Source organism: Streptomyces sp. NPDC107500, from assembly GCF_055582785.1.
Map to the genome: position 1 here is coordinate 57,672 of NZ_JBVJPF010000012.1, position 57,671 is coordinate 115,342.

37 protein-coding genes and 3 pseudogenes (2 of these 40 cut by a window edge) are annotated in these 57,671 nt (G+C 73.1%); 20 read left to right on the top strand and 20 right to left on the bottom strand.

Features of this window, described 5'->3' with window-relative positions; all coding sequences use genetic code 11:
* The 4 genes from ACZ67M_RS36915 to ACZ67M_RS36930 all read left to right on the top strand — a co-directional run.
* Positions 1–115 carry the 3' portion of an RNA polymerase sigma factor gene (locus ACZ67M_RS36915; RefSeq protein ID WP_469854239.1) on the top strand. It extends 449 nt beyond the left edge of the window, so the window shows 115 of its 564 coding nt (coding positions 450–564); the start codon falls outside the window, past its left edge; it ends in the stop codon at positions 113–115.
* Positions 112–1,326 (top strand): CU044_5270 family protein, encoded by a 1,215-nt coding sequence (locus ACZ67M_RS36920; RefSeq protein WP_469854240.1) that lies wholly within the window; start codon positions 112–114, stop codon positions 1,324–1,326. Before ACZ67M_RS36915 ends, ACZ67M_RS36920 begins: the two co-directional genes overlap by 4 nt.
* A gap of 134 nt (positions 1,327–1,460) precedes the next feature.
* Positions 1,461–4,850, top strand: coding sequence for a S8 family serine peptidase (locus ACZ67M_RS36925; RefSeq protein WP_469854241.1), 3,390 nt, complete (start codon positions 1,461–1,463; stop codon positions 4,848–4,850).
* A gap of 126 nt (positions 4,851–4,976) precedes the next feature.
* The gene (locus ACZ67M_RS36930; protein WP_469854242.1) at positions 4,977–5,870 is read left to right on the top strand and encodes a squalene/phytoene synthase family protein; all 894 of its coding nucleotides are present in this window, start codon (positions 4,977–4,979) and stop codon (positions 5,868–5,870) included.
* Between the two features lie 144 nt (positions 5,871–6,014).
* On the opposite strand, the gene ACZ67M_RS36935 is transcribed toward ACZ67M_RS36930, so the two are convergent.
* Positions 6,015–8,249 (bottom strand): helix-turn-helix domain-containing protein, encoded by a 2,235-nt coding sequence (locus tag ACZ67M_RS36935; RefSeq protein WP_469854243.1) that lies wholly within the window; start codon positions 8,247–8,249, stop codon positions 6,015–6,017.
* Between the two features lie 189 nt (positions 8,250–8,438).
* Between ACZ67M_RS36935 and ACZ67M_RS36940 the strand changes: the two genes are divergently transcribed.
* Positions 8,439–11,243: a LuxR C-terminal-related transcriptional regulator gene (locus ACZ67M_RS36940; RefSeq protein WP_469854244.1), complete on the top strand. Its 2,805-nt coding sequence runs from the start codon at positions 8,439–8,441 to the stop codon at positions 11,241–11,243.
* A 28-nt stretch (positions 11,244–11,271) separates the two neighbouring features.
* Here ACZ67M_RS36940 and ACZ67M_RS36945 read toward each other — a convergent pair whose 3' ends face one another.
* Positions 11,272–14,280 (bottom strand): helix-turn-helix transcriptional regulator, encoded by a 3,009-nt coding sequence (locus tag ACZ67M_RS36945; protein WP_469854245.1) that lies wholly within the window; start codon positions 14,278–14,280, stop codon positions 11,272–11,274.
* Between the two features lie 297 nt (positions 14,281–14,577).
* Between ACZ67M_RS36945 and ACZ67M_RS36950 the strand changes: the two genes are divergently transcribed.
* The 8 genes and pseudogenes from ACZ67M_RS36950 (at position 14,578) to ACZ67M_RS36985 (ending at position 22,451) form a co-directional block, all read left to right on the top strand.
* A complete protein-coding gene (locus ACZ67M_RS36950; RefSeq protein WP_469854246.1) occupies positions 14,578–15,039 on the top strand; it encodes a hypothetical protein in 462 nt (153 codons plus the stop codon).
* Positions 15,040–15,673: 634 nt separating this feature from the next.
* Positions 15,674–16,204, top strand: a complete 531-nt coding sequence (locus ACZ67M_RS36955; RefSeq protein WP_469854247.1) for a PGPGW domain-containing protein — start codon at positions 15,674–15,676, stop codon at positions 16,202–16,204.
* 106 nt (positions 16,205–16,310) lie between these two features.
* Entirely contained in the window at positions 16,311–17,402 is a 1,092-nt protein-coding gene (locus tag ACZ67M_RS36960) for a HAMP domain-containing protein (RefSeq protein ID WP_469854248.1), read from the top strand.
* Between the two features lie 39 nt (positions 17,403–17,441).
* Positions 17,442–17,993 carry a sensor histidine kinase gene (locus tag ACZ67M_RS36965; protein WP_469854249.1) on the top strand — a complete coding sequence of 184 codons (552 nt, stop codon included), beginning with the start codon at positions 17,442–17,444 and terminating at the stop codon, positions 17,991–17,993.
* Positions 17,994–18,077: 84 nt separating this feature from the next.
* Positions 18,078–21,029, top strand: coding sequence for a helix-turn-helix transcriptional regulator (locus ACZ67M_RS36970; protein ID WP_469854250.1), 2,952 nt, complete (start codon positions 18,078–18,080; stop codon positions 21,027–21,029).
* Positions 21,030–21,313: 284 nt separating this feature from the next.
* Positions 21,314–21,778: pseudogene (locus ACZ67M_RS36975) on the top strand (ABC transporter ATP-binding protein); the annotation flags it as partial.
* A 118-nt stretch (positions 21,779–21,896) separates the two neighbouring features.
* Positions 21,897–22,007, top strand: a pseudogene (gene ubiA / locus ACZ67M_RS36980) (4-hydroxybenzoate octaprenyltransferase); the annotation flags it as partial.
* A 96-nt stretch (positions 22,008–22,103) separates the two neighbouring features.
* Entirely contained in the window at positions 22,104–22,451 is a 348-nt protein-coding gene (locus ACZ67M_RS36985) for an SDR family NAD(P)-dependent oxidoreductase (protein WP_469854251.1), read from the top strand.
* A 56-nt stretch (positions 22,452–22,507) separates the two neighbouring features.
* On the opposite strand, the gene ACZ67M_RS36990 is transcribed toward ACZ67M_RS36985, so the two are convergent.
* Together ACZ67M_RS36990 and ACZ67M_RS36995 are read right to left on the bottom strand one after the other, a co-directional pair.
* The gene (locus ACZ67M_RS36990; RefSeq protein WP_469854252.1) at positions 22,508–23,173 is read right to left on the bottom strand and encodes an SDR family NAD(P)-dependent oxidoreductase; all 666 of its coding nucleotides are present in this window, start codon (positions 23,171–23,173) and stop codon (positions 22,508–22,510) included.
* A gap of 126 nt (positions 23,174–23,299) precedes the next feature.
* A complete protein-coding gene (locus ACZ67M_RS36995) occupies positions 23,300–23,566 on the bottom strand; it encodes a hypothetical protein (protein ID WP_469854253.1) in 267 nt (88 codons plus the stop codon).
* Positions 23,567–23,956: 390 nt separating this feature from the next.
* Between ACZ67M_RS36995 and ACZ67M_RS37000 the strand changes: the two genes are divergently transcribed.
* On the top strand, positions 23,957–25,312 hold the full coding sequence (locus ACZ67M_RS37000) for an FAD-binding protein (RefSeq protein WP_469854254.1): 1,356 nt from the start codon (positions 23,957–23,959) through the stop codon (positions 25,310–25,312).
* Between the two features lie 103 nt (positions 25,313–25,415).
* Here ACZ67M_RS37000 and ACZ67M_RS37005 read toward each other — a convergent pair whose 3' ends face one another.
* From ACZ67M_RS37005 to ACZ67M_RS37020, 4 genes and pseudogenes are all read right to left on the bottom strand, one after another.
* Positions 25,416–26,822 carry a DUF6461 domain-containing protein gene (locus ACZ67M_RS37005; protein ID WP_469854255.1) on the bottom strand — a complete coding sequence of 469 codons (1,407 nt, stop codon included), beginning with the start codon at positions 26,820–26,822 and terminating at the stop codon, positions 25,416–25,418.
* Between the two features lie 175 nt (positions 26,823–26,997).
* A pseudogene (locus ACZ67M_RS37010) lies at positions 26,998–27,099 on the bottom strand (carbohydrate ABC transporter permease); the annotation flags it as partial.
* A gap of 210 nt (positions 27,100–27,309) precedes the next feature.
* On the bottom strand, positions 27,310–37,035 hold the full coding sequence (locus ACZ67M_RS37015) for a hypothetical protein (protein WP_469854256.1): 9,726 nt from the start codon (positions 37,033–37,035) through the stop codon (positions 27,310–27,312).
* Between the two features lie 379 nt (positions 37,036–37,414).
* On the bottom strand, positions 37,415–38,389 hold the full coding sequence (locus ACZ67M_RS37020) for a PAS domain-containing protein (protein ID WP_469854257.1): 975 nt from the start codon (positions 38,387–38,389) through the stop codon (positions 37,415–37,417).
* Between the two features lie 432 nt (positions 38,390–38,821).
* Between ACZ67M_RS37020 and ACZ67M_RS37025 the strand changes: the two genes are divergently transcribed.
* Positions 38,822–39,748 carry a pyridoxamine 5'-phosphate oxidase family protein gene (locus ACZ67M_RS37025; RefSeq protein ID WP_469854258.1) on the top strand — a complete coding sequence of 309 codons (927 nt, stop codon included), beginning with the start codon at positions 38,822–38,824 and terminating at the stop codon, positions 39,746–39,748.
* A gap of 128 nt (positions 39,749–39,876) precedes the next feature.
* Complete coding sequence (locus ACZ67M_RS37030) at positions 39,877–40,386, top strand: DUF6069 family protein (protein ID WP_469854259.1); 510 nt, start codon at positions 39,877–39,879, stop codon at positions 40,384–40,386.
* Positions 40,387–40,419: 33 nt separating this feature from the next.
* Here ACZ67M_RS37030 and ACZ67M_RS37035 read toward each other — a convergent pair whose 3' ends face one another.
* The 8 genes from ACZ67M_RS37035 to ACZ67M_RS37070 form a co-directional block, all read right to left on the bottom strand.
* Positions 40,420–40,728, bottom strand: a complete 309-nt coding sequence (locus ACZ67M_RS37035; RefSeq protein WP_469854260.1) for a WhiB family transcriptional regulator — start codon at positions 40,726–40,728, stop codon at positions 40,420–40,422.
* Between the two features lie 183 nt (positions 40,729–40,911).
* Positions 40,912–41,226: a hypothetical protein gene (locus tag ACZ67M_RS37040; RefSeq protein WP_469854261.1), complete on the bottom strand. Its 315-nt coding sequence runs from the start codon at positions 41,224–41,226 to the stop codon at positions 40,912–40,914.
* A 105-nt stretch (positions 41,227–41,331) separates the two neighbouring features.
* On the bottom strand, positions 41,332–42,111 hold the full coding sequence (locus tag ACZ67M_RS37045) for an SDR family NAD(P)-dependent oxidoreductase (protein WP_469854262.1): 780 nt from the start codon (positions 42,109–42,111) through the stop codon (positions 41,332–41,334).
* A gap of 167 nt (positions 42,112–42,278) precedes the next feature.
* The gene (locus ACZ67M_RS37050; protein ID WP_469854263.1) at positions 42,279–43,301 is read right to left on the bottom strand and encodes an ABC transporter ATP-binding protein; all 1,023 of its coding nucleotides are present in this window, start codon (positions 43,299–43,301) and stop codon (positions 42,279–42,281) included.
* Complete coding sequence (locus tag ACZ67M_RS37055; RefSeq protein ID WP_469854264.1) at positions 43,294–44,268, bottom strand: ABC transporter ATP-binding protein; 975 nt, start codon at positions 44,266–44,268, stop codon at positions 43,294–43,296. The genes ACZ67M_RS37050 and ACZ67M_RS37055 overlap by 8 nt, the downstream gene beginning before the upstream one ends.
* A 9-nt stretch (positions 44,269–44,277) precedes the next feature.
* The gene (locus ACZ67M_RS37060; RefSeq protein WP_469854265.1) at positions 44,278–45,234 is read right to left on the bottom strand and encodes an ABC transporter permease; all 957 of its coding nucleotides are present in this window, start codon (positions 45,232–45,234) and stop codon (positions 44,278–44,280) included.
* Positions 45,227–46,150, bottom strand: coding sequence for an ABC transporter permease (locus ACZ67M_RS37065; protein WP_469854266.1), 924 nt, complete (start codon positions 46,148–46,150; stop codon positions 45,227–45,229). The genes ACZ67M_RS37060 and ACZ67M_RS37065 overlap by 8 nt, the downstream gene beginning before the upstream one ends.
* A gap of 6 nt (positions 46,151–46,156) precedes the next feature.
* The gene (locus tag ACZ67M_RS37070; RefSeq protein WP_469854267.1) at positions 46,157–47,788 is read right to left on the bottom strand and encodes a peptide ABC transporter substrate-binding protein; all 1,632 of its coding nucleotides are present in this window, start codon (positions 47,786–47,788) and stop codon (positions 46,157–46,159) included.
* 130 nt (positions 47,789–47,918) lie between these two features.
* On the opposite strand from ACZ67M_RS37070, the gene ACZ67M_RS37075 reads away from it, so the two are divergent.
* Both ACZ67M_RS37075 and ACZ67M_RS37080 read left to right on the top strand, forming a co-directional pair.
* Complete coding sequence (locus ACZ67M_RS37075) at positions 47,919–48,812, top strand: phosphatase PAP2 family protein (RefSeq protein ID WP_469854268.1); 894 nt, start codon at positions 47,919–47,921, stop codon at positions 48,810–48,812.
* 205 nt (positions 48,813–49,017) lie between these two features.
* Complete coding sequence (locus ACZ67M_RS37080) at positions 49,018–50,415, top strand: CHASE3 domain-containing protein (protein ID WP_469854269.1); 1,398 nt, start codon at positions 49,018–49,020, stop codon at positions 50,413–50,415.
* A gap of 100 nt (positions 50,416–50,515) precedes the next feature.
* Here ACZ67M_RS37080 and ftsH read toward each other — a convergent pair whose 3' ends face one another.
* A complete protein-coding gene (gene ftsH / locus ACZ67M_RS37085) occupies positions 50,516–52,453 on the bottom strand; it encodes an ATP-dependent zinc metalloprotease FtsH (protein ID WP_469854270.1) in 1,938 nt (645 codons plus the stop codon).
* Between the two features lie 74 nt (positions 52,454–52,527).
* Entirely contained in the window at positions 52,528–52,968 is a 441-nt protein-coding gene (locus tag ACZ67M_RS37090; protein ID WP_469854271.1) for an SPW repeat protein, read from the bottom strand.
* Positions 52,969–53,120: 152 nt separating this feature from the next.
* Here ACZ67M_RS37090 and ACZ67M_RS37095 point away from each other — a divergent pair, with 152 nt between their 5' ends.
* Positions 53,121–53,963, top strand: a complete 843-nt coding sequence (locus tag ACZ67M_RS37095; RefSeq protein ID WP_469854272.1) for a PrsW family intramembrane metalloprotease — start codon at positions 53,121–53,123, stop codon at positions 53,961–53,963.
* Positions 53,964–54,590: 627 nt separating this feature from the next.
* On the opposite strand, the gene ACZ67M_RS37100 is transcribed toward ACZ67M_RS37095, so the two are convergent.
* Positions 54,591–54,998, bottom strand: coding sequence for an SsgA family sporulation/cell division regulator (locus tag ACZ67M_RS37100; protein ID WP_469854273.1), 408 nt, complete (start codon positions 54,996–54,998; stop codon positions 54,591–54,593).
* 81 nt (positions 54,999–55,079) lie between these two features.
* On the bottom strand, positions 55,080–55,697 hold the full coding sequence (locus ACZ67M_RS37105; protein ID WP_469854274.1) for a DUF308 domain-containing protein: 618 nt from the start codon (positions 55,695–55,697) through the stop codon (positions 55,080–55,082).
* A 570-nt stretch (positions 55,698–56,267) separates the two neighbouring features.
* Between ACZ67M_RS37105 and ACZ67M_RS37110 the strand changes: the two genes are divergently transcribed.
* Positions 56,268–57,671: the 5' portion of a LuxR C-terminal-related transcriptional regulator gene (locus ACZ67M_RS37110; RefSeq protein ID WP_469854275.1), read on the top strand. 1,449 nt of this gene lie beyond the right edge of the window; 1,404 of the gene's 2,853 nt are visible here — the first part of the coding sequence; its start codon is at positions 56,268–56,270; its stop codon lies beyond the right edge, outside the window.

The window sequence follows — 57,671 nt, forward strand, 5'->3', positions numbered from 1 at the left end:
GTACCGGGCCCGGCGCCGTCTGGAGAAGGCGCTGGAGACGGCGCGGGCCGCGGAGGCGGCCCCCGTGGACGACGTACACACCACATATCCGCATGGCCAAGGAGCACCCGCATGAAGAACCCTGTCGAGCGATCCGGGCGGCACGACGTCATGGACGTGCTCGCGGACGCACGGCCCGACGCACTGGACCCCTCCCGGCTGACGGACCCGACGCGGCAGCGGCAGGACCTCGCGCGTATCGTCGCCGAACCCGCGGACAGCCGCTCGGCCCGCCGCGGCATCCGCCTGCGCCCGCTGGGAGCGGTGGCACTGACCGCGGTTGCGGCCTCGGTGGTGGTGGCCGTCGGCAGGACGGACGGGCAGGCACCGGCCGACCCCGCCGTGGCGCAGCCGCCGTCCCCGACGACGACGCGGACACCGGGGAACGGTGAGGACGTGCGCGTCGACGGTCACATCCAGCTGCTCAGCGCGGCCCGGAACGCGGAGGCGGCGCCCGCGAAGGGTACGTACTGGCAGACCACCACGCGGTCACGGTACGTGGAGCTGGCCGAGGCGAACGGGCAGTCCTTCGCCGTGAGCACCACGTCGGGCGAGCAGTGGTCGGTGGGCGTACGGCCCGGGACGCAGAGCCTGATGATCACGGGACTGGACGCGGTGGTCGAGCCCTGGTCCGCCGCGGACAAGGCACGCTGGAAGGCCGCGGGCTCCCCCGACACCGTCAGCATCGGCGCCGGATCGAAGGACGGGGTCCGCAGGCCCGTCGCCCTGGGCACCGACCGGCCGAGCGTCACGCACACGAACGTCGACGGCGACATCTACGCCGTCGGTCCGGACAACGTCTCCTACGAGGACCTCCGGGCGCTGCCCTCCACCAGCAAGGAACTGCGCCGCCATCTGGAGGGGCTGTACGGGCGGGAGAGCAGCGCCGACAGCGCCGGGGCGGGCCGCAGCGCCTTCGTGCTGCGCCAGGCGGCCAACCTCGTGACGATGCCCGTGAAGCCGGCCGTACGGGCGGCGGCGTACCGGGTGATGGCCGAGCTGCCCGGAGTCCGGGTGGTCGGACACGTCACCGATCCGCTGGGGCGTGCAGGTGTCGGCGTCGAGTTCCCGAAGACATACCGCACTCCGGCGGGCACCACGCGGCAGCGGCTGGTCATCGACCCGTCGACCGGCGCGCTGCTCTGCGACCAGGACCTGCTGGTCGAACGGTCAGCCGCTGCCGAGAAGGTGGGTCTGCGGGCGGGCGCCACGCTCAACTACCACGCGACCGTCCGGATGAGCTGGGCCGAGCGCCAGATCTCCGTGCCGGAGAACGCCGCCAGCTGAGCCGGGCAGCGAGGACGCGCGGCACGCGCCGAGCAGCGTGCCGCCGCTCCTCCCCCACCTGCCGGTTCCGCCTTCCCTTCCACTCGTTCCACACAGTCCGTATGCACAACGTCCTGGGACAGGAGCTCCTTTTCATGCGCAGACCCAGCGGGCACGTGACGGGGGCCGTCGCCCTCGCCGTGGCCCTCGCCTCAGGCCTGACCGGCCACGCCGCGGCGGCCCCGCCCGCCGGTTCCCCGGACGTGGGCGGTTCCGGTACGGCAAAGGTGCCGAACACGGTGACGCTGATCACCGGCGACCGGGTCACGACGAACGCAGCGGGCCGGGTCGTCCAGGTCGAGCGTGCCAAGGGCCGGGAGCGGGTGCCGATCTCGGTACGGAAAGTCGCCGGACACACACGTGTGATACCCGGCGACGCCGAACTGCTGCTGGCGACGGGCCGGCTGGACCCGCGGCTGTTCGACGTGACCGGGCTGGTGGCGGACCACTACGACGACGCGCACCGTTCCGAGCTGCCGCTGATCGTCACCTTCCGCGACGGTGAGAGGCGCCCGAACACCTTCGCCGGCACCGGGGCGACCGTCGCACGCGCGCTGCCGGTCGTGGGCGGGGCGGCGCTGCACACCCCCAAGAAGCGCGCCACCGAGTTCTGGGACGCCGTGACCGGCGGGACGACGGAGTCCGGCGGTGACGAGGGCGAAAGTGCCGGGTCCGGGGCGCGGTTCGCCCCTTCGACGGCGGTGAAGAAGGTGTGGCTGGACGGCACGCTGCGGGCCGCCCTCGACCGGAGCGTCCCCCAGATCGGCGCGCCCGCCGCCTGGGCCGCCGGCTTCGACGGCACCGGCACCAAGGTCGCCGTCCTGGACAGCGGGGTCGACGCGGACCATCCGGACCTCGCGGGCCAGGTGATCGCGGAACAGAACTTCTCCAGCTCCCCCGACGCGCAGGACCGCTACGGCCACGGCACCCACGTCGCCTCCATCGTGGCCGGCACGGGGGCCGGGTCCGGCGGCCGGTACAAGGGCGTCGCCCCGGGGGCCGGGATCCTGGACGCCAAGGTCCTGAACGACTCCGGTGCCGCCGACGAGTCCACCGTCCTCGCGGGCATGGAGTGGGCGGTGGCCCAGGGCGCCGACATCGTCAACCTCAGCGTCGGCGCCACGGACACACCCGGCACCGACCCCGTGGAAGAGGCGATCGGCCGGCTCTCCGCCGACACCGGAACGCTCTTCGTCGTCGCGGCCGGCAACGACGGACCGGGCGAGCACACGGTCAACACACCGGGCAGCGCCCCCGCCGCGCTCACCGTCGGAGCCGTCGACGACTCCGACCGGCTCGCGGAGTTCTCCGGCCGCGGCCCACGCGTCGGCGACAGCGGCGTCAAACCCGACCTGACCGCACCCGGTGTCGCCATCACGGCGGCGTCCTCTCCCGGCAGCAGGCTGGAGAGCGCGTACCCTTCCGACACACCGGGCTACATCACCCTCGACGGCACCTCGATGGCCACCCCGCACGTCGCGGGAGCCGCCGCCATCCTGGCCCAGCGCCACCCCGACTGGAGCGGCCGGCGTCTCAAGGCGGCGCTGACCGCTGCCGCCGAGCCCGGCGCGTACAGCTCGTTCCAGCAGGGCACCGGCCGGGTCGATGTGGCCCGCGCCATCGGACAGAGCGTCGTCACCGAGCACGGACCGCTCGACTTCGGCGCGCAGCAGTGGCCGCACGACGACGACAAGCCGGTGACGCGGCAGCTCACCTACCGCAACCTGGGTACGGAGCCGGTCACGCTGGACCTGTCCGTCGACGCGCGCTCGGTGAACGGCGAAGGCGCCGCCGAGGGCATGTTCACCCTCTCGCCCGGGCGTCTCACGGTCCCGGCGGGCGGTGAGGCGAGCGCCGCGGTCACGGCGGACACCCGGGCGGGCACCGCCGACGGCACGTTCGGCGGCTCGGTGTCCGCCGTCTCCGCCGACGGCGGGGTCAGGGTACGCACGGCCGTCGGGGTGGAGCGTGAGGTGGAGATGTACTCCCTGACGCTGAGGCATCTCGACGAGCACGGCGAGGCGACGGGCGACGCCGTGGCCGACGTCCAGGGCGTGGACAGCGACTTCCAGGCCTCCTACGCCGACGAGGAGGACGGCGAGGTCACGGTCCGGCTGCCCAAGGGCGACTACTCCCTCCTCGACACCATCCACCCGGGGTTCGATTCCCCGGTCCACGCCGTGCTGTTCCAGCCGAGGCTGCGGCTGGACGCGGACACCACCGTCACCCTCGACGCCCGGCAGAGCCGACCGGTCCGGGCCACCCTGCCCGAACCGGCGGCCACGAACGTCGACGCTCTGGTCGCCCTGGGCTGGCAGCGGGACGCCGGCCTGGACCCAGGGCTGTTCACCTACGCATTTCCCGACTTCCGGAGCTTCACCGTCGGGCAGCTCGGCGCCGCCGTGCCCGCCGGTCAGGCGTTCGCCCAGTACTCGGGCACCTGGAGCGGCAACGATCCGGGCAGCCGGACGCCGGACGCCTACCACCTCGCCTGGAAGCGGTCCGGCGACCTCGGGGGCTTCACCACCGAGGTCGAGCGCGGACAACTGGCCGAGATCGACTTCCGGGTCGGCACGCCCACCGCGGGCGGGCAGGCAAGCCTCCTCGCCCAGACCCTCACCCCCGACGGGGAACTGACCACGCTGGGGTCGCCCGTCACCGGGGACCTGCCGCTGCGCGGCACGCACTACGTCCTCGGCGACGGCGTCCGGTGGAACTTCCTCGTGCTGACGGGCGACGGCCCCGACAACGAGTTCTGGACCACCGGGACCTACCGGGCCGGCCGGCACTACACGGAGCGGTTCAACACCGGCGTCTTCGGACCGGCACTGGGCGACACGAGCACCGCGCCGCCCATCGTCACCCCCGGCATCTCCCGGAACGGGAACGTCATCAGGGCGTACCTCCCCCAGTACAACGACGGCGCCCGCCACTGGAACACCCACTCGGGAACGCTTCGGGAGAGTGCGCTCCTGGCCGACGGCCAGGAGGTCCTGGAGCCCGACGGCGTCTCCCCGGCCGAGGACCTCGCCCATTACACCGTCCCCGCCGAGGACAGCGCGTACCGGCTGACCCTGGACAGCTCCCGCGACCCGGAGGTCACGCCGGTGAGCACCCGGGTCAGGTCGGTGTGGACCTTCCGTTCCGCGAAGACACCGGACGGCACATGGTCGGCACTGCCCCTGTCCGTGGTCCGTTTCACGCCCCGGCTGACACCGGCGAGCACCGCGAAGGCGGGCGTGCGCTTCGAGGTGCCCTTCCACGTCGAGGGCGCCGCGGCGGGACAGCGGCCCGGGAAGCTCGCCTTCGCCGTCTCGTACGACGAAGGCGAGACCTGGCAGGCCGCCCGGGCCGTCGACGGGACCCACCTGGTCCTGCGGCACCCGGCCGGCGCGGGGTCGGTCTCGCTGCGGGCCGAACTGACCGATGCCGGGGGCGACACGCTCGTCCAGACGATCGAACGGGCCTACCTCATCACTCCGTAGCCCTTCGCATCCGCCACGCCGTCACCGGCCGGGGTGTCCCTCCCGGCCGGTGACGGCCGTGGCCGCGGTGGCGGGCCCGCCTCCCCCCGCTCCTGGGCCCGGCCCGTGTCCGCCTACGATCGGCGCGTGAGCAAGTGGAGCAGGAGCCTGACCGCGGCCGGTGTCACGGCCGCCGAGGACCGCCGGGACTACGACGCGCAGCGGCGGCTGGTGGCCCGGTTCCGCCCGACCTCCTACCTGGCCGTCCGCCTGCTGCTGCCGCCTTCGCTGCTGCCGCACGTCGTCGCGATGACGGCCGTGATGCACCACGGCGACAACCTCCTGGACACCGGTCCGCGGACGCGGCGCGAGGCGGCCTGGGCGGACTGGGAGCGCCGGGTGCGCGACGGACTGGCCACGGGCACGAGTGACGACCCGCTGATCCGCGCGCTGGTACGCACCGTCGCCGCGCGCCCCCGGCTCGGCCGGAGGGTGGAGGAGTACCTGTCCACCGCCACCGCCGAGCTTGAGTTCGCCGGTTTCGCGACCGAAGAGGACTACCAGGCCTACGTGGACGCCTACTCCCTGCCCGCCTTCATGCTGGTGGCCGAGCTGCTGGGGCCGGACGGTGACGACGACGGGCGGTACCGGGCGGCGTGCCGGACGTTCATCGACGGCAGTCAGCGACTCGACTTCACCAACGACCTCGCCGAGGACCTGCGGGAGGGGCGTCTGGGCATCCCGGCGAGCACGCTGGAGAAGTTCTCCGTCACGGCGGCCGAGCTGGCCGCGGGGCGGCCCTGCGCCGGCCTGCGGGAGCTGCTGGACGAGCAGATCGGCCTGGCCCGTGCCGCGCTCCTGGCGAGCCGGGGACTCACGGGGCTCGTCCCGGCCGGCAGCCGGCGGCTGGTGCGCACCCTCATCGAGATCGAGCTGCTCACCGCGGACGCGGCGCGCGGGCGCGGACCGGGGCTGCTGCGCGCGGCGGCCGGCCCGCCGAAGGCGAGGGCCGCACGCGCGCTGCTGCGCGGCGGTGCGTGAGGGCTTGTTCAGCGAGGCGCGGCCCGGGGCGTGTGCGGGGCCGGGCGTGGGCGAACGAGGTCAGGAGCCCGTCGACGGACGGTCGGTGCGGGGGCCGTTGTCCCCGCCGGGCGGGCCGGGCGGCGTGCCGCCCGGCTGCAGGGCTCACGGCCGGAGGGCCTCCGCCCTGGCCCGCATGTCCGCGGCGCGGGCGACGCGCAGGCCGGTGAAGAGGTCGGCGGCCCTCAGCCAGCAGGCTCTGGCCTCGTCGGTGGCTCCGCGCCGCAGGTGGACGGAGGCGAGGTTGTCGAGCGTCTCGGCCTGGTTGTAGACGTCGAGGGTTTCCTCGAAGAGGTGCAGCGCCTTCTCCAGGTCGTCGACCGCGGCGTCGAGGTCGTCGAGGCCGAGCCGGGCGACACCGAGGGTGCCCCAGGCCATCGCCTCGAAGCGGCGCTCCCCGGTGTCCCGCAGGACGGGCAGCGCCTCGTCGCACAGCGCGACCGCCTCCGTGTGGTCTCCGTTCTCGGACACCTTGAAGGCCAGTTCGAGCAGGGCGCGGACCAGTTCGTCCGGCCGGTCGAGCGTGCGGGCGATCGTCAGGGCTGTACGCGCGTGGGCCATGGCCTCGTCGTCGCGCCCGAGTTGGCTGCACACCCAGGAGGCCCGACGTTCGGCCCCGGTGCGGTGCTCCGCGGACAGCCGGGACAGGTGGGCGAGCCTTATGCCGAGCAGCCCGTCGGCCTCGTCGCCGCGTCCGGTCTCGATGAGGGCGCGGATCAGGTTGTGGCTGCTGCGTTCGACGGCGACGGGGTCGTCGAGCGCGAGGGCCGCGTCGAGCGCGATGCGCGTGGCGGCGATCTCCTCCGGCCAGCGTCCCGTGGCCTCGTTGTAGACCGCCCACTCCAGCGCGACGTGGATCCGGCGGCGCACGAGTTCCGGGGCGTCCACGGCGCGCAGGGCGGCCGCCGCGGTCTGCTCCTCCTGGCGGTACCAGTCCAGGGCGTCCGTCCGGTTGTCGATCGGCACGTGGACCGCTCCCGCCGGCACGTCGTCGGGCAGGCCGGAACGGAACTGCGGCATCACGTGGACGTTGGCGCTCCTGGCGTTGTGGTGGAGGTAGCCGAGCAGACGGTCCTGGGCGCCGAGACGGTCGTCGCCGTGCCGCTCGGCGAGTTCGGCGCCGTAGGCGCGCACCAGGTCGTGCAGGACGTAGCGGCCGTCGGCGTCCCGGGAGAGCAGGCTGGCCGAGGCCAGTTCGCGCAGGTGTCCACGTGCCCGCGCCGTGGGAAGTCCGGCGAGGGAGGCCGCCGCCTGCGCGGAGGCGGCCGGGCCGGGGTGGAGGGACAGATGCCGGAAGAATCGGGCCGTGGCCGGGCCGAGCGCGCGGTAGGACCGGGAGAAGACGGCGCGGACGTCGACACTGCGGTCCTCGGCGGCCAGCGCGTCGAGCCGGGGCCGGGCCTCGCGCAGTTCGGCGACGGCGACCCGCAGCGCGAGGCGGGGTTCGGCACCGAGCTGGGCGCCGACGACCGCCACCGCCAGTGGCAGGTGCCCGCAGAGCCGGACCAGTTCCGCGGCGGCCTCGGGCTCCGCCGCGCAGCGTCCGGCGCCGATCCTCGCGTCCAGCGCGGCCAGGGCCTCCTCGGGTGTCCACACGTCGAGGCCGACCGGTGAGGCGCCGTCGGCCGCGGCCAGGCCGAGGAGCTGGTTGCGTGAGGTGACGACGGTCAGGCACCCGGGGGCGCCGGGCAGGAGGGGCCTGACCTGGTCGGTGTCGCGGGCGTTGTCGAGGACCACGACGAGCCTGAGGGACGCGGCCCGCCGACGGAACAGCTCGCCGCGCCGCTCGGTCGAGGAGGGGATGTCGGCGCTGGGGACACCGAGCCCGCGCAGGAACCCGCCGAGGGCGTCGCCCGGGTCGAGCGGCTTGCCGGAGTCGTCGAAGCCACGCAGGTTCACGTAGAGCTGGCCGTCGGGGAACCGCTCCGCCATCCGGTGCGCCCAGTGCACGGCGAGGGCCGTCTTGCCGACGCCGGCCATGCCGCCGATGGAGGAGATGACGACGTGGCCGCCGCGGGCGGCCGCCCGGTCCCCGATGGCACGCAGTTCGGCCAGTACGTCTTCCCGGCCGCGGAACACCGCGAGGTCGGGCGGCAGTTGCCGGGGGACGGGCCGGGTGTGCGGCCGGGCCGCCGCCACCAGGTGCCGCCGCTGTTCCTCGCTCACGTCTAGGGCGTCCATCAGCTCACCGAGTGTGGACTGGCGCGGCAGGCTCTTGCCGCGCTCCATGTCGCTGATGGCGCGGACGCTGACGCCGGAGGCCTCGGCCAGGCTCTCCAGCGTGAACAGTGCTCTCTGCCGTGCCTCACGCAGCAACGGACCGAATGTGTTCGTCTCCACCGCCCACCCCCGGATCGATCTCCGGGCAAGCGTCTCACGGGGCGGTTTCCCGCCACGCGTCGCGGCCGGGCCGAACTGCATGTGAACTGCCTGGCCGGGCGGACCCCTGTCCGGTGGGATGAGGAGCGGCCAGGAGAACGTCCCCGCACACGCCGGTGGGGCCGTTCGCGCAGGGGAACAGGGGTCATCATGAACGCAGCCGCCGGGGCCGTCTCAAGCGGGCAGTCGACACCGCAGCACGCCGTACCGCCGCTCGCGCCGCTCCCCGCCGCGGTCCGCGGGCGGCCGGACTCCGCCCGGGCCCGCCTCATCGGTCGCGACAGCGAACTGGAGGCGCTGGCGGCGTTCCTGCGGCAGGGCCTGGCCGACGGGGCGACACGGGCGGTGTACGCGATGGCGGGCGCGGGCAAGTCGGAGCTGTTGGAAGCCGGGGTCGAGGCGGCGGCCGGCGCGGGCCTGCGGGTGCTGCGCTGCGCCGGTGTACGGGGCGCCGGTGCTGGCCCCCGTTCCGGTCTGCTGCAACTGGTGTGGCCGTTGCTGGACGGACCCGCTCCGGGCGGCGGCACGGGCCCGCTGCGGGAGCTGGAGGGGCTGCTGCTCGACGGCTCACCGGGCACCGGCGGAACACCGCTGCCCTTCCTGGTGCTGGGTGCGCTGGAGTCGGCCGCGGCCGAGCGGCCGCTGCTGCTCGTCGTGGACGACTTCGACGCGCTCGACACGGTCAGCGCGGACGTGCTGGCCTTCGTGGCGCGGCGGACGGCGGGACGGCCGCTCTCGGTGCTGATCGCCGCGCGTCCCCATCCCGGGCGGCGTGTGCTGCTGGCCGGCCTGCCCGAGTTGCCGCTCGGCCCGCTGTCCCCGACGCACTGCGCCGAACTGCTGGCCCTGCGGCACCCCGGCTGCGACCCGCTGGCCGCACGTGAACTGCTGGCGACGGCCGCCGGGAACCCCCTGGCACTGCTCGAACTCCCGGCGCGCAGCGGGGAGTCGGTGCCCGACCTGCCCCCGTCCTCCGACCGGCTGGCCGCCGCGCTGGCCCCGGCCGCCGCGCTGCTCCCGGCGGGCACCCGTGACCTGCTGCTGGTGGCGGCGCTCCACCCGGACGGCGAGCTGCCGCTGCTGATGGCGGCCGCGGCCCGGCTCGGGGGCGCCCCGCCGGGCTTCGCGGCGGTGGAACGGGCCGAGCGCTCGGGGCTGGTGGAGTGCGAGGGCACGGGGTTGCGGTTCACGCATCCCGCCGCGGCCGGGGCCGCGGTGCACGGCGTCGGCCCGTCCCGGTGCCGTGCCGCCCACGCGGCCCTGGCCGAGGTGATGGAGCGGGACCCGGTACGCCGCGCGTGGCACTCGGCGCAGGCGGCGCGGGGGACGGACCCGGAGCTGGCAACCCAGCTGGAGGCGGTGCACGGCGACGCCCTGGAGCAGGGCGACCCGGTGACGGCGGTCCGCTTGCTGCGGCGCGCGGCGGACCTGCACGCCACGCCCGAGGACCGGGGTCGGTGTGCGCTGATGGCCGCCCGGCTCGCCCACGACCTCGGTTCGCGCCGCGGGGCACGGACGCTGGCACACCGGGCGCTGCGGCACCCGCTCGGGCCGCTCGGCACGCTGTGCGCCCGCGTCCTGGCGGAGGCCGAGGACGGGGACGGGCGGTGTTCCTGGGCGGACCCGGCCGGCTGGCCCGTGCCGGACGGGCCGCGCGAGGAGGAACACGCGCTGGAGCTGGCCCGGTTGACGGGGCCCGGGATCGCGGGTGACGCGCGGCGGTCCGAGGCGCTGCTCGACTTCCTCGACCGGATGCCGGGGCGGGCGGCCGATCCTCGGCTGGTGCACACCATGGCGACCGTGGGCCGTGCGCGCCGGGCGGGGACCGTCGTCGCGCGGCTGCCCGCCGCCTCGCGCGCGCACCCGGTGCCCGTGCGCGGCCTGGAACTGCTGGGTGAGGCCGCCCTGCTGGCCGGGGCGGCGCCGCGGGCGCTGGACCTGTTCCGGCAGGCCGAGCACCGGTGCCGTGCCCTCGGCCTGGACGACCGTCTGCCGCAGTTGTGGCTGCGGCAGGGGCTGGCGCACCTGTTCATGGGCGACTGGGGCCAGGCCGGTCGGTCGTTCGCCCGCTGCGGCGGGGCGGCGGCGCCCGGCCGGGACCGGCTCGCGCCCGCCGCGAACCTGCTCGGACGCCTGGTGCGGGGGCTGCGGGCGGGGACGGTACCCGCCGTGGACGGTGCCGACCGGGCGGCGGCCCGGCCCGCGGTGCCGTTCGTCGACGACGTGGTCGCCGTCGCGACCGGCTGGGCGCGGGTGGAGGGCGGTGACTTCGCCGGGGCTCACACCGGACTGCTCGCGCTCCTGACGGACCCGGACCGCACCGCCGTGGCCCGGTACGCCCTGGTCCCCTTCGCGGAGGCCGCGGAGGCGGTGGGCGCGGGCCGCGAGGCACGGGTGCTGGTGAGCCGGCTCGCCGCCGAAGCGGAGGCGGATCGTTCCGAGTCGGTGGCCGCGGAACTCGCGGTGGCACGGGCGGTGCTCTGCCGTGACCAGGACGCCGACGCCGCGTACGGGCGGGCGTTCGCCCTGGACCTGTCCCGACGGCCTCATCTCGCCGCCTCGTTGCGGCTGGCCCACGGGCGTCTGCTGCGGCGGCGGCGCGAGGTCACCGACTCCAGGGTCGCGCTGCGGCAGGCGGCGGCCGCGTTCGCCGTGGCGGACGCGCGGGCGCGGGTGGCGGGCATCACGGCGGAGCTGCGCGCGGCGGGGGCGCGGACGGAGACCGCAGGGCCCGGCGCGACGGGACGGCCGGCGGGCGTCCATGACCTGCTCAGCGCGCAGGAGCTGCGTATCGCCAGGCTGGCGGCACGCGGTCTGTCCAACCGGGCCATCGGGGAGGAGATGGGCCTGGCGCCGCGCACCATCGGAGCGTATCTGTACCGCGTCTTCCCCCGGCTGGGGGTGACCTCGCGTACGCAACTGGCCGCGGTACTGCGGGAGGCGCGCGTCGGCTGACGGCCGTGCGGGCCGGCGGGGTGGGGGGTCAGGAGGGGTCGATGCGCTCGGCGAGCTGTGCGCGCGAGGTGATGCCCAGTCTGGGGAAGATCTGGTAGAGGTGCGCGGCCACCGTGCGCGGCGACAGGCGCAGTTGCTCCGCGACGGCCCGGTTGGACAGGCCGCGGGCGGCGAGGCGGGCGATGGTCAGCTGCTGCGGGGTCAGCAGGTCGGCGGCCTGGCCGCGGGAGCCCTGCTCCGGGCCGGACCGCTCCGGACCGGCCGGCCCGGGTCCGGTCCGCACGGCTGCGGTCGGCTCGGCCCGGGTCCGCACCAGTCCGGTCGCTGCCAGCTCCGCGGCGGCCAGATCGGCGCGGGAGGCGGCTCCCAGGTCCCGGAAGACCCGCTCGGCGGCGAGGAGCGGCTCCCGGGAATCCAGCAACCGACGGCGGCGCCGCAGCCGGGCCCCGTGCGCGAACCGCGTCATCGCGTACAGCAGCGGCCACTGCTCGGCCCCGTCACCGAGCGCCTCGGCGTGGCGGGCCCCGGCCCGGTCGTCCTCGGCGAGCACGGCACGGGCGTGGGCCAGGACACGGTCCAACAGGGGTGCCGGGCCACTGTCAGGTACCCGGGCCCTGATCCGCTCGACGAGCGCAGCGGCGTCGGCGCGCTCACCGGCCGGCCAGGCGGCCTCGGCCAGGAAGACCAGGGCACAGACCTGTTCGAAGGCGTACGGTGCCGTCCGTTCGGTGAGCAGTGCGCGCAGTTGGGCGTATGCCTCGGCGTACCGTCCGGCGCCGGACGCCGTCAGTGCCCGGGTGAGGGCGGCCAGGTCCAGGTGCCGGCTGCGGCCGAGACGCAGGGCCGCCTCCTCGGCTTCCGCGGCGCACCGCAGCGCGTCCTCGGGCCGGTCGCACAGGGCGTGCAGGACGCCCTGCGCCCCGGCGGCCCGCGCCGCCCAGTCGGCCTGTCCGGTCCGGGCGGCGAGGACCCGGGCCTCCTCGGCCATGGCCAGGGCGGTGGACCACCGGGTGCCCAGCCACACCTCGCCCAGGGCGCGGGCCACGAGGAGGCGCGGCAGCCGTCCGTGCCGTCCCTCGGCGCGGGCGGTCCTCTCCGCCCGCGCCAGCAGCGGCGCGGCCCGCTGGAGGTCGCCGGTGAGGTGGGCGACCTGCCCGAGCAGCAGCAGCTCCTCGGTGCCGGACGGCCCGGACGGCCCGAGCGGGGCGGGCGGTGCCTCGCGGCTCGCGGCCGACGGGTCGGCCAGGGCCAGCACGGCGAGGTCGCGGGCGTCCCAGGGGCGGGGGCGCAGGTCCTGGAACGTCCGCAGGAGCAGGTCCCGTTCGGAGCGTGCGGCCCGCTGCCACCAGCACCGGCCGGCGGCGGCGTGCAGCAGCTTCTGCGCGAGGAGCGGGTGGTCGGCGGCGACGGCGCGGGCCGTCGCGCACAGTTCCATGACGCGTTCCCGGCCGACCGCGAAGTCGTCCGGGAGCAGGTCCTGCAGCCACAGCGCCCGGGCGCGGCCGACAGCGCCCTGCCCGGCCGCCCCGACGCCCTCGGCGTACCGGCGGGCCTGCAGCTCCAGCCCGTGGTGGCAGGCGAGTTCGGCGGCGCGCGCCAGCCGGGACGCACCGGTCTCCGCATCCGGGGAGAGGTGGGCGGCGCGTTCCAGCGCAGCCAGGGAGGGCAGTACGTCCGTCCCCTCGTGCGGCCCGGCGGCCAGGGCTTCCAGTTGTGCGGCGAGTGCCTCGTCGGCACGGGCCGTGCACTGGGCCGCGTGCCAGGCGGCGCGGGCCGGGTCGGTGACGGTTTCGCCGAGCGCCGCGTGCGCGGCCAGGCGCCGCGACCCCGGCTCCAGCGCGAGCACGGCGATGCGCAGCAGCGGGTCGGGGAACCGCAGTCCGCGGTCCGGGCCGGGGTGGACGCGCCGGTGGTCCGCACCGGGGCCCTCCTGCCGGCCGCCGTCCTCCTGCCGGTCACGGACCTCCTGCCGGCCGCGGTCCTCCTCCGGGGCGCCGTCCCGTACGGGGCCGTTCTCCCGTCCGCCGTCGGGTCCGGTTACCAGTCCCCGTGCGAGAGCCTCCCGCAAGCCGGCGCGGGCCGCGTCGTCGCCGCCGGTCAGACGGGCGGCGGCGCTCAGGACGTCCCGGGCGGCCGGTGAGGTGCTCAGCGCACCGACGAGCAGCAGATCACGGGCGGGCGGCGAGACGCCTTCCAGGTCCCGTGCGTACGCCCGCGCCAGGCGGGGGGTGGCGGGCAGCGTGCCGAGGCCGGCCGTGTCCGGGGAGAGGGTGTCGCCGAGGGAGAGTTCGCGGAGCGCGAGGGGGTTGCCGCGCGCCACGCGCAGGACGAGTTCCTCCTCGGCGTAGGTCGACACCCGCCCCGCCAGGGCGACGAGACGGCGTGCCTCGGGGGCGGTCAGCGGTCCGAGGGTGGCCGTAAGGGCGTCGGGAAACGGCTCCCCCGCCGCCGGGGCGGCCCGCTCGGTGACGATCAGGCCTATGCGGGTCCCGGCACAGAGCCGGGACAGGGCGCGTACGGTCTCCCGGCTCGCGGGATCGAGGAGGTCCAGGTCGTCCACACAGAGCAGGACGGGGTCCGCGGTCAGCGTCAGCAGGTCCCGGGCCGCGGCGGCGAGCGGGCCGGGATCCGCTCGGGCCGCTCCGGGGCCGCCGGAGCCGAACGCGGCCCGCAGGGGGGCGCACCGGGCACTCGGCAGATCGGCGAGGCGTGACAGCCAAGGGCCGAGGAGGCGGTGCAACGCCGCGTACCGCAGGTCGCGTTCGGCGGGGGCGGGGGCCGTCTCCAGTACGGGCACGCCGCGTTCGGCCGCCGTGCGGGCGGCGAAGCGCAGGAGTGCGGTCTTCCCGGACCCCGGTCCGCCGTTGAGGTGGAGCACCCGGAGGCCGCCGGTGCGGTCGGCCTGGTCGGTGCCGCCAGCGCGGTCGATCCGGCCGGTGCCGTCGGCGGACAGCGTGGCCAACAGGTCGGTCACCATGCGCCGTTCGGATGCCCGGCCGACGGGCGCGGCGTCCTCGGGCCCTGTGTGTGCGCTCACCTGTCTCCCTTTCCGGCTCCTTCGGCCGGCGCCGCGACCAGCGGTATCCCGACCACGCCGGAAGCGCGGGAGGAGGGTAACACCGGCGGTGCCGGGGAAGACCGCGCATCAACGAAGGTCTGCAGCAGCCCACGCGCACCGCCGACCGGCTGGACGTCACGATCCCGTCCTGGGGGGACTCCGGCGGCGGCCACGCGAACCACGCGGCCTTCGGCAGCACCGCGACCACGGACCGGACGGGGCTGTACCGGGGGGGGCACCCTTCTCGCCAGCGGGTCCTCCGGCCTGACGGCGACGGTGCCGACGACGCGGGGAGCGTACCGCCTGACGCAGACGGCCACCCGGGACGCCACGGCCGAGTTCCCCTACTCCACCGCCACGCGCACCGAGTGGGCGTTCAGTTCGGCGGCACCGCGCGAGGAGGACCGGCCGGAGCAGCTCCCGCTGGTGCAGCTCGACTACACGCTGCCCACGGACGAGGACGGCAGGGCGGCCCGCGACGCAACCCTGCTCGTCACGCCGTCGCACCTGGCGGGCGCGCCCCGCGCGGCGCTGCACACGCGGAAGGTGGAGGTCTCCTACGACGACGGCGCCACCTGGACCGCGGCCCGTATCGGCGGCCGGGGCAACGGCGCGGTCAGCGCCGTGCTGAAGGCTCCGGCGCGGGCACGGTACGTCTCCCTGCGGGTGTCCGCCGGGGACAGCCGCGGCAACACCGTCAGCCAGACGGTGGTGCGGGCGGCCGGCATCGGCCGGTGAGGAACTCCTGAGGACGGCGGCCGGGGACGTGCGGCGAAGGGAGCGCCGTCAGCGGCGAGGTGCGGCCGCAGCCGGCGCATGTGGTCGATCATGGCGGGCCGGTACCGCGACTGGCCGGGGAAGCCGGGCTCCTCGTCGGGACTCTCGTCCATGTCGCCGCGTGCTTCTCGACCACGCTCCGGTCCGCCACCCATTGCCGCGCCTTGGACTCCGAGGCGGATGAACGTCCTTGTGCAGCGCCACCGCGAGGACGACCTGGTGGGCCGTGTGCCGCGGTCCGGCCGGTTGGTCGCGGCGTCGCGCAGCGGTACGGCACTGCGGACCTGGTCGAGGGCGGGGGGGGCCGCGGCACCCCGGAGCCGGTCGCGCCCGCCGTGTCCGCAGGAGCGATGACCCGTGCCGTTCGGGTGTGGGCCGCGGCCGTGTCGTGTCCGGCCGCCCTCGCGGGTGTGCGTGACGGACCCCACACATACGCACACCCCATGACGGCCGGTCCCGGCGGCTGCCGGGACCGGCCACCCCCCCCTCCGTCACTGTCTTGACCGGTGACCAAAAGGAGGGGCAGAATGTCCGGCAGGTTCGGTCAGTGGTACTTCCTCCGGACCCGTGGACACACGGCAGGACGGAGAACGGCATGCGCAGAGGTGGTGACACGGTGCGCCGCGCGGCGGCGCTCGTCGGGGGCGGTGCCCTGCTGTTGACGGGTGTCGCACTGCTCGTCCTGCCCGGCCCCGGTCTGCTCCTCGTCCTCGCCGGACTGCTGGTCCTGTCCCGGGAGTTCCCCGTGTTCGGCCGGTACGTGGATCCGGTGCGCGAGCGCGCTCTGCGCGCCGCCGACGAGAGCGTCGCCTCACCGCTGCGGCTCGCCGGCTCCGTACTGGCCGGCGTGGCGCTGCTGGCCGCCGGGGTGACGTGGGGCCTGCGGCCCCGGCTCCCGTTCGGCGGCTGGGCCACGGGGACCGGCCTGGTCCTGTCCGGGCTGGTCCTCCTCGCCCTGCTGGTGTGGAGCCTGCGCCGGGTGCGGCACACCGGCCCTCCGGGTTCCGCGCGGCCACACCCCCGCGCTCCCGGCCCGGCCCCGACCCGGGGGACACGGGACACGGGGTCCGCGGACCTCCGCCCACCGGCGGCCCGGCCCCGGACGTCCGACCACACGTATCGGTGAGGCCGCCCACGCGCGGAGCGGCACACCGCCCGAGAGCCCGGCACGTGCCCCGTCACCTCGCCGCCAGTGCCTCGGTCGGGGTGAGCCGGAACGCGCCGGCGGACGGGTGAGCCCCACCGTCACCGGACTGGGGCGCTCCACCAGCCACCGGATCGTTCTCCGGGGCAGCGGCCGGACCCTCGCCGACTCGGCCCCCGAGCCGGACCACGCGTACGTACCGCCGCCCGAGCCGACCGCCGTCGTCGATCCGCTCGCGGTCGACCCGCGCCTGCTGCCCGCCACGGCGCGCACCGACGGGATCGACCCGCGCGTGGTCGGCCCGTACCGGCTGTCGGACGCGGAACGCGCGCGGCTGCGGGAGACGGCCGAGGAGGTCGCCACCTGTCTGCGGGCCGCGACGGGCGCGCGGGTGCGGATCGTGTTCGCCGCGGGCGGCCGGCCCAGCGTACGGTCCAGCGACGGACGGGCGATCTCCCCCCGGTGCGAGGAACCCGCGCTGAGCGACCCGATGCCCTCCGAGCAGACGGCCCTCGACGCGCTCTCCGACCTGGTGGCCTCGTGCCTGGCGCGGCGCGGATTCGGTCCGGTGGCCGTGGCGCTCGACGGATCCTGGCACCGGACCGGCTCGTCCCGCTCGGCCGTCCCCGCGCCCGCCAAGGACGTCCGGGACTGCGTCCGGAGCGGCCGCGGTGAGCAACTGGCCCCGTACGTGGCGCCCGCCGCCCAGCTGTACGTGAGCGGTCCGGGCGGCCGGACCGCCACCACCTTCCTCGATCTGTCGGCGTCCAACAAGCTGCGGATCGCGTGGGGGGCCGCGCTCGTGCTGGCGGTGACGGTCGCGGTCACGGCCTTCGCGGGCGTCCGCCTGGTCACGCCGCTGCGACGGCTCACGCCGGCCGCGCAACGGACGGAGGCCGGGGACGTCACGGCGCGGGTGGAGGTGACGGGCCGCGACGAGATCGCGCGGCTGTCGGCCGCGTTCAACGCGATGTCGCGGCGGCGCGAGCAACTGGAGTCGGCCCGCAAGGCGATGGTGAGCGACGTGGCGCACGAACTGCGCACGCCGCTGAGCAACATCCGGGGCTGGCTGGAGGCGGTCGAGGACCGCGTCGTCCCGGAGGACGACGCCCTGGTGACCTCGCTGCTGGAGGAGGCGCTGCTGCTCCAGCACCTCATCGACGACCTGCGGGACCTCTAGGCGGCCGACGCCGGTGACCTCAGGTTGGCCGTCGAGCCGTTGAGCGTCGGTGACATACTCGCCCAGGCGGTGCAGGGACACGGCCATAGCGCCGAGGCCGCCGGGGTGCGGCTGGAGGTGGCGGTGGAACCGGACCTGACGGTGCCGGCGGACCCGCTGCGGCTGAGGCAGGCGCTCGGCAACCTCGTGTCCAACGCGGTACGGCACACCTCGTCCGGCGGCACCGTCGTCCTCACGGCGTCCGGCGATGCGGCAGGCCCCGGTCTCCCCGCCCGCGCGGGCGTGCGGATCGAGGTGCGCGACACGGGTTCGGACATCACTCCCGAAGACCTGCCTCACGTCTTCGACCGCTTCTGGCGGGCCGACAAGTCCCGTTCCCGCGCGACGGGTGGCAGCGGTCTGGGCCTGTCGATCGTGCGCAAACTGGCCGAGGCCCATGGGGGCACGGCCGAGGCCCGCAGCACCGCCGGGGCCGGCTCCACCCTCACCCTGTGGCTCCCCGCCCTCGCGCCCGCACCCCGCTGGGCGGGAGAGGCACACGGTGTGCGGCCCGCCGCCACTCCCACCGGCGGCCCGGATACCTTGCTCTGACACCTCACACCTCACGCCGCACACCCCGTAGAGTCGACGGGGGCGCCACGACGCCCCTGCGGGCGACGACAGAGGGGGCGGACCTTGGCAGGAAGGGACGGCACCGAGGCCGCTCGGCAGCCCACGTTCTCCCCGCCGCGATTCGTCGGCCGGCACGGCGAGACGGCCGCGCTCGAAGCGCTGCTCGAAGAGCCGGCCGTCGTCCTGCTCGAAGGCGAGGCGGGTATCGGCAAGACCCGCCTGCTGCGGGAGTTCCTCGCCGTCCAGGCACGGCGCGGGTACCGCGCCCTGGTCGGCGCCTGCCCGGAGCTGCGGGTGCCCTACACGCTGGGCGCGGTGGTGGACGCGGTGCGCGACGGCGTCGGCAGCGTCGCGGGTCTGGGGCTGAGCGGGCTGGGCGGTGCGCTGCGGCCGCTGTTCCCCGAGTGGTCGAACGACCTGCCGCCCGCGCCCGAACCGCTGGAGGACGCGACGGCCGCCCGGCACCGCCTGTTCCGCGCCCTCGTCGAGGTCCTCGGCCGGCTCGACATGGCGGTGCTGGTCCTGGAGGACGTGCACTGGGCCGACGAGGCGACGCTGGAGTTCCTGCTCTTCCTGGTGTCCCGCAGGCCCCAGCCGGTGAGTCTCGTACTGACCTACCGGCGTGACGAGGTGCCGCCCGGCTCGCTGCTGCTGCGGCTGTCCTCGCGGGTGCCCGCCGACGCGCGCCCGATCAGGCTGACGCTCCAGCCGCTCGACATCGGCGAGACCGCCGAACTCGTCTCCTCCATGCTGACCGACGAACACGTGTCGACCGAGTTCGCCGCCTTCCTGCACACCCGCACCGAAGGGGTACCGCTGGCGGTGGAGGAGTCGGTGCGGCTCATGTGCGACCGTGCCGACCTGGTCCGGCGCGGCGGCGGGTGGGCGCGCCGCCGCCTGGACCGCATCGAGGTGCCGCCCACCATCCGCGACGCGGTACTGGAGCGCGTCGGACGGCTGCGGCCGGACACCCGGACGGTCCTGTACGCCATGGCGGTACTCTCCGATCCGGCCGACCCCGCGACGGCGATGGCCGTGACCGGGCTCGACGAGGACCGCTTCGACGCACTGGCCACCGAGGCCCTCGGAAGCGGTCTGCTGCGGGAGAGCAGACCCGGGCAGTGGTCGTTCCCGCACGCCCTGGCCTCGCACGCCGTGTACCAGGCGGTCCCGGCGCCGGAGCGCCGCGCCCTGCACCTGCGGGCGGGCCGGGCACTGGAGCGGTGGCCACTGCCACCGGTGGAGAAGCTGGCCCGGCACTTCCGGCTGGCCGGGGACGCCGAGGCGGCCTGCCGGTACACCGAGCAGGCCGCCGGTCTCTGCCTGCAGTCCGGTGACGTCACCACGTCGGCCCTGCTGCTGCACAGCCTGGTCACCACGGTCGCCCTGCCGGCGGAGGCGCTGGTGCGGCTGGTGACGAACATCCAGTTCCAGGTGCTGCCCGGTGCGGATCCCTACGCGGACGTCGTCGCGTCGCTGCGGTCGTGCCTGGACGGGGGCACGCTGACGCCCCGGCAGCGGGCGGGCGTGCTCTTCCAGATCGGCCGCGTCCTCATGGTGGCGGGCGAGATCGAGACGGGCAGGCGCGAGATCCTCGAGGCGGTGCCCCATCTCGCGCCCGGTTCGCCGGAGGCCGCGCGGGCCCGCGTGCTGCTGGCCCTCCCCCTGGGGACGGCACGGCCGGCCGAGGAACATCTGCGGTGGCTGCGGGAGGAGCCTGCGGTGGCGCCGTCGGCCACCCGCCAGGACCGGCTGCGCCAGACCTCGGAACGTGCCTTCGCGCTGCTCAGCCTCGGTGAGGAGGCCGGGTGGGCGGCGGCCCGGCAGATCCCGGACGACGTGACCGGTCCCGGGGAGGCGGCGATCGTCGCCATGGGCCACACCAACGTCGGCGAGGAGGCCATGCGGTGGGGCAGGTACGAGGAGGCCGCGGCGCGTCTGGCCAGGTCGCTGGCGCTGGCCGAACGCCACCAGCTCCGCGACTACCTCGACAGCATCGCTTCCTCACGGGCGCACCTCGACTGGTTCACCGGGGTCTGGGCGGGGCTGGCCGACCGGGCGGCGCGGCTCGCCGAGGACGACGGCGGCGTGCGGCTGAAGGACCGGTGCGAGGCGGCCCTCGTGTCGGGTCTGGTTCTGTCCGCCTGCGGGGACCGGCAACTGGCCGGGGAACGGCTGCGCTTCGCCGCACGGGACGACCAGCAGCGCGTCGAGGCCGCGGCCGCGCTGGCGCGGCTGTGCCTGCGCGACGGTGACGTCGACGAGGCGCTGCGCCTGACCGGGGAACCGGCCAGGACCACCGTCGCCGGCGGGATCTGGCTGCGCGCCACCGAGGTCGCCCCGGTGCGGGTGGACGCCCTGGCGGCCGCGGGCCGGCTCGACGAGGCCGCCGGCCTGGTGGACGCCTTCGCACGCTCCCTGGCGGGCAAGGACGCGCCCGCTCCCCGCGCTTCCGCGGTGCTGTGCCGCGCGATCCTGGCCGAGGCACGGGGGCGGCTCGAGGACGCCTCGTCCCTGTTCGCCGAAGCGGCCGCTGCGTGGCAGGCGGTGCCGCGCCCCTACGACGCCTCGCTCACCCGGGAGCGGCTGGGCCGCTGTCTGCTCGCCGCCGGACGGACCGAGGCGGGGCTGTCGCTGCTGGCCGAGACCGTGGGGGAGTTGAAGGGCCTCGGCGCCCGCAACGACGCCGACCGCGTGGCCGGAGCCCTGCGGCGGCACGGGCGCGGTGACGCGACGCCCCGGGGCCGCGGACGGCCCGGCTACGGTGACCGGCTCTCGCCCCGCGAACTGGAGGTGGCGCGGCTGCTCGCCGACGGACGGACCAACCGCCAGATCGCCGAGGCGCTCACGGTGTCCACGCAGACCGTCGGCAGCCAGGTGAGGTCGGCGATGCACAAACTGCGCGTGACCTCACGCACCGCCCTCGCGATCAGGCTCCTGGAACTGGGCGTCGTCGGCTCGCGGACGACGCCGCCGGCGAACGACCCAGTAACCCCCTCGCCGAACGACCAGTAGCCCCCTCGCCGAGCGACCAGTAGCCCCCTCGCCGAGCGACAGGGGGCGGCCGGATTCGCCCTCGCGACCAACTGCCCTGAGGCGCAACACAGTTGATTCCCGGCGGGGGCGGGCGGCGTGCCAGGTCACGGGCGCGTTGCGATGACGGCTCGGGCACGTGCCCGCGTGAACCCTCCTCCTCCCTCGTCCCGTTCCCCTGTCGACGCCGGTACGGAGCACCGTCCCGACCGCGCACGGACGCGACCCGTTCGCTCCTCCCACTCGACCCCCTGAAGGGACTGCACGTGACCACTGCCGTCAGCACGTCGACCCACGCCCACGACGAGGAGGACACAGCCGTCGCCGCACGAGGGCGCCAACTCGTCAAGGACTACGGCTCGGGGGAGACCCGGGTCGTGGCCCTGGACCACGTCGATGTGGACATCCGGCGCGGCCGGTTCACGGCGATCATGGGTCCTTCCGGCTCGGGCAAGTCCACCCTGCTGCACTGCCTGGCCGGTCTGGACACCGTCACCAGCGGGAGCATCGAACTGGGCGGCACCGAGATCACCGGACTGAAGGACAAGGCGCTCACGCGGCTGCGCCGGGACCGGATCGGGTTCGTCTTCCAGGCGTTCAACCTGCTGCCCACGCTGAGCGCGCTGGAGAACATCACCCTGCCGATGGACATCGCCGGGCGCACGCCCGACCAGGCCTGGCTGGAGGAGATCGTGGCCACGGTGGGTCTCGGTGAGCGGCTCAAGCACCGGCATGGGAGGGCCTTGGAACAGAACATACGTATCCATCAGGGGACACCTAGACTCGTGTCCCGGACGTGTCCGCACACCGGCTCGACGGTGAAACACGGCATCTGAAGGAGTACGGCCCGTGAGTTCCGTTCCGGCGGCAGTTCCACGACCAGGGCCCGCACGGGCGTTCCTGCGGCTGGTGATGATCGAACACTCGGCGTTCGCCCTTCCCTTCGCCTACACGCGCGCTGCACGGCCTGCTGGTACGCGGTCTGTCACCGGTGTGAGCCGCGGACACCGCAGACAGCACCTCGCCGGTTGAGTTCTCAACGCCAAGGAGCACGTCGTGACCGCGCAGTTCCAGGACCGGGTCGTCCTCGTCACCGGTGCGGGAGCCGGTACCGGCCGTGCCGGCGACGCCCGCGCCTTCGCGCGCGAGGGCGCCCAGGTGGTCGCCGCGGGAATCCGGCCGGCGTCCGTGGAGGAGACGGTGCGGCTCATCCCTGACGACGGCGGGACGGCCGATGCCGCCATCGCGGACGTCACCCTGCCCGAGGACATGGAGCACCTGGTACGCACCGCGATGGACCGCCACGGCGGTCGGCACGTCGCCCACAGCAAGGCCGGTGCCCTGGGCGCGTCTGCGGAGGCGGGCACCCTGGACAGGTCCACCTGGCGACACGTTTCGCCGTAGGCCAGGACATCGTGGTGGACGGGGACGTCACGTCCTGATGCGGCCGGCCCGGATCGTCATCCGTGGATGGGCTCGGCGTAGTGCCGGAAGGCACCACGCTCGGTGTGGATGGCATACAGGCGCTCGGCCAGCGCCGTCGGACTGGAGTGCTCCGCATCCGGGCGGATCGCGCCGGGGACGATCAGCTGGGCGGCGTGGATGTTCTCGCCGGCAAGGGCTTCGTGGAGCATCGCCGCGTAGGCGCTCTCGGCGGCGAACGCGACCGAGGTGCCGGCCACCCGGGGGTTCGGGCGCGCGGCGCTGGCGCCGTTGACGAAGAGCAGCGTGCCCCGGCCCAGTTCCCGCATTCCGGGCAGGACCGCGTTCACACAGGTCACAGGGCCCTTCACGGAAAAGGCCAGCGGGTCGTCGAGGTCGGCGGCGGTGGTGTCCAGAACCGGCTTCAGGAAATCGCGGCGGGGCACCGGACTGTACTGCAGGATCTCGACGGGCCCCAGCGTGTGGGCGGCTTCGTCCAGGGCCGCGGTCAGGGAGGCCGGGGCGAGGACGTCGGCGGTGAACCCGCGGGCCCGGACGCCTTCCCGCTCCAGTTCGGCCGCCAGTTCACCGTGGTGCCGGACGCTGCGCGAGACGAGGGCGACGCCGTGACCCGCGGCACCGAAGCGGCGGGCGGCGGCCAGGCCCAGGCCGGGGCCGGCGCCGATGAGAGCGAACGTGGTCACGGTGGTTCTCCTCGGAAGCGGGACGGACGGGGTGGTGGGCCGGCCGGGGAACCGGCCCACCACCCCACCATCGGCGACCGCGCTCCGGCCCGCCAGGCCTGGGGGTCGCCCGGGGCGGGGCTCGAATCAGGCGAGGTGACGATGCCACATGTTCACGTTGCCGCCACCGGCGTCGGCGCAGTAGTACTTGACGGAACCGTCAGGGTTTCGCCCTTCCTCGGCGTTCGACCTGTTGGCGTCGCTCTGGCAGATACCCCAGGGATCTCCGAGTCCCGACCAGTACTGCACCACGACGTCGTTGACGTAACCGCTGGGGCTGGCGGGTGCGGCGGAAGCACTTCCCGCGCCGATCGCCAGGGCGGCCGTCGCGCCTACCCCCACCAGGGCCGCCACGACCGTGCGCCTCAAACGCCGTGCATTCATCTGACACCTCATAAGTCGCTTGGGAGAAGGGAAGCTTGAGTATCCTCACGGCGCTTCTCACGGGCGGTCAAGGCAACGAAATCCGGGCCGCCCGGGTTCAGTGTGTGTGTCGAGAACGTGGCACCGGGGCCGAATCGGTCACCGGCCGCGGGATTGAACACATGTGAATCTCACGATACATTTGACATGTGCTCGTGGAGTGCGGGGTTCACTGTCTCGGCGCCTCCGCCCCCTCGGCCCCGATGGAGTCCCACAGGTCGGGGAACGAGCCCGGTACCGGGCGGAAGTATGAGGGGAAAGATGGCTGTGACGCTTCCAGGACCGACAACTCCGGCGCTGCGGACGCAGGACGTGGTCAGAATGGCGCTGAGGGAGGTCGTCGGGCCGGTCATGACGCCCGGTTCGCGGGGATACGCCGCGGAGTGCGCCACCTTCAACCTGAACCACCCCCTCAGGCCCGCCGTCGTGGTCGGTGCCACCTGTGAGGAGGACGTACGCGCGGCGGTCCGGTTCGCCGCACGCCAGGGCATGCCGGTCGCGGTGAAGTCCACCGCCCTCCAGGTGGTGGGGCCCGCGGAGGGCGCCCTGCTCATCTCCACCGGACGGATGAAGCACCTGTCCGTCGACGCGCACACGCGCACGGTGCGGGCCGGCGCCGGAGTGCGCTGGAGCGAGGTACTGCCACGCACCGCGGAGCTGGACCTCGCCCCGGTCATGGGCTCCGACGCCCGGGCGAGCGTGGTCGGTTACACCCTCGGCGGCGGGCAGAGCCCCCTGCTGGGCCGCACCCACGGGTACGCGGCCGACCACGTGCGGCGCATGCGGGTCGTGACCGCCGACGGACATCTGCGTACCGTCGCTCCCCACACCGAACCGGATCTGTTCTGGGCGCTGCTCGGCGGAAAGGGCAACTTCGGTGTGGTCACCGAAGTCGAGTTCGAGGTGTTCCCGGTGGCCCGCTTCTACGGGGGAGGTCTCTTCTTCCGCGGCGAGGACCTGGACAAGGTGCTCCGGACGTGGCGCCCGTGGGTGGAAACGGTGCCCGAGGAGATGACGTCGTCCCTCGCCCTGAGGCAGCTGCCCGACGTGCCGGCGCTGCCCGAGCCGCTGCGCGGCGCGTTCGTCGTCGAGGTACGCATCGCCCACCTGGGCGGGGCCGAGGACGGCGAACGGCTGGTGGCACCGCTGCGCGCGGCGGCCCCCGTCCTGTCCGACACGGTGGCGGACAAGCCGGTCGGCGCCGTCGGAGAGGACCACGGGGCCCCCGTGGGCCCGACGGCCTACGTGGAACGCGGCGTGTGCCTGCGGGAGTTCCCGGAGGAAGCGGCCGACGCCCTGGTGAAACTGGCCGGCCCCGGCTTCGGCCGCGGGGCGGCGAGCCTGGAGATCCGTGCGCTCGGCGGAGCCCTGGACCGGGAGCCGGAGGTCCCCAACGCGGTCGCGACCCGCGGGGTGCCCTTCGTGGTCCACGGGTACGCGATGAGCGGCGGCCGGAGCGACGAGCCTGGCCGGGAGCTGGCCGGGGTCATGGACGGGCTCGCCCCGTGGGCCGCCGACCGGCGCATGGTCAACTTCATCTCGCCGGACGAGGTGGGCGACGCCGGGGGCCTGCGCGCCGCGTACGGCTCCGGGCGGTACGCCAGGCTCGTCGAGGTCAAGCGCCATTACGACCCGGACAACCTCTTCCGTTTCAACCACAACATCCGGCCCGCCTGAGCCGCACGACCGCCGCCGCGGGCCGCCACCGGGGGGACACGCCTGCGCGTGGGCACCGGGCGCCCACGCGGGAGCGGCGGGCCGGCGCCGCCGCCCGCCCCGGTCACCACGTACCGAACAGTGCTCCCGGGTGGCTGCCCTCGACGTCCACCAGCCGGGGGCGCACCCCGGCCGCGCGGCAGGCCAGTTCCACGCTCGGCGGCAGGAACGGGCCGTCCTCGTCCGCCCGGTACACGCCCAGGCCCATCTCCGCCATGAACGGCGTGAAGGCGTCGCGTCGCGCGCCCCGGGGGGCCGCGGCCCCGCGTGCCAGCCGCTCCGTGTCGTCCTCGCCGTACTCCGCGAGCAGCCGTCCGTCCCGGTACCAGGCGAGGAGTTCCCAGCCGTCGTGGTCGAGGTGGCGTACGACCACGCTGCCGCCCCGGGAGAGTTCCGCGGCGCGTTCCACGCCCTGGAGTCCGCACGGTTCGACGAGCATGACCCGCTCACCGAGGGCCACCGCCCATGCGCTCCTGGGCGGTTCGGGCATGTCGAAAGACGCCTTCTCCAGTTCCCGGTAGGTCATGGGGCGGATCGCGCCGGGCGCGGCGCCCAGCCGCCACAGTGCCCCGGCGGCGTCGCCGTGCTCCACCAGCGTCAGGGTGCTGGGCCCGTCGAGGTCGAGCAGGTCGAACCAGTCCCGGGGCAGGGCGCCGTCGGCGGGCCGCGCCGGCCTGGCCGCCTCCTTGGCGCGGCGGCGGGCCTCGGCCCTGCGGAGCCGCGCGAGGCGGGCCTCTTCGTCGGCGGTGCGGGTGTCGTGGAACTCGGCGCCGGTGCCGTCCAGCAGGACGACGTCCCCCCGGTCGCGGACGACGGCGGCGGAGATCCGCACCGCCGCCGGGTCGAGGCGGTACCGGCCGGTCCAGCGCAGCAGGACGGTGGCGTCGGTGCCGGTGCGCAGCACGCCGTCGGGGCCCAGGGTGAGGGCACCGGACCGGGGTGCGGGGCAGGACCACACCTGGCGGCTGAGGCCGTCCTCATCGGTGGTGAGCAGCATCTTCCCGTCGGGTGCGCGGGTGAGCCGGTACCGGCCGTCGGGGGAGGTGAGCGGTTCGGCCAGGACCTGTCCGGGCAGGAGCCGGTCGCCGGTGGCGGGCCGGTGGGCGGCCAGTTCGGCGTCGGTCAGCGGGTCCCTGCTCCAGCGCAGGCCGCCGTCGAGGTCCCGCAGGACCAGGCGGCCCCGGTCGGTGACGGCGGCGACGGCCGCGCGGCGGTCGATGTCGCCGGACACCCACGTCGGCGCCCCCGACCCCGCCTCCAGCACGAGGCGTCCGTCGGGCAGCAGAACGAGCCGTCCCGGCCCGGCGTCCGGGCTGCCGACCCCCCACACGTCACGGCCGACGCGGCGGTCGCGCAGGACCAGGGTGCCGTCCGGGCGGTGTTCCAGAGCGTGGGAACCGTCGGGTGACACGAGGCCCTGGAGGCTCAGTGACGCACCCGCCTCCAGCGCGGTCCGGTCGGCGGTGCTCATCGGGGGCCTCCAGCGGTCTCGGGCGGCGGGGTTGCCGGGCGAAACTAACACGTGTCTCACATCAGAGCACACATGTATGGACGCACCGGCGTCCTCTCTCCATCGTCCGCGGATACGCGGAAGCGTCCGGCACGCACCTCGTGCCGGACGCTTCCGCGCGGTGACCGGGCCTACTGGCGAGGCCGGCGATGGCGGGCCGGCCCACGGGCAGGACCAGCTGGAAGAAGATCCGCCACTCGCCGCCGCCGTCCATGCGCGCGGCCTCCAGCATCTTCTCGAGAAGCTCCGCCGGGGGACGCGGCGGAGGCACTGCTCCCGGCCCGTGAGCGGGACATCCGCCAGCGCGAGGCTCTCGCCCAGCGTCTGGGCGAGAGCCATCACCGGGCCAAGGGCGGGCGGGAGTCGCGTCACCGATCGAGGTGATCACGGATGTGCACGCCGGACAGCCCGCGGCCTCCCCCGCTCGCTCGCCCGGCGCCGCAGCGGGTCAGGTGCGCCGGTGTCCGGGCGCGGCGGCGGATGCGGATCCGCCGGGCGGCGGGCCGGATTCCGGCGGCGCGTCCTGACCCATCATGATCGCGAAGACGTCATCGGTGCGGGTGCGGTCTCCGTCCTGGCCGTCCGCCGGCGGCCGACCCCGCTCCGGCACGGGCCGGGGCGTACCGCTGTGACCGCCGTGCGTCTGCCCCCGCTCCTCGTCACCGCTGCCGGACGGCCGGGGCTCCGGTATCGCCGTCCCGCCGTCGGTGAGGGTGTCGCCGTTGTACTTCGGCCCGTCCTCGGCCCGCTCCGTAACGGGGTTCCGGCCGAGACCGGCACCCGCGCGCGACGGCCCGTTCCCCGCGGCAGGAGGCCGTGGCTCCTGCCCCGGCGGCAGGAACGCGACCTCCACGGTCGCGGTGCGCCGCGGGTCGACGGGCCCGCCCGCCCGGTGGCCGTCGGCCGGCGGGACCTGACGGCCGTGACTCTCCACGTCGAAGGTGATCCCCTCGACCAGGCTCAGATGCCGGAAGAGGTAATCCCGCAGGGCCTCGGCCCGCTTCTGCCCGGTCGCTCGTGCGGTGTTCTCCCGGTCCTTCCAGGGCAGCCGGCTGCCGTTGCCGCCCGCCCTGACGGTGACCACGATGCCGGGCAGTCCGCGCCGCCGCCTCTCCTCGACGACTTCCCTGAGCCGCGTCGCCAGCACGTGCGCCTTGTAGGCCTGTTTCCCGGCCACGACCTTGCGCGACTTGTCGAACTGGAAGGTGAGCAGCTCACGGGGCAGCTCGGGCACCGCCCGGTCGTCCGGCGCCGGCTCGCGGGACGGCTGCGGCTCCCGCGACGGCTGCGGCTGTCCGACCGCCGGGTCCGGCGCGGGCGCCCCGGGACGGTCCTGCGGTGCCGGGAAGAACAGGACGGGCGCCGGGCCGCCGTGCGTCCGCAACCACTGCTCGTCCCTCAGCGTCTCGTCACGCATCCGGAGGACCTCGTGGTCGGTCGGGGGAGTCGGCTCACGGCCGGACGCCAGGTCGTACAGCCGCCGCAACGTCTCCTCGGTACGCGTGCGGATGTCGCGGATGCGGTCGGCGTCGTTGTACCGCGTCTCCACACCGAGCGCGTCCAGCCCCTCGCGGATGGACCGGGCCCGCTCGAGAAGCTCCGCGGGCCTGGGGTGGTGGTCCAGGAACAGCGCCCGGCGGCGGTCCACTTCCTGCCGCACGGCCTGGTCAAGGGTCAGGTCGCGGCTGTACGAGGTGCTTTCCAGGGTGCCGAGCAGGGTGGCGTCCACGCCCCAGAAGGCCGCGAGGCGGGCCGCTTCCGGGGTCAGCACACCCGCTCGTACGGCCTCGGCGGTGGTGAGCGGGGAGCCGTCGATACGCCGTGCCGGGTCGAAGGCGTGGATCCTGCCCTCCGGGTGGAACCACCAGCTTCTGTCCCGGCCGCCCTGGTGGATCCGCAGTTCCACGTAGGAGTCGAGGTCCACCGCCACGCGGCCGGCCAGATGCAGGATGTTGGCGCCCAGGGCCGGCTGGTCCGGGCTCAGTACGCCCTCCTCGGGCTCCCGGAATCCCGTCACCGGCCGTACGCCCGGTTCCGTCCGCGCGTCGATCCGGTCGGCGTCGAAGTCCAGGACCAGTCGCCGGGTGTCGGTGATCAGGTGCCGTGCCCGGGACCGCGCCTTCATCAGTACCCGGGGTCCCGCGACCTTCAGCCGGCCGTGGTCCATGCGGTCGCCGATCGCGCGGGCCACCAGCGCGGGCGCCGCCTCGGCCGTCGCCCTCGGATCCCGTGCCACGTCCAGGAACACCTCCGTCAGGTCGAAGTGCTGGATCGACCTCGGACTGTCCTCCCAGCGCAGCACGTGGCCGGCTCGCTCGGCGCGGGCCTTGTCGGTGGCCGCCCGCATCGCCCGGTAGTCGTCCTCGTTGACCAGGGCGTAGAACTCCCCCGAGATCTTCTGGCTCTGGAACGTACCGACCTCGTGCGGAGCGACGAAGGGCACCATGTGGCTCTGCTTGGCGCTCGTCGGCAGCCGGATCGCCGCGTTGGCCACGACGAGGTAGACCGGCTTGCGCTCCTTGGTGAAGGACTCGGTGCGCGGTTGCTGCTGCTGGCCGTCCGAGGCCCCGGTGGAGCCCGAGGCGCCCACGTTGGCCGCCTCGCTGTCCGCGGCGGTGCCGTGCCCGGCGTTCAGCCCGGGGGCCGCGCCGTTGCTCGTCCTCCAGGACGGGGAGACGGACGTGATGTGCTTGAAGTACGTGCCGAATCCCGCGTCGTCGAACACCTTCAGCACCCGAAGGTCGGTGTACTCGACGAACTTCAGCACCATGGCGCGCCTGAGCGGGTCGGACGGCATCGCCCAACTGTCCGTCAGCCGGGTGCCGTCGGGGCGTTCCCGGACTGCCTGGGCGGTGAGCAGCGAGTTCGCCATCATCGACGGGAGGAAGGTGTCCCGCCGGACTCCGGGAGCCACGTGGGCCTGCCCGAACACCGCGTTGAGCAGACCGTGCACCTGCCGGTGGTAGCCGCCGGTCGCGACGAATCCCACCGGGTGGATGTTGAGGGGGAACTTCACGGGGATCGTGGACGGCGGCGCGGGGCGCGGGGGCGGCTCCGGGCCGAGCATGGTGGAGGGCACCCCGAGCTGAATCGTTCCCGTCAGCAGGCGCTCGGACGAGGTCCGGCCGGTGAGCCTGCGCTGCTGGGCCATGGCGAGGTTGTTCAGATCGGCGTCCGGCGCGTCCCCGAGCCGGACGTGGACCGCTACGGACAGGCCGCCTTCCAGGTCGACGGTCTTGTTGTAGTCGCCGAACACGCTTTCCCAGTACTGCGTCCGGTTGTATTCGACCTGCGTACTCGTGCCCAGTGACAGCCCCTGGGCCGCGCCCGCGTTCCCGTCGCGGCCGCTGCCGCCCGCCTTGACGGAGGTGCTGAGGGATGTCGACCGGCTGTCCGAGGTGGTGCGCGCGTCCTGGCCGTGCAGGAAGAACTCCTGGCCGTCCAGCCGTTCGTCCAGCGGTTTGATCCGGCCCACCAACTCCGCCGACAGCACCACCGAGACGGTCTCGTGCAATGGGCCCCAGGTGTGGGCGAACTGCAGCTCGACCTCCCCGCCCACCAGGTCCATGTAGAGGATCGTCGACAGCTTGGAGAAGAGGACTTCCGCGGTCATCAGACCGCCGTGCACCTTGCCGAGGGTCTGACCGCCTCGGCTCACCTCGATCAGGGGTGACGAACTGAGCAGGCCGGGCGCCGACTCCTCCACCAGTTCCCGGATCGTCCCCCACAGCGTGGCGCCGTCCCCGAACCGTACGCCGGTCACGGCGGAGGGCCCGATCCGCCGGTGCGGCGCGTACGGGTTGGCCAGGTAGCGGGGCAGGTGCAGGGTGGCCGGCGTGAGAGCGTGCTCGGGGAACGCCTCGTTGAACCGGCTCAGCACCTCGTCGTCGACGACCCTGAGACCGCCCGACTGGTGGAGTTCACGCAGGCGAGAGGCGAGCACCGCCGGATCGGCGCCGGCCGGGGCCCGGTCCGGCCGGTCGTTCCAGTGCAGGAGCAGCCGGGCCATCAGGACGGCGCCGAGTTTCAGTTTCGCCCAGTCCTTGGCCTCCCACAGCTCCACCACGTCCGCCAGCGCTTCGTCCGGCACGGGAAGCTGACGCCTCAGGTAGGCCTGGAGCGCGGCGTCCCGCGACATCATGAACACCATCTGCCGGTCGTCGACGACCGTGGTGCCGGAGCCCTGGTCGGACGGCAGCAGCAGCGCGTTCTTGTGCCAGCCGACGCCGAGGTCGAACCGCGCGTTCGCGCCGTACACGAACACGGAGCCCACGGAGAGGGCGATCGACTCGAATCCGCCCACCTTCTTCAGCGACTCGGACGAACTCCAGCCGTAGGACAGGTCGGTGCCGAAGGTGGCCGACTCGGCCGCGGCACCAGTCTGCCCGCCGAGGGTCGCGCCGATCGTGCCGAAGCCGATGCTGCCGCCGGCGGACCGCCCGCTGAACACCTGGTTCTGCAGCAGGGCGATCTGTGCCAGGACCACCGGGTCTTCGGTGGCACCGAGATACGTGGCCTCCTTGACCGTGAGGGCGCCGGACATGACGGTGTAGGCGTTCTTCCACAGTCCGTAGACCGCGCCGTTGTCCACGTCGTAGTGACCGGGCCCCTGGAGCAGATGCGGCGCCTGGGCGACCATCGTGTGGTTGGCGGTGAGCTGCCGGATCGAGTGCTCCACCGGTGAGGCGGCGCCGCGCAGGTCCTGCGGCAGGTGCTTCAACAGCGCGTCCGTCACCCCGCTGGTGTCCAGCGAGAAGATCACCGCTCGCTCGAAGATCTCGGAAGGCGTGTGCCCGGCGGTGCTCAGGGTGTCGGGGAGGTGCGCCGGCAGGTCCGGTACGAGTATCTCGGCGCCGCCGGTGAACGACGTGGAGTCCACGATCCGGTCACCGCCGACGCGGTGGCCGGGGACCTTGCCCGCGACGCCCTCGGCGATGGTCACCTCGAGACGCAGGTTGCGGATCCGGTGCTTGCGCAGATCGCTGGTCGGCTCGAACAGGATGGGATGGTTGAAGACCTGCGTCCCGCCGTGGTTGGAACCGGACGAGTGACCCGCCGACAGGTTGAGACCGGCGTTCTTGAGGATCTCGTGCGAGAAGCCGAGGTTGAGACCGACCGACGCGTTCTCGCTTCCGCCCTGTGACTGCCCGGCGATCCGCAGGGCCATCAGCAGGATCGCGATGCGCTCGTGAGGCGCAGGCCCGAGATCCTCGGCCTGTGCGATGTCGTAGTCCACCTTCAGGTTGACGGTCGCGAACTGCTCCGTCCAGGGGACCGGGCCCAGGCCGGACTTGCGGGTCAGCCGGATCTGGGCTCCCTCCTCGGTCATGGCGCTGTTGAAGTGGTCGCCGATCCCCATCAACCAGTTCTCCAGCGCCCGGTCGTTCTCGATCCTGGTGTCGTGACCCTCCCGGTGGGACAGCAAGGTCACGTCCGTGAACTGGCCCGCCTCGGGCGGGAGGTAGCCGAGGTCCCGCAGTGTCGACCGGATCTGTGCGCCCAGGGCGTCGACCGTGGCCTCGTCCAGGCGGACCGGGCTCAGTCCCACCGTCCTGCGCATGTAGGCGGGCAGCGGTCTGCGGTCCTCTCCGGTGACCGGCCGGGGGGAGGTCTCCTGGTCGATGCGTTCGACCGACGTCGCGTCCACGGGGAAGCCGTGTGCGTAGGCCGCGGCGTCCGGCAGGGTCAGGGACGCGGTGCCGAAGGTGCGCAGTTCCTCCTGCCGCGGTGGCGGCTTCGTGCTCGCCGGCTCGCGGACCTCGATCTCCAGCGTGTACTCAAGAGGCACCGAGTAGAAGGGGGTCGGACCCACCCACCGGCTCACGGTCACCTTGAGGCCGTCGTAGTTGCCGAAGCTGTTCTGCGAGTGCGAGGTGCCCAGGGTCGCGGACGCGGAGATGCCCAGGGCGACCTGCGGCACCGGGGGTGCCGCCCTGAGCGCGAGGCCCGCCGAGCGGCGCTGCTCGACCGAGTTGCTGCCTCCGGCGGCGTTCAGCAGGGTCTGCACCCGTTCGATGTTGGCGTTGCCCTGCGTGGCGGCGTCGGAGAACAGCGTGACCGGGCGAAGACCTGCGCGGACGGCCTCGGCGGGGCCGAGGACCCGAGTGAGGATCCGGACCGTGGCGACCGTCTTCGCGGTGCCGGACTGGAACAGGTCGATGGCGTAGCCCTCCCGCGACTGCCCCGGGAGACCGCCCCCCATCTGTGACCGGCGCAGATTCGTCGACAGCTTGTCGATCCCGTTCCACAACTGCTCCCGGATCCCGCCACGGCCCTGGAGGTGGGTGTTGCCCACGTGGTCGGGCCAACGAGCGCGCAGCCCTCGCAGTGCCCTGTCGTACAGCTCCGGCAGCCCGGTCATGCCGAGCGCCGCGTACCTCACCGGGACGAGGAGCCGTTCGATGCCCGGTTTGGTCGCCGGCTGCGCCCGCTGCTCGGCCAGGAAGCGGTCGGGGACCCACAGCATGAGCTTCTCGTCACCGTCCGAGGTCGTCCTGCCGGTCGACGACCGTCCGTCCTCACCCGCGGACTCCGGCGGAGCGGGTGCGGGCGCCCTGGTCTGCGGCACCCGCGCCCAGTCCCGGCCGTCCCCGTCGAACCTGATGCGGTACGACAGGTTCATGTCCACCGCGAGGAGTGAGTTGGCGGTGCGGTGGTTGCTGACCTGCCCGTCCTCCACGAACTGCGCGGTGCTCATGCCGTGGTGCTTGGCGTTGGCGGTGGCCGAGAAACTCAGGCTCGGAGTAACGAGGCCCGCCGGTATCCCGGCGGACGCTCCCGCAGAGTAGGCCGTCCTGTGGACGGTCGCGCTCTGAGAGAAGGAACCCGTGTTGAACATGGCGGCGTTCGACTCGGTGCCGAGCGGGGCGCGCGGGTCGGTGTCGTCGGCCAGCGTGCTCAGCACCAGGTGCGCCATGCCCGGGCGGACGGTGAACAGTACCTCCGCGTCGCCCAGGCGCTGCATGAATCCGCCGGTCCGACGGCTGTCAGGCGACACCATCCGCCGGAAGTTCTGCTCCAGGTTCACCGGCAGTGCCTCGAGGTCGCCCTCGCCCGCCGCGGGAATCCTCGTGCGCAATTCGTCGACCAGGCGGTCCATGCCGGGCAGGCCGGAGCGTGGGGTCGTGGAGTAGTACGCGAAGGCGTTCAGGTCCGTCCGCCGGCCCAGGACGAGCCGAGGCCCCGGTGGCCGCACGTCCCCCTCGGACGGCGGGGCTCCCGGGTCCTCTCCCGGATGCCGTCCGGCCTCGTCATCGGCCGCCTCCGCCCCGCTGTCGTCCCGCGCGCGCGACCCCGTGCCCTCGGGAGCACGCGCAGGGACCGTCTCGGTACGGATCGGCTCTCGGACCTGTGCTGGAACCTGTGCCTGCGCCTGCTCACGGACCTGCTGGGGCGGGTGGGCGTCCAGGTCCTCCGGCGACTCGTCGATGGTGTCGAGGCGTGAGCGGAATCCGTGGGTGACGAAGTCCCTGGCCACGGTGGGGAAGGGAACGCCGTCGCCGCCCGGCCGGCCGCCGGAGTCCGTTCTTGGTCGGAGGAGGCGGTCGGCCCGGTCGGTGGCGGTGCCGACTGCCGGGCGGGTGCCGCCGGGCAGGTGGGTGGTGCTGCGGTAGGGGGCGTCGGTGAGGATGCGGTGGACGAGGTGTTCGGTGCCGCTCTGGTCGCCGGGGTGGTCCAGGAGGTGCTGGGCGACGATGAGGCCGTCCTGGTCGATGCGGTCCAGGGTGGCGGGGTCGGTGGTCTGCTCCAGGCGGATGACCAGGCCGGGCTCGGGGGCATGGCCGAGCAGCCGGTAGGCGGTGGCCAGGGCGCGTTCGGGCGGACCGAGCACCGGTGTGGGCCCGTCGGTGCCCGTCTGGCCCTCGGCCACGGGGGACTTCTGCCACCGCCGCCACTGACGGGAGAAGTCCTCCACGGCCTGGTTCCGCTCGGTGTCCGTCAGACGCACCGGACCGGCCTCCGGCCGGTGGACGGCTGTCACGGCCGTGGTGGAGCCACTGCTGTCGGCTGTGGGGTCCGTCGCTGTCGCCGTGCTGTTCGGTTCCCGCTGCCCGGCTTCGTGTCCGGTGTCCTGGCTGCTGTCGCCGGGAGAGACGGTGGAGACGCGGCTGGTCTGTGTGGGGTCGGGCTGCTGGGCGTGGGACTGCGGGGACGTAGTACCGGCATCGGTGTCACGGTTGTCGCTCTGGGGCTCCGGGCGGGCCCGGTCTGTGTCCGCGGTGCCGGTGGTGGCCGTGCCTGCCGTGCCTTCCGTGCCTGCGGTGCTGGTGGTGGTGATGCGGGCGGGGGTGGTGGGCTGGGTTGGGGCGGCCGGTGGTTGTGGGGTGGCGGGGCGGCCGGCGGCGCCGGTCGCGGTGGGGGTCGCCGCGGTGGCTCCGGTACTCGTACCCGTGCCCTTTCCGGAAGCCTCGGACGTGCCGGTGCCGGTGCCGGTGCCTGGGGTGCTTGTTGCGGGCGCCGGGGCGGAGCCGACGTGGGAGGCGGTGGGCAGGGGCTGCCCGGTAGGGCTGTTGAGGCCGTTCTGGGCTTGCGTGGTGTCAGGGAGGACGGAGGTACCGAAAGTTGGTGTGCCGAAGGTCGGGACGTCGATCGTGGGGATGTGGAGTTGGGGTGCGGTGATCGGGCTGGTGGTGGGGGTGGGGAGAGGGGACAGGTGGGTGTCGAGGGCGGGTCCGGTGGGGCTGGTCTCCCTGGTGGTGGGGTACTGGGTGGCGACCGGGGGCACGGTGGCGAAGTAGCTCGGCGTGTGGGTGTTGGCCACCTCGGGCAGCAGGATCTGGGGGATCTTCATGCCCAGGTGCACCGCGCTGTGGAACGCGCCGTGCACGGCACCCAGGACGGGATGCTTGAGGCGGCCGATGAACTCGCCACCCGCCGCGCCGAGCGTGGTCTCCATGGTGGTGGAGAACCTGCCCTGCTCGATGTAGTTGACGACGCCCTCGGCGACGTTCTGACCGCCCATGCTGAAACCGATGTCGAGGGCCTCGCGCGCGGGCCGTTCCTTCCACACCGACGGCATGACCTCGGCCAGATCCCTCGACAGGGCCGTGCGCAGCGGGTCGTACCTGGCGCCGAGTTTGTCCAGCGGGCCCAGCGTGGAGCCGAGGGCGTCGGAGAGGGCTCGCTTGTCGCGGTTGGCCAGGAAGGCTGTGGCCCAGTCGGTGCCCATCCGCCGGGCCTCGTCCGCGCCGATACGGGAGCCGAAGGCCCGCTCGAACTGGCCGGCCACCGACTTCTGGAACCCCAGCCGCGCCTGCTGGGTGACGACACCGTGGGAGAGGCTGACCCGCATCGGCACGGTCAGCTTCGCCATCGCCGGACCGAACCAGCCCCCCAGATCCGCCAGTTCCCTGTCCAGCGGCAGATCCGCGGCCGGATCGGCGGCCTTGCCCGCGCCCTTGGACCCCGGCTTCACCGCCCTCACCACATCCGAGGCGGCCGCCTTCGTGGGAGCGGAGGTCGCGGCCGGGGGGATCTTCAGAGCGTTCTCGATCGACTCCCGGATGGACTTGCCCGCGGTGAACGAGAACCCCTTCGAGAGCAGCTTCTTCAGCGGCCCCGTGACCAGCGGCGCCCCCACGCCGATGATCGCGCCCTGGATCGCGCCCGACAGCACCGAACTGTGATGATAGTCGTCCCCGAACTTCGTGTGCTTCCCGTTCAGCGCCAGGATCCACTGCGACAGACCGTCCAGCGCCGTCATCAGCGCCACGTTCGTCACCACACCGATCGCCGCCGTCGTCAGGAACTTCCGCAGCGTCGACCCGAACAGGAACTCGAAGATGTCCAGCAGCAGGCTCTGCTCGACCGCCGCCCCGATCGGGTTCCAGCTCCACATGACCAGCGTGATCGCCCACTCCACCAGGAACGCCAGCACCTGAAGGATGATCATCATGTTCGTGTAGTCCAGCTGGTACGCGAACTCCCCCGCACCCTCCGCCAACTGCGCCGCCGTGTCCCGCAACCCCGAGATGTAATCCGCCCCGTCCCCCGACATGAACGTCTTCATCGCGTCCACATACGCCTGCGGCCACTCACCCGTGGCACCCGCCGCCGTACCACCCGTGATCTGCGCCATCAAGTTCTCGAACCCGTCGAAGAACTCCACCAGCTCCAGATGCGGCCGCTCCACCTCGTCCCGCACCCGCTGCGCCGACCCCAACGGCACACTCATACCCGACACGAACACCACGATCGGGTTATACCAAGGCTCCTCAGTCACAGCGGCTCACCTGCCATCAGTCATCCTTCGGACAACAGGAGCTGGTCCAGGAAGGGCCAGAAAGCAATCTCGAGAGAACCGCCGTGCGCATACCACTGGCCCGGCCACTGTCACAGCCTCAGGGGCCCACTGGTACCCGCTTCGCCTCCCTTAACACGTATCTATAGCGCATGAGGTCATCTCGCGTTAACCCCTTGTAAGCATCGAAGTAGGATTTGTCGTGTGGGTTCGGCAGACGTGTTCGCCCGGAGAGCGCGACCGGGGCGCAGGGAAGGGGAGGCCACCACGGAGTCCGGTACGACTCCGGTTCGACCGGACTACGAACGGTGCCTCAGCGCGGGACGACCACCGTGAGCGCGGTGCCGGTATGGGGCGTGTGACTTACCGTCAGCGTGCCGTGCAGGGTCGCGGCGCGCTGGGCCAGGGCGGACAACGCTGCGGCGTCCGCGGCCCCGGTGGGCGGCACCCCGTTGTCCAGGACGGTGACCACCAGGTGGGTTCCGGTGTCGGCGCACACCTCGACGTGACCGGCGCGGCCGTGCTCGACGGCCCGCTCGACGGCCTCCGCGACGAGGAGGTACAGGTGCGTCTCGACCAGGCGGGGCAGCCGCTCGTCCAGTGTGCCGGAGACGGCCATCGGAACCGGGCAGCGCCGGGCGAGGGCGGCGAGCGCCGCGGGCAGCCCGCCGACCCTGAGGGCACCGGGGCTCAGGGCGTCGGTGACCTCCCGGACACCGGCCAGGGCCTCCTCCGTGTCGCGGGCCGCGTCGTGCAGCAGGTCGAGCGCCCGTGAGGGCACGGCGCCCAACTCCTGGCGGGCCAGGCTCAGCCCGAGCAGGGCCCGGACCAGATTCTCCTGTGCCCCGTACTGGAGTGTCTCGGCGTAGTGGTGCCGGCGCTCGGCCTGGCGATGTTCCAGCAGGCGATACGGGGGACTCGCGTCGTCCGCGCCCTGGGCGGCGGGGTCCGGGACGGGCAGGGGCCGGAACACGTACAGGGTCGTGTCACCGTCCGGCCCGTCCAGCGGTACGACGGTCCACTCGACGAGCAGGAGCGAGCCGTCGGCGCGGAGCAGCACGCCCTCGCCGCATCCGGCACCGGTCGGGCCGACCGGCTCCGGCGGCCCGCCGGACGCCACGGTGAGCGGACGGCCGTCGCGGCCCAGCAGGTCGCCGGAGCGTTCGTGCCCCAGCTTCCGGGCAGCCGCGGGATTGGCATAGCGAACGGCGTGCTTGGAGTCCACAGCCCAGACCGGCTGCTCCATCACGTCGAGGACGCTCCCCCAGGCACCGGTGATCGCCGTCATCTCGCACTTCCCTTTCCCCGTACCCCGCGCCCGCCGCCCGCCGACACCGAAGAGGCTCGGCGCACCCGACCCACATCGGCACCGCTGGTCCGACTCTCACAGGAGGGCCACCGTTGCGCATCAGTCATTCGACTTGGAAGAGGGCTCGGACTCTCCCGCACCGCATGGAGCCGCCGAGCCCGGAGGCCGACCGGAACAACGCGGTCCGCCCACGGACGCGCCGCGCGCCGAGACACCGCTCCCGGTCGCTCGGCCCTCCGACCGCCGCCTGCCGGGCGATGCGCTGCGGGTGACTACCCGCATACACGTGCGGACGAGGTGTCTCGTCTCCTCTCGTCCGCACACGTAGGAGTGAACCGGCTGTGGCAGCATGTCAGTTCGCCGCCCGCTCGTGGCGGGCGGCAGGGATCCACCGACCGAAGGAACAGCTCGATGACGGTACTCGACTCAGCTCCCCTGGATGTTCTCGACACCTACCGGACCGCTGAGTTCGTCACGCTGGGACGCGACGGCACGCCGACGGCGTGGCCGACCGCCGTATGGCGCCGCGAGGACGGCAGGCTCGTGGTGACCACGTGTCTCGCGTTCGCCCAGAAGGCGCTGAACGTACGCCGGGAAGGGCGCGTCGCCCTGCTCTTCTCCGATCCCACCGGCAGCGGTCTGGACAACCCTCCGCACCTCTTCGTGGGAGGTACGGCCGAATGTCCCGAGGAGATACGCACCGGGCCCGAGGGCCTGGAGGAGTACTGGCGGCTGCTGTTCGAGCGGCAGCCGCACAGCAGGTCGTATCTGGCGCGGCCCCTGCGGCGGCTGACGGACTGGTACTACCTGCGACTCGTCATCACCGTCACCCCCGAGCGGGTGCTCGTGCGTCCGGCCGCCGAACCGCCCGTGCCGCAGGTGGAGCCCGCCCCGGTAACCGGTGTGCCGCTGCCCGGGGCGGCGCAACTCGCCGCATACCCCACGGCGGTGTTGGCCGCCCGGGACGCGTCTGGCGCGCCCGTCCTCGCCCGGACCAGGCCCGTCGCGACGGCTGACGGCTTCGCGGTGCGCGTGCCGGCCGACTGCGCGGCGACGGCCGGTCCGGCCTCGCTGCTGGTGCACCGGCACGACGAACAACTGAACAACCTGACCAACGCGGTGGTGCGCGGCGAACTCAAGGAGGCGGGCGACGACTGGCTGCTCGTTCCCGACTCGGTGCTGGAGCCCATGGGTTCGGGGAAGGGGCTCGACGGGATACGGCTCCTGCGCCGCACCGGCCGTGCGACGGACCGGTACCTGGAACGCCGCGGACTGCCGCGGCCCAAGGTGCGGTGGGACCTCTTCCAGCCGCTCGCGGCCCCTCGGCGCCTGTCCTGAACGGACGGTCCCGGTCACAGTCGGATATCACACGTTTCCGCCCATGGATGGCATCTCGTCGCCCGCGGAGGCATGCTGGAACCCGGACAAGTCCACACATTGGTACTTGTATACAGGGGAGGTATGTCATGGCCGGTGTGACTCCTTATGGCGATGCTCCTCACCGGCGACCGAGCGACGGCCCGAAGTACGGCCCTCCGACGCCGCCGCGCCCCGTCGCGGCCGGACGGCTGTGGGCCACGGGCGTGGCCACGGCGGTCGTGGCGGCTCTGGTCGCCGCCGTGGCGACGATGCTGGTGCGCGGCGTGCTCGGCATCCCGGTCTTCGCCCCCCGGCACGCGGGGGTCTGGGGCGACGTCACCACGGGCTGGCTGGCCGCCTGGGCCGCGGTCGGCGCCCTGGCGGCGACGGGACTGCTGCACCTGCTGCTGCTGACCGTCGCCCAGCCGCGCGCCTTCTTCACCTGGATCGCCACGCTGGTCACCGTGGCACTGGCTCTGCTGCCGTTCACGACGGCGCTGGGCATCGGCGAGAAGTGCGCCACCGCGGGCGTCTTCGTGGCCATCGGCGCGACGATCACCGCGCTGCTCGCGGCCACCGCGTACAGCGTCGCCCCGTTCCAGGACGACGACTGGTGACGGCCGGTGCGACGGCCTGAGACGGGGACGCGTTCAGGCCGACGCCGACGCCGGCGCACCGGGTCCGGCGGCGGCGCGGGCCTTGGCACGGAGGGCCCGGTGGTGGAGCAGGCGACGATCCGCCTCCGTCGTGCCGCCCCAGATGCCATGGACCTCCCTGCTCTCCATCGCCCAGCGCAGACAGGGTTCGACGACGGGACACAGGGCGCACAGGGCCTTGGCCTCTTCTATCTGGAGCGCGGAGGGGCCGGTCTCTCCGATGGGGAAGAACAGCTCCGGGTCCTCGTCTCTGCAGACGCTCCCGGCCTGCCAGTCGACGGCGGTGAGGAGATTGCGGTACATCAGGGCCTCTCAAAGGTGCGCCGGGGCGTGCCCCCGGAACGGTCGTCGGGGTGGTCACACCTAATGTGACACATCGGTTATAGCAGCCTTTTGAGGTATGTGTCCGGTCTGTGTGGAAGCAAGAATCCGAGCGGAAGCTTCCGGTGGAGGCCGGCCGTACGGCCTCGAGGGGAACCGGTCGGGCTACCACCGGGCACGGCGGGCGCTACGGCGCCGCTGCCGTGCCCGTTCCGCGTAACCCGCGAGCGCGAGAACGGCGGCGACGAGAACCCAGTTGGCCAGCACGAACAGCACACCGCTGATCGTGCCCAGCACCGGCCGGGCCGCGAGGACCATGATCACGGCGATCGGCGTGCTCGCGCACAGGGCCAGGACGACGGGCCGGCGGGCCGCGAACTCCTGGACCACGGTGGGCGGCCGGTCCCGTCGCGCGGGACCGGCGCTGAGATGGGTGATGAGGCGGCCGACAGTGCGCAGCACTCGTCGCGGGAGGCGCATGGAACGTATTGTAGGCGGACGAACATGTACCGTCTGATACGTGTTCCGCTGCTCACACCTGGCAGGACGACCGCCGGAGGGTGACGGCGAAGTCCCTGACGTCGGTCAGTAGAAGATCGGCCCCTTCACCCCGCCGCCGGCGGCGATCGTGTCGCCGTTGACGGCCACGCTGAGCGGGCTCGCCAGGAAGGCGACGACGGCCGCCACTTCGTGCGGTTCCACGATTCTCTCGATGGAGACGGTCGCGGCGATCTGCCGCTCCAGCTCCGCCCGCTCGCACCCGAGGGCCTCGGCCCTGCGACCGAGGTTGTCGAGCCAGGTGTCGGTCCGGGTGGCGGCGGGCTGCACCGAGACGACGTTGACCCCGGACGGGCCGAGTTCCTCCGCCAGGTTCTTCGACATGGCGACCACGGCCACGTTGCGGATCGAACCGGTCACCGACCCGGCGTGACGGGCCGCCAGACCGCTGATGTTGATGATCCTGCCCCAGCCGCGTTCCGTCATCTCCGGGGCGAAGGCGCGGACGCACCGCAGATATCCGCGGACCTTGACGTTGATCTCGGCTTCCAGGTCGTCCTCGGGAATGAACCCGGGGTTCGTCATGGCGGCGTTGTTCACCAGGATGTCCACGCCACCGAGCCGGTCCTTCACGACGCGGGCCATCCCGGTCACCGACGCGCCGTCGCCCGTGTCGGCCACCACACCGATCACGTCCGCCCCGGTCTCCGCTCGGAGTACCCCGGCCTGCTCCTCGACGTCGGAGGCGGTCCTGGCGACCAGTGCGACGGACGCCCCCTCCGCCGCGAGGGCCCGCCCCACAGCGAGACCGATGCCGCGGCTGCCACCGGTGATGACGGCTCGTTTGCCCGCGAGTTGCAGATCCACTTCGCCTCAGTTCCTGTCGGGCACAGACATGTGTCGAGTTCACAGACATGTGCGGAACGGTGTCTGGTGGCATCGCAGTTCGCCACCACACCTGAGGGTACCCACCTGTCACGGCTGACGGATGTGGGGATACGACATCAGGCAGCAGGTGACACCCGACGCCGCTGTCACCGCAGTGACAGCGCGTCCTCGGCGAAGTGGCAGGCGGAGTCGTGGGCGGCGGGGCCGGACACGCCCTGGAACTCGGCGGGTACGGCGAGGGCCGGCACCTCCAGCGCGCACCGCTCCTGCGCCTTCCAGCAGCGGGTGCGGAAGCGGCAGCCGGAGGGGACGTTCGTCGGGGACGGGACGTCGCCGGCCAGGATGATCCGCTCGCGGTGCTCCCGGGCGTCCGGGTCGGGCACCGGTACGGCGGACAGCAGGGCCTGGGTGTAGGGGTGGGTCGGGTGGTCGTAGATCTCGGCGTCCCGGCCGGTCTCCACGATGCGGCCGAGGTACATCACCCCGACCCGGTCGGAGATGTGCCGGACGATCGACAGGTCGTGCGCGATGAAGATGTAGGACAGGTCGAACTCGTCCTGGAGGCGGCCCATCAGGTTGATCACCTGGGCCTGGACGGAGACGTCGAGGGCCGAGACGGGTTCGTCGGCGACGATGATCTCCGGGCGCAGGGCGAGGCCGCGCGCGATGCCGATGCGCTGGCGCTGGCCGCCGGAGAACTGGTGGGGGTAGCGGTTGATGTACTCCGGGTTGAGGCCGACCACGTCCAGGAGGTGCTGGACCCGGGCCCGCCGGTCGCCCTTCGGCGCCACCTCGGGGTGGATGTCGTAGGCCTCCCCGATGATGTCGCCGACGGTCATGCGGGGGTTGAGGGAGGTGTAGGGGTCCTGGAAGACCATCTGGATGTTCCGGCGGACCGCCTTGAGGGCCTTCCCGGAGAGCTTGGTGATGTCCTCGCCCTTGTAGCGGATCTCGCCGGCGGTCGGCTTCTCCAGGTTGACCAGCATCTTGGCGACCGTGGACTTGCCGCAGCCGGACTCGCCGACGATGCCGAGGGTCTCGCCGCGGTCGAGGTGGAAGTCGACGCCGTCGACCGCCTTCACCGCGCCGACCTGCTTCTTGAAGAGGATGCCCCGGGTCAGCGGGTAGTGCTTGACCAGGCCGCGCACCTCCAGGATCGGCTCAGGCACCGAGGTTCTCCTTCCAGAAGTGGCAGGCACTCGTCCGGTGGTCGTCCACCGGGTGCAGAGCGGGTTCGTCGGTACGGCAGACGTCCTGGGCCATCGGGCAACGGGGATGGAAGGCGCAGCCGGGCGGGATGCGGGTGAGGTTGGGCGGCAGGCCCTTGATGGCGTACAGCTCCCGGCCCTTCTGGTCCAGGCGCGGGATCGACTCCAGCAGGCCGCGGGTGTACGGGTGCGCGGGCTTCCTGTACAGGTCGTGGACCGGGGCGGTCTCGACGATGCGGCCCGCGTACATGACGGCGATCTTGTCGGCGACGTCGGCGACCACGCCCAGGTCGTGGGTGATGAGGATGAGGCCCATGTGCAGCTCGCGCTGGAGTTCCGCGAGCAGGTCCATCACCTGGGCCTGGACGGTGACGTCGAGGGCGGTGGTCGGTTCGTCGGCGATGATCAGCTTGGGCTCCAGGGCCATCGCCATGGCGATCATGATGCGCTGGCGCATGCCGCCGGAGAACTGGTGCGGGTACTGCCGCACCCGCTCCTTCGCGGCCGGGATGCGGACCCGGTCCATCAGCTCGACGGCCTTGGCCCGGGCGTCCTTGCGGGACATGCCCCGGTGCACGGTGAACATCTCGCCGAGCTGGTCGCCCACGGTCAGGACGGGGTTCAGCGAGGACAGCGCGTCCTGGAAGATCATCGCCATCTCGGCGCCGCGGACCTTCCTGCGCTCCTCCTCCTTCAGCTTCAGCAGGTCCCGGCCCTCGAAGAGGACCTCACCGCCGGTGACCCGGCCGGGTGGCGAGTCGAGGATGCCCATCACGGCCTGGGCCGTCACCGACTTGCCGGAGCCGGACTCGCCGAGCACGGCGAGGGTCTCGCCCGCGTATACGCCGTAGGAGACGCCGTTGACGGCCTTCGCGATCCCGTCGCGGGTGCGGAACTCCACGTGCAGGTCGCGCACTTCGAGCAGCATGGCGGCGGCTCACCTCAGTTTCGGGTCGAGGGCGTCGCGCACCGCGTCGCCGAGCATGATGAACGCCAGCACCGTGACCGCGAGGGCGCCCGCCGGCCACAGGAGCATGTGCGGGGCGTTGCGGATGTACGGCGAGGCCGCGGAGATGTCGATGCCCCAGCTGACGGCCGGCGGTTTCAGGCCGACGCCGAGGTAGGAAAGGGTCGCCTCCAAGGAGATGTAGGTGCCCAGCGCGATGGTCGCCACGACGATGACGGGGGCGACGGCGTTGGGCGCGATGTGCCGCAGCAGCAGCCGGGAGTTGGAGGCGCCCAGTGCCCGTGCCGCCTGCACGTAGTCGTTCTGCTTGGCGGTGATGACCGAGCCGCGGGCGATGCGGGACACCTGCGGCCAGCCCAGCAGCACCATGAAGCCGATCACCGGCCACACCGTGCTGCTGGTCACCACCGACAGCAGCACCAGGCCGCCGAGGACGACGGGGACCGCGAAGAAGACGTCGGTGACCCGGGAGAGGATGGCGTCCCAGATGCCGCCGAAGAACCCGGCGAGCCCGCCGAGCACGGATCCGAGGACGGCGACGCCGAGGGTGGCGAGGACGCCGACGGTGACCGAGGCGCGGGCGCCGTAGACGGTCCGGGTGTAGACGTCACAGCCCTGGCCGTCGTAGCCGAAGGGGTGGCCGGGTCCGGAGCCCTGCTGGGCCTTGGACAGGTCGCACTTGAGCGGATTTCCCGAGGCGATCAGGGACGGCCACAGGGAGATGACGACCAGGAAGAGGATCACCAGCGCCGAGACGATGAAGACCGGGTTGCGGCGCAGGTCGTGCCAGGCGTCCGCCCACAGGCCGCGCGGGCTCGCGGACGCCGGCTCCAGGGATCGGGCCTCGCTCACCGCGAGGTCCGTCGCTCCACCGGCGCCGCTCCCGGTGATCGCGCCCTCGGGTTCGTACGGCGACTGCTCAGGCATAGCGGATCCTCGGGTCGAGTACGGCGTACAGCAGGTCGACGAGCAGGTTCGCCACCAGGAACACCAGCACCAGGACGGTGACGAAGCCGACGACGGTCTGGGTGTTCTGGCGCAGGATGCCCTGGTAGAGCTGGTAGCCGACGCCGTGGATGTTGAAGATCCGCTCGGTGACGATGGCGCCGCCCATCAGGCCGCCGATGTCCGTGCCGATGAAGGTGACGACGGGGATGAGCGAGTTGCGCAGCAGGTGCCGGGTGACGACCCGGCGGCGCGGCAGGCCCTTGGCGATGGCGGTGCGGACGTAGTCGGAGCGCCGGTTCTCCGCGAGGGAGGTGCGGGTCAGCCGGGTCACGTACGCCAGAGAGACCGAGGCGAGGACCAGGCCGGGCACGAAGAGTTCGCCGAAGGGTGCCTCGGGGGACACCGACGGGGAGATCCAGCCCCACTCGACGCCGAACAGGAGTTGCAGGAGCAGTCCGGTCACGAAGGTCGGCACCGAGATGACGACCAGGGTGAGCAGCAGGACCCCCGAGTCGAGGGCCCGGCCCCGGCGCAGGCCGGTGAGGACGCCTAGACCGATGCCGAGGACGATCTCCAGGACGATCGCCACGACCGTCAGGCGGATGGTGACCGGGAAGGCGCTGCCCATCAGGTCGATGACCTTCTCGCCGTTGAAGGCGGTGCCGAAGTCACCGGTGAGGACATGGCCCATGTAGGTCAGGTACTGCTCGAGGACCGGCCGGTCGAGGCCGAACTCGCGCTTGAGCTGGGCAGCGGTGGCCGGGTCGCAGGTCTTGTCGCCGCACAGGCCCGCGACCGGGTCGCCCAGGACGTTCACCATGAGGAAGATCAGCAGCGTGGCTCCGACGAACACGGGGATCATCTGGAGCAGTCGCCGCACCACATACCGCCCCATGGTGGATCAGCCGACCTTGATCTCGTTGTAGACCGGGACGCTGAACGGGTCCAGGGTCACGTGGGAGACCCGGTCCGACCAGCCGGCGCTGCCGTTCTGGTACCACAGCGGGATGGCGCCCATGTTGTCCCGCAGGACGCCCTCGGCCTGCTGGAAGAGCTTGACGGCCTGCTTCGGGTCGCTCTCCGCGTTGGCCTGGTCGACGAGCTTGTCGAACCGCTTGTCGGACCACTTGCCGTCGTTGGAGGAGGCGCCGGTGTAGTAGAGCGGCTGCAGGAAGTCCTGGATGAGCGGGTAGTCCATCTGCCAGCCGGCCCGGAACGGGCCCGTCAGCTTGTCCTGTCCGATCAGGTCGCGGAAGTCGGCGAAGGTGCCGACGGGGGATCCGACGCAGGCCTTGTCGTTGCCCAGGACGTTGTTGATGGAGTTGCAGACCGCGTCGACCCACTGCTTGTGGGAGCCGGTGTCCGCGTTGTAGCTGATCTTGATCTGGCCGCCGGGCAGGCCGCCGCCCTCCTGGATCAGCTTCTTTGCCTCGGTGGGGTTGTACTCGCAGGCGGCGCCGCACAGGTCCGCCTGGTAGCCGCCGCTCTCGCCGAGGACGGGGGAGGTCCAGTCGGTGGCGGGGGTACGGGTGTTCTGGAAAATCGTCTTGGTGATCTGGGCGCGGTCGATCGCCATCGACAGGCCCTTGCGGACCTTGGCGGCCCCGGCGGTGTTCCAGTCCTTGTCGTAGAACGGGAAGGCGAGGGTCTGGATGATTCCGGCGGGGGTGTTCAGGTAGCGGCCGGACAGGTCGTTCTTGACGTTCCTGAGCTGCTGGGCCGGGACGTCGTCGACCAGGTCGAGGTTGCCGGCGAGCAGGTCGGTGTAGGCGGTGTTGTTGTCGGTGTAGACCTTGAGGTCGACGCCGCCGTTGAGCGCCTTGTCCTTGCCGGGGTAGGCGTCCCACGTGCGCAGCTTCATCTCGGAGCCCTTGGCGTACGACTCGATGGTGTACGGGCCGTCACCGACCGGCTTGGCCAGCCAGGCGTCGTGGTCGGTGAAGAACGCCTTGGGCAGCGGGGCGAACGCCGCGTAGCCGAGGGTGTCGGGGAAGGTGGAGAACTTCTGGCTGAGCCGGATGGTGAAGGTGTGGTCGTCCACGACCTTCAGGCCGGAGAGGGTGTCGGCGCTCTGCTTGCCGCTGTCGGGGTGGACCTTGTCGTAACCGTCGATGTAGCCGAAGAAGTAGGCGTTCTTCTGGTTGTTCTTCAGGCTCGCCCCGTAGTTCCAGGCGTCCACGAAGGAGTGCGCGGTGACGGGCTCGCCGTTGCTGAACTTCCAGCCGGTCTTGAGCCTGACGGTGAAGTGGCGGGAGTCCCTGGTGGTGACGGACTGCGCCACCGCGTTCTCGGCCGCACCGGTCTTCGGGTTGTACTGCTTCAGTCCCCTGAAGATCATCCCGAGCACCTTGCCGCCCTGCACCTCGTTGGTGTTGGCCGGCTCCAGCGGGTTCTGGGGATCGCCCCAGACCGCGCTGAGGACGGCGTCACCACTGCCGCCGGCGTCGGAGCCGCCACCGCCACCGCATGCGGTGAGAGTGAGGGCCAGGGCCGCGCCCAGGGCGGGCCAGGTGGCATAGGTGACTGCGCGCATGAGGTATCTCCTCCGGACGGGACCGGACCATCGACGTGTATACGGACAGGAACCGTAGATACTTACTGAATACCTCACATCACACGTTTGAGCGATATGAGGTTGCTTACGTGTGTCTATGCTTCCGCGTGTGTCGAGGACCGCGGCAGGAGACGACGGAAGCACCTTCGGGCGGCGTGTGTCGGTACGGCTGACCGCCGCCGCGGGCACCGCGGTCGCGTTACTGCTGCTGGTCTACGCGGGCTTCGTGCGCACGACGGCGGGGCAGCGCTGGGAGAACGCGGTGCTGGCGGGACGGGCGCGGGACGAGACACCGGCCGCCGCACACCGGGCGGGCCGGCTGCTGGACCACATCACCGTGATGTCGCTGGGCACGGCGGTGGCCGTGCTGGTGGTGATCGGTGTGGCGCGGCACCGCTACGCGCTCGCCGGGACCGCGGTCGCCACCGTGGCCGGCTCACTCGCCCTGGGCGAGCTGCTCAAACGCGACGTGTTCCGGCGGCCGGAGCTGGTCGCCGCGCCGCGCGAGCTGCTGGGCAACAGCTACCCCAGCGGGCACACCGCCATCGCGACGAGTGTGCTCTTCGGGCTGGCACTGGTGGTGCCGTACCGGCTGCGGGGCGCCGCCGTCGGCATCGGCTCCCTGTGGGCGTCGTTCGTGGGGGCCTGGACGGTGGCCGCCGGGTGGCACCGGCCCAGCGACATCCTCGGTGCCGACCTGCTGGTCCTCGCCGCAGTCTGCGGCCTCACCGCGGTCCTGGCCGCCACCGGCCGGGTGCGTCCGGCCGCGGGTGTCCGGCATCCGCTGGGCGCCCTGTCGGTGCTGGTCCCGTCGGCGGTCGTCGCGCTGTCCGGGCTGGGCGGCGGCGGGGTCCTGCTCCTGGGCGCGGTGTCCGAAACCGTACCCGGCTGGTCCGCGCCGGACGTCGCCTACCTGGCCGGGCACTCCCTGGCCGCGGGGACGGGCGCGGCAACCGCTCTGGTCCTCCTGCTCCTGTTCCGCCACTGCGACCTGGGCCGTTGACGGGTGGCCCGCGGTCCCGGCGGACGGATCGGCCCGCCGGGCGCGGGGCCGGACTCCGTAGGAGCCGCCGCCTCCCGGAGTCGAGTGATCACGGATCGTGCATGCTTCGGCTCCTGCGACACATTTCTTTCGGACACCCCTACCATCACCACCTCTTTGACTGCACACTTTTTGAGATCTCAACAACATCCACTGGCGGGCGGTCATGAACACAACGCGGGAACACCGGGACCGGCAGCTGGGACTGACCAGTCTCACGGTCGTGGCGAGTGGCCTGTTCGCCCTGCTGATCGGTGTCGCCTTCGCCGTCCTGCTGTGGGCGATCAGCGACGCGAACAACTCCGTCGCGGCCCGGCGCGCCTCCAGGACGGCGCTGGTCGAGTCCGGCTCCATGGAGCGGCTCCTCATCGACCTGGAGACCGGTCAGCGCGGCTACGTGATCACCGAGCGGGAGGAGTTCCTCGAACCGTGGAAGGCGGCGCGCGAGGCGCTGCCCGCGGAGACCCGCGCGTTCGTGGCGAGCACCACCTCCCGGGAACAGCGGCGCACCGCGGAAGAGATCGCCCGGGGGGTGCGGTCCTTCCTCGACGACTACTCGGTCCCGCTGGTCGAGAGGGTCCGGCGCGGGGACCCGGCCGCCCACTCGCTGCCGGAGGCGGTCGAGGGCAAGAAGCGCGTCGACACCCTGCGGGCCGAGTTCCACCGGTACATGACCGACGAACGCGCGCAGCTCGCGGAACGCACGGACGCCGCGGGAACCAACAGCCGCCAGGCGGTCCTGACCGCCGCACTCGGCCTGGCCGCGTCGCTCGCCGTCGTCGCCGCGTTCACCGTGCTCCAGCACCGGGCCGTGGTGCGTCCGGTCCGCGGGGCGGCGACAGCGGCCCAGGAGCTGGCGGACGGCGACCTCGGCGTGCGCGTCCCACCCAGCAGGGTCGCCGAGATCAGCGCGCTGGGCACCTCGTTCAACACCATGGCGGCCTCCCTCCAGGACAGCCGCCGCCGCATCATGGAGAGCACCGAGGCGGTGCACCGGCGCACCGCCCGGGACCTGCACGACGGGGCACAGCAGCGGCTGGTGAGCCTGATGATCGGGCTACGGCTGGCGCGGGAGATGCTCCCCGACACCGAGGCGGCGGCGACCGATCTGATGGACCAGTCGATCGACAACGCGCAGACGGCCATCAACGAGCTGCGCGAGCTGGCCTCCGGCATCTACCCGCTGGTCCTGACGGTGAAGGGCCTGGTCGCGGCGGTGAAGGACCTGGCGTCCCGGTGCCCGGTGCCGACGATCGTCACCTGCGAGGACGAACGCAGGATCTCCACCACGGTCGAGTCCAACGCGTACTTCGTGGTGGCCGAGGCCGTGACCAACGCGGTCAAGCACGCCCAGGCGTCCCGGATCGACGTCCACGTCGAGTTCGGCGAACTGCTGCGGATCAAGGTGGTGGACGACGGGATCGGCGGTGTGGGCAGGGCCAGCGCCGGCAGCGGCATGACGGGACTCGCGGACCGGGTGGCGGCCTTCGACGGCAAACTGTCCATCGACTCCCCGCCCGGCGAGGGCACCACCCTGCGGATCCGGATCCCGATCCCCGACTGACCCGGCCAGACGCACCCGCCGTGTCCCGCGGGACCCCGGCCGTCCCCCGCCGTACCCGCCCCCCCGCAGACGTCTGCGGGGGGGGCGGGTACGGCGGGCGTCATCCGTGTCGCGTCCCCCGGGAGGCCACCCCGGCGACCCGGTAGGCGTCCGCCTCCTCCAGCGTCTCCCGCTCCAGCAGGGCCGCGGCCAGGTCGTCCAGGCGGTGGCGGTTGTCCTCCAGTGTCGAGAGGGCCTCGGCGTAGCACTCGTCGACGATCCGGCGGATCTCGGTGTCCACGAGGTCGAGGGTGCGCGGGGCGGCGGACATGGCGTAGGGCTGCTGGGAGTCCGCGGGCAGTACCGAGAGGTGTCCCACCCGTTCGCTCATGCCCCAGCGCGTCACCATCCCGCGGGCGATCGCGGTGACCTGTTCGAGATCGCTCTCCGCACCGGTGGTGATCACCCCGAAGACGACCCGCTCGGCGGCCATTCCGCCGAGTGCGCCGACGATGCGTCCGCGCAGGTACTCCTCGGTGTACGCGTAGGTGTCGGAGTCCGGCGCGGACAGCGTGACGCCGAGCGCGCGGCCGCGCGGCACGATGGTGATCTTGCGGACCGGGTCCGCGCCGGGCCGCAGCATGCCCAGCAGGGCGTGCCCGCTCTCGTGATAGGCGGTGCGCCGCCTCTCCTCCTCGGGCATCACCAGGGTCCGGGCCGCACCGAGCTGGATCTTCTCCAGCGCGTCGGAGAGGTCGGACGCGGTCACCCGGTCCTGACGGCGCTTGACGGCGAGCAGGGCGGCCTCGTTGGCGAGGTTGGCGAGTTCGGCGCCGGTCATGCCGGGAGTCACCCGGGCCATCCGGGCGAGGTCGACGTCGGGGGCGAGCGGGACGGCCCGGGTGTGGATGCGCAGGATGGCCTCCCGGCCACCGCGGTCGGGCGGCGAGACGGTGACGACCCGGTCGAAGCGGCCGGGCCGGGTCAGCGCCGCGTCCAGGATCTCGGCCCGGTTGGTGGCGGCGACCACGACGACGCCGTCGGAGGCGGTGAAGCCGTCCATCTCGGTCAGGATCTGGTTGAGGGTCTGTTCGCGTTCGTCGTGGCCACCGACGGAAGCACCGGTGCGGGCCCGGCCGATGGTGTCGATCTCGTCGATGAAGACGATGGCCGGTGCCACCTTGCGGGCCTCGGCGAACAGCTCCCGCACCCGGGAGGCCCCGACGCCGACGATCATCTCGATGAACTCCGACGCGGAGGCGGAGAAGAACGGCACCCCGGCCTCGCCGGCGACCGCCCGCGCGAGCAGCGTCTTGCCGGTGCCGGGCGGACCGGCGAGCAGGACACCGCGCGGCATCTTCGCGCCGAGGCGGCGGTAGGCCTCGGGGTGGGTGAGGTAATCGACGACCTCGCTCAGTTCCCCCTCCACCTCGTCGATGCCGGCGACGTCAGCGAAGCTGGTGCGTCCCTGCTGCGCCTCGACCGGGGCGGGCCGCTTGCGGTTGCCCAGGATGCCGCCCGCCCCGCCGCCGAGCCCGCCGCCCGCCCTGCGGGCCACAAACACCCAGACGCCGATCAGCAGCGCGGTCGGCACAAGTGACACCAGCAGCGACTGGCCGAGGCCGGGCCCCTGGGCCACCGGTGAGGCGGACACCGACACCTTCTTCACCGTGATCTCCCGCCACAGTTGGGCGGAGTCGGCGAAGGCGGGCTTGTACGTCTTGAACTTGACATAGGTGGCGTCGCCGTCCTTGCCGGGAACGTCGCGGGCCCGCTTCAGCGTGCCCTGGATCTCCGAGCCCCGCGAGTAGACGGTCCGGACGTTGCCCGCGTCCAGCTGCGCGGTGAACGCGGTGTAGTCGACGGACGTGGTGCCGTCGCCGTGCATGCCGTTGTAGACCAGACCCGAGAGCACGTACACGACGAGGAAGAGCACGATCTGCGCCGGCCATCCCAGTCGCCGCCGTCGGCGACCGCCCGGGGCGGGCGGCTGGTCGGGCACCCCCTCCGAACGCCATGGGGACCGCGGATCGTCTCGGGGCGGTACGGGTGCGGACATCGGACTTCTCCTCGCGGGACACGGGTGCCCTTCGGCGGACGGGGGCAGGGCGGTACGGACGGCTGCGCGCCGGGTCACGGCAGACGGTTGACGCGGCGCACCAGCGCGGTGGACAGCACCCCGAGGACCAGGGCGAGTACGCCGAGGACGACACCGTCGACGGCGGCGGCACGGCCCGGGTCACGTGCCACCACCCAGGGCGAGAGCGCCATCCAGCCGCCGGTGACCGCGAGCGCGGCGCTCAGTCCCGTCATGCGCTCGGGCGCCACCGTGAAACCGGCGGCGAGCGCGCAGACGGCGCAGCCGACGACGAGGTTGTGCGTGGCGAGGTCGCGGTGGGCGTCGGCGAAGCCGAGGACGTACGGGGAGACCGCGTAGAACAGGCCGATCAGGAAGACCGGTCCGTTCACCAGTGCCGCGTCGTGGCCGCTGAGGACCCACAGGCGGCGGGGCCGCGTTCCGAGGGTGTCCGGAGCGTACGACGTGTCGTCCCGCCCATGGGTGAAGCCTGGCACCTGAGCACTCCTCACTCGCCGTTCGCCGGGATGCTGCGATCACCATCGTGTCCGGGACACCGGTACGGCACATCACACATGTGAGTGATGTGTTTCGACGTCCGGCGGGACACGCTCGGGCCAGCACACTTCGTCCGTCTAGGGAGGAACTCGTGTCCGACACTCTGAACGCGGTCCACCGGAAGGACGGCGCCCTGCTCGCCGTCGGCCGGTGCTGGGCCTGGGTGGCCGTTCTGGCCGTGGGCCTCGCGCTGTTCTGGCTGATCCACTCGGCACTGGTGTCCACCCAGAACCCGAATCTGATCCCCGCCCTGATCTTCTTCGGGGCGGCCCTGGCACCGGCCGCGTTCGTCACCTTCGTGGCGGGGCGCCGGATCGACTTCGGTGTGGGCGCGTCGGTCGTCGGGACCACGGCCCTGGTCGGCGGGGGCCTCGGGGTGGTCACGGCCGGGTTCTTGGAGTACCGGACGCTGGTGCTGCTGGACGTGCTGCCGACGGTCGCCGTCGGCGTGATCGAGGAGGCGGCGAAGCTCGTCATGCCGCTCCTGGTACTGCTCCTCGTCCGCAGCCGGCACCCCGGTGACGGGCTGCTCGTCGGAGTCGCGTCGGGTGCCGGGTTCGCCGTGTTCGAGACAATGGGGTACGCCTTCGTGGTCCTCGTGCAGTCCAATGGCGATCTGCACGCGGTCGACCAACTGCTGGTGCTGCGCGGGCTGCTGAGCCCGGCCGCCCACATGGCGTGGACCGGGCTGACCAGCGCCGCCCTGTGGTGGGTCGCGGCCCGGCCCCGCCGGCCCCGCGCCATCGGCCTGCTGGCGCTGGTCTTCCTGGTCGCCGTGGGGCTGCATACGGCGTGGGACAGCTTCGACAGCGACACCGCCTACTGCGTGCTCGCCGCCGTCAGTCTGTCGCTGCTGGTGTACACCACGCATGTGCTCGCCGACCGGTCCCGTGCCGTCCCGACCCGCTCCGTACCCGACCCGCGGGTGCGGTAGCGCGTACCGGTCGACACGTCCGCACCGCGGCACGGTGTCCACCGCCGTCGCGGTGACCGCCTCCTCCCGGCCGACGGAAGCCCTCACGGGCTACCGACCGGCCGGGTTTCGGCGTGCCGGCGCCACGGCGTCTCGGCGTCATGGCGTCATGGCGTCATGGCGTCATGGCGTCATGGCGTCATGGCGTCATGGCGTCATGGCGTCACATCCTCCCGGCGTCACGACGTCACGACGTCCCGGCGCCACGACGTCCCGGCGCCACGGCGTGGCATACCGGGATCGTCGTCATCGTCAACGGGCCCGGCGCACGCCCCGGTTCGCCGTGACGAGGCGGGGACGCGCCGTCTGAGCGGCCAGGGCGCAGGACGGGCGGTACGTCGGGGGACGTACCGCACCGCGCCGGGCGCAGACGGCGAAGACGGAGCACGCGGCGGCGGGCGGGGCGTCGCGGAGCCCCCGCCCCCGCCCGCGGCTGCGCGGTGAGGGGCGAGGCGGACGGGCGCGGCAGCACGCACGCCGACGGGCCGCCCACCGAGTCGTCGTGCTCGGTGGGCGGCCCGTCTTGACGGTACGTCCCCTGGGGAAGGCCGGAGCACCACGAGGACGCCCGGCCCCGCGCGGGCGCCCTCACTCGGCCAGCTGCACCAGTTCGTTCCAGTCGACGCCGTCCAGTTCGGTGCCGCGGGGCACCATGGACCAGGTGCGGGCGAGCCACCGGCCCACGGGCTCGGTGGGGATCTCGAAGAGCGCCGTGCGGTCGCCCGCGCCCACCCGCACGCAGAAGGCGGTCCGCTCGCCCTCGTCGTCCAGCAGCGGCCAGAGCACGACCTCCCCCTCGCCGGAACGGGTCACCATGCCGTCGGCCAGCAACTGCCGGCAGAAGATCCACCGCACCGGTCGCTCACCGTCGGTGTCCAGGACCAGGGTGACGGCCAGCGGGTCACTGGTGTCGTACGAGAACTCGCAGTTCAGCTCCAGTTCGAGTTCGTTCGTCACCCAGTGGGTGATCTCCAGGGAGAGGTGGCACTGCTTCATGGTCGCCTCCTAGGGGCTCGGCCGGTCGACCGGCCTGGACACGTATGTGGTCGTGTGCTGTCCCGGTGTCCGGGATACGTCTCAGTCGATGGCGCGGAGCGTGCGGGGGTCGCGTCGGGCGGCGGCGAAGGCCTCGACCGCGCCGGTGATCATCAGTGCGCAGCCGCCGACATGGGCGAGCTGCCCCAGGGAGGACAGGGGAAGGGCGGTCATGAACAGACCCGCCGAGACGATGACCGCGTTCAGCAGGTCGTCGTAGACGAAGACGTGGCTCACCGAGTGCGAGGTGACGGAGACGGCCATGGTGAGGCCGCGCAGCAGCCAGGCGCCGCCGGTCCACAGCCCCAGCAGGAAGACCGTGTCGGCCCGGCCGTCGAAGAGGACCGCGCCCAGCAGCAGCTCGGCCACGCCGGCGGCGCACAGCAGTGCGCGGACCGCCCAGGACGCCCGGGACTCGTACACGGCGAGGAGTTGCAGCACCCCCTGGACGGCGACGTGCACCCCGAAGAGCATCCCCGCCACGGCCGGCGTCCGCGGGGGCCAGACGAGCAGCACGGCTCCCACCGCGACCGAGAGCAGCGCACCGGACAGCATCGCCGTCCGGGTCAGTACGCCGCCCGGGCCGGCGACCGCCCTCGCCGCCGGACGGCTCGACGTGGGCCGTGCCGCCGCAGTCGGGGGCATTTCCAGCTGTGCCATGTCCACTTCCCGTTCGTCAGCCACATACAGGTGCGGCGCCGCGGTGGGTCCGCGTCCTGTCGGCAGGTCCCGCCGGTCCCGTACGGGCCGGTGGCCCGTACGGAGTTGCCGGGTGCTGCCCGTCCGCCGTGCGATGCCGACCGGTGCCGGGCCCCACCGGTTCGAGCGACAGTCTGGAACGTGGTTGCGACGGGGTCTGTCGTGTGTTCCCTCGCTGTCCCTGGGGGCGCCCCCACACGTTTGTAGGGCACACCCCACGCCGGACTGGGCAACCCCGCTCTGACGTGGTGCGCAGCGGACGGGCCGGCCGGGGCCGCGCCGTGCAAACGCGGGCCGCCGCGCGGCGATTGTGGGGTTGTCCCCACACCGGACGTCCGGCGCGCCCCCCGGCCGTTTCCGGTACCCCTGACAGCCAGACGGGGTCCGGGAGACACATGCTGGGGCACTACCGAGGACACCTCTGGCTGACCGACGCCCGAGTTCGCCTCATATGTGTGCCGCCTTCGGTGCGGAAGCCCGGCCGGCCCCGGCCGGCCCGCCCGCGCGGCCACCGGACCACTGGAGGCTGCCGTGACCCCGGCCACCGACATTCCGACGGCCGCCGGCACCGCGCCGGCCCCGGACAGCGCCGGCCGCTCCGTGCCGTCGGCGGCTTCTCATGGGCACCGCGCGCAGCGGGAAGGGCTGGTGAGGCGCCTGTTGCGCCTGGTCCACCGGCGGGAGGGCGGTGTGCTGTGGGTCGAGGGCCCCGCCGACTCCGGCAAGTCCCTGCTGCTGGACTTCGCGGCCGAGGAGGCCGTCCGCCGCGGGGCGACGGTCCTGACCGGTGCCGGGTCCGCCGGCCCCGGCACACCGCCGCTGGCTCCCCTGCTGGACGCCGTCGCACCGGTGCTGGCCGCGGGCGACCTGGAGTCCTGCTCCCCGTACGAGCTGACCCGGCGGGTGGCGGACCGTCTGTGCGCCGCCGCTCGGCGAGGGCCGCTCGTGCTCGTCGTCGACGACGTGGAGCACTGCGACGAGGCGACCCTGTACGCGGTGCGTACGCTCACCGCGCGGCTCGGTGGCGCGCCGGTGCTGTGGATCCTCGCCTCACGGTCGCATCCCGGAGGGCCGGCCGTGCGGGCGCTGCGCCGGGGCCTGCCGGCCGAGGGCACGGACCGGCTCGAACTGACCGCGTGGGACGCGCGGACCGTACGCCTGCTCGTCCGTGAGCTGCTGGGGCCGCGGGCCCGGGAGGCGGAGCCGTACCTGACGCTGATGGGCGGGCTACCCGGGGCCGTCCGGCAGGTGTGCGCCCTGCTCGCTCGCGACGACGCGGCCGGCGAACTGCCCACCGGACCCGACCCGGTGGGGCCGGCGGTCGTCGCCCGCCGGCTCGACGGCCTGACCCGGCAGGCCAGGGACCTGGTGGTGACCGCCTCCGTCGTGGACCCGGGGCTCGGGGTGCGCCATCTGTGCCGACTGCTCGACCTCGGCGAGAGCGCGCTGGTGCGGCCGCTGCGCGAGGCGCTCGGGGCGGGTCTGCTCCGGGCCGACCAGGACCACCTCGCCTTCGTCCACCCCGCGTTGCGCGACGCCGTGGCCGCCACGGTTCCGGCGCCGGTACGGCGCTCCGTGCGCCGCCGCTCGGTCGATCTGCGTCTCGCGGCCGGTACGCCCGCGACAGCGCTCGCGAGCGAGATCGCCGACCTCGCCGAGCCGGGGGACGCGCAGGCCCTGCGCGTCCTGGAGAGCGCCGCGCGGGAGCTGGTGCCGCTCGCCCCGGCCGCCGCGGCGGCTCATCTGCGCCGCGCGATGGAGCTGAGCCGGACCGACCCGCCCCGGCGGATGCGGCTGGCGGCGCGGCTGGTGCCGCTGCTGTGGGAGACCGGCGAGCCCGGTGAGGCCCGGGTGCTGGCCCGAGAGGTCCTCCAGGCACCGCCGGACGCGGTCACCCACTCCCAGGTGTGCCTCGAACTGGTCCGCACCGGCGGG

Coding starts and splice junctions, on each gene's coding strand:
- ACZ67M_RS37100 (WP_469854273.1), bottom strand. CDS start 54,998: ATGAAGCAGTGCCACCTCTCCCTGGAGATCACCCACTGGGTGACGAAC.
- ftsH (WP_469854270.1), bottom strand. CDS start 52,453: ATGTCCGCACCCGTACCGCCCCGAGACGATCCGCGGTCCCCATGGCGT.
- ACZ67M_RS37080 (WP_469854269.1), top strand. CDS start 49,018: ATGAACACAACGCGGGAACACCGGGACCGGCAGCTGGGACTGACCAGT.
- ACZ67M_RS37005 (WP_469854255.1), bottom strand. CDS start 26,822: ATGAGCACCGCCGACCGGACCGCGCTGGAGGCGGGTGCGTCACTGAGC.
- ACZ67M_RS36955 (WP_469854247.1), top strand. CDS start 15,674: ATGCGCAGAGGTGGTGACACGGTGCGCCGCGCGGCGGCGCTCGTCGGG.
- ACZ67M_RS37020 (WP_469854257.1), bottom strand. CDS start 38,389: ATGACGGCGATCACCGGTGCCTGGGGGAGCGTCCTCGACGTGATGGAG.
- ACZ67M_RS37060 (WP_469854265.1), bottom strand. CDS start 45,234: ATGCCTGAGCAGTCGCCGTACGAACCCGAGGGCGCGATCACCGGGAGC.
- ACZ67M_RS37065 (WP_469854266.1), bottom strand. CDS start 46,150: ATGGGGCGGTATGTGGTGCGGCGACTGCTCCAGATGATCCCCGTGTTC.
- ACZ67M_RS37025 (WP_469854258.1), top strand. CDS start 38,822: ATGACGGTACTCGACTCAGCTCCCCTGGATGTTCTCGACACCTACCGG.
- ACZ67M_RS37000 (WP_469854254.1), top strand. CDS start 23,957: ATGGCGCTGAGGGAGGTCGTCGGGCCGGTCATGACGCCCGGTTCGCGG.
- ACZ67M_RS37055 (WP_469854264.1), bottom strand. CDS start 44,268: ATGCTGCTCGAAGTGCGCGACCTGCACGTGGAGTTCCGCACCCGCGAC.
- ACZ67M_RS37035 (WP_469854260.1), bottom strand. CDS start 40,728: ATGTACCGCAATCTCCTCACCGCCGTCGACTGGCAGGCCGGGAGCGTC.
- ACZ67M_RS36940 (WP_469854244.1), top strand. CDS start 8,439: ATGAACGCAGCCGCCGGGGCCGTCTCAAGCGGGCAGTCGACACCGCAG.
- ACZ67M_RS37015 (WP_469854256.1), bottom strand. CDS start 37,035: ATGAGTGTGCCGTTGGGGTCGGCGCAGCGGGTGCGGGACGAGGTGGAG.
- ACZ67M_RS37070 (WP_469854267.1), bottom strand. CDS start 47,788: ATGCGCGCAGTCACCTATGCCACCTGGCCCGCCCTGGGCGCGGCCCTG.
- ACZ67M_RS36925 (WP_469854241.1), top strand. CDS start 1,461: ATGCGCAGACCCAGCGGGCACGTGACGGGGGCCGTCGCCCTCGCCGTG.
- ACZ67M_RS37105 (WP_469854274.1), bottom strand. CDS start 55,697: ATGGCACAGCTGGAAATGCCCCCGACTGCGGCGGCACGGCCCACGTCG.
- ACZ67M_RS37040 (WP_469854261.1), bottom strand. CDS start 41,226: ATGCGCCTCCCGCGACGAGTGCTGCGCACTGTCGGCCGCCTCATCACC.
- ACZ67M_RS37030 (WP_469854259.1), top strand. CDS start 39,877: ATGGCCGGTGTGACTCCTTATGGCGATGCTCCTCACCGGCGACCGAGC.
- ACZ67M_RS36920 (WP_469854240.1), top strand. CDS start 112: ATGAAGAACCCTGTCGAGCGATCCGGGCGGCACGACGTCATGGACGTG.